Raw genomic sequence first — 57,671 nt, 5'->3', positions numbered from 1 at the left:
TGTACGACGAGGTGCTGCGGCAGTATCCGCATATGGACGATATCGGCTGCCTCGGATTCGGGCCGGAGACGTTCCAGCGCGAGCAGATCGGGAAACTGCTGCTGCTCGAAAACGCCGATTTTCCCGACGGCCGGCGTGCGCTGTATCTATGTCCGGCGTGCGGGGATCTCGGCTGCGGAACGGTGTCGCTGCGGATCGAACGCCGGGATTCGCAGTTCGTCTGGCACGACTTCGGACTGCAAAGCGCCGGGGATGCACCGGAGACAGTGACGCCCCTGCCCGACCTCGGTCCGTTTTATTTCGACGCGGATGCGTATGAGTGTACGGTCCGTTCCGCTTACGGGCTGGGCGGTTTTCACTGGCCGACGCCAGGACCTTAACAAGAAGACTAACGATTCGGGAGTGAATTTATGCAGAAGCTCAATATACGCCGCATGCCCCGCCGCCATCTGCCGGCCGCGGTCGAACCGGCGAATGACGAAGCGTTGATCGAGACGGAGCGCCTGATTCGTTTTCGCGCCGAGCCGGGCATAGAAATACGCATCGGAGAAACGGAGGTTTATTGGGAGTCATGAAACCAAGAAACATACTGCTCGCCTTACTGATCGTCGGGGCCGTCACCGGGGCGTTGCTATGGGTCTATGGGCCGAGATCGGTCGATCTGGATGTGCAGGGTGTCAAATACCGCTTGGGCGAAGAACTGACCGAGGAAACCCAGCTTGTGCGGGTCAACATCGAAGGCGACATTTGGCGCAGTTGGCGCGGCGTTCCGCGCTTCGTTGGTACGATCGACATCGAAGGCGAAGTGCCGGAAGTGCCTGCGGAGCGCAAAAAAGTCGAAGTCGGACTCGGCGGCAGCGCTGTCGACCGTCTGATCGTATACGATTATTTTGACGACGAGGGCCTGCACACGGTCACGTACGGCAGTTTGTATACGGATTCGGATATGCGGCAGGTATCGATCAACGTGTTCGACGAGAGCGGCGGCGGACAGGGATGGAGCAGCGAATCGGGCACGATGGTCACCGCTCCGGCGCAGAATTGGCAGCAGGCGCTGGAGCTTGCGAACAAGTTGATGCAGGGAGAGAGGGAAGGCGAAGTTTTGAAATAAAAGAATCACGGCAGTCCGCGTACAAAAAAGATCGTTTTCCCGTTAACTGGGCGAACGATCTTTTTGCGTATACCGCTTTCCATCTTGGAGAGGTCTTTATTTCTCCGACAGTCCGCTTTCCGGCAGCAGCGCCTTGATCCGGAATGCCATGCGCAGTCGCAGCGTTTCTTCCGGATCTTTCAGGCTGCGGCCGATAATCTCCTCGCATTTTTCCAGTCGGTAGATGACCGTATTGCGATGGATGTACAGCCGTTTGGCCGTCTCGGCGAGCTGGCAGTGCGTCTCCAGATAAACGGACAGCGTCTGCAGCAGCATCTGATGGTCTTTGAGCGTCTCGTCGGTGAAGCCCTGCATCGTGTCGGCATAAAATTTGTACAGGTGTTCGTACGGGATCATGCGCAGAATTTCGGGAACTTCTTTGGGCTGGTACAGTTCGATGAACTTGGACTTGCCGGCCATGCCTCCGAAATACAGCGCTTCGTTCGCTTCTTTGTAGGAGACGGGAACATGTACAAGCGGCTGGGCGTAGCTGCTGAAGCCGAACGACAGCTCCGAAGCGTCATGCGCCGCGATCCGCTGCTGCAGCCGTTCGAGCAGGGCGACAAAAGACGGCTCGACCATTTTCCATTCTTCGGCAAGCGGCATCAGCAGCACATAGGCGCGGTCATGGATAAACAGATGAACCGAATGGGGAAAGTGAACCAGCTCGGCTTCGAGATGTTCGGCGATCCGGTCCTGCTCGGCTTTGTATTGGACGAACGAAGTGGTTTTGTCCGTGCCGCCGAGTTTGCCGACTGCGCAGATGTAACGCTGGTCGCCGGACAGTCCGAACTCCCGTCCGCGGCTGGCAATTTCTTCGCTGCCCGAGAACGATCCTCCGATAAAGTTGGCAAAAAATTCGTTCTGGATGCGGCGGCGGTTCTGTTTGAGCGCATTGTCTTTCATGAGTTCGAACGCGATGACGTTGGTCGCCTGCTCGATGGTGAGGATACCCGAACGGTCGGAAGGGGGGAGCGTACCGGCGATACACAAATAATGCAGCTGCTTATGCGTATAGACCGGGAACAGCGTCAGCGTCTCGCGGCCGCCGTCGAGCAGGGAAAACGCGGAGTAAATCGAAGGCGCCGTGTGGAACCGGCTTCCTCCGGCGAGCAGTGCTTCCAGTCTGCCGGCGGTGGACACGTGCGGGAAACGGCCGAACAGGGGCTGAAGATAGGGGCCGAGCAGCAGAACGGGCAGGTGAAGCAGAGCGGACAGCTGGTCCAGCAGTTTGGGGATCCCTTGTCCGCTCATGATCTGCTGGGTGAACTGCCGGTGCGTCTGCATGGCGTTATGCAGTTCCGTTGTCCGCACATCGAGGATATGGCTCAGCGACTTGTTGACGATATCGCCAAGCGAAGGCTCGGGCGGAAGCTCCAGCAGCGGCAGATGCAGTTCGTCCGCAAGCTTCGCCGCCGTTTCCGGAATACTGCCGAGGTACCGCTTGCTTTTGATGCCGAGTGCGGCGCATTCCTGACGGCCCATTTCCCGGATTAGTTCGAGCAGGGAAGGCAGATCGTCTTTGAAATGAAAAGCGGTGGTAATGAGCAGTTCGTTTCTTTTCAAATAGGGAATGATATCGGGAGCGTCCATCATATTTACGGTCAACACTTCCCGATTCACGCCTTTTGCTCCCGCAGCGATGGCAGTTCCGTCAAATACGGGCAGCTTCAACAGGTCATCCAATTTCATGATTTCGTGCCCCTTTGGTTAACATGTCCAATAAAATCGCTAATTCTTCTACACTTCCGTGAATGCTTTCGGCGTTGTTTTATTCTACAATGGATGAAATGGCTTTGCCAAGTTAATTAAACTAACACCGGTTGAAAAGCTTGAACTGCCGGAATGGGGGGAATTGCATTGATGATTGAACAACCGAAGCCGTCCGCCTTATCCGAGCAGATCGAAGAATTGATCGATTGGTTGGCTGAGCATGGCGGAGGCCGGGAAGAAGGAGTCACCCGTCTGCTGTACGACCCGGCCTGGCGCTCCGCACAGCGTGCGATCGAAGCGAAAATGGAAGAGATCGGGCTGCTGCCGCGTTACGATGACGCAGGGAATCTGTTCGGCCGGATGGCCGGCCGGGATCCCGAAGCGCGCGTGGTGCTGACCGGTTCGCATGTCGATACGGTAACGGGCGGCGGCAAATACGACGGCGCTTACGGGATCGTCGCCGCACTGATCGCGGCGGAACATCTGCTTGCGCATCACGGAGCGCCGCTCAAGCCGATCGAAGTCGTCTCGCTGTGCGAAGAAGAAGGAAGCCGCTTCCCGATGACCTACTGGGGTTCGGGCCACATCACCGGCGTGAAAAAAAGGGAAGACGCGGCCGGAATCGTGGACGCAAACGGCGTGCCGTTCGAAGAAGCGATGCGCGAAGCCGGTTTCGGATACGGCCTGCACCCCGAACCGAAACGCGGCGATCTGGAATGCTTTATCGAACTGCATATCGAGCAGGGCCAGATTCTGGAACGCGAAGGACAATCGATCGGCATCGTCAGCCATATCGTGGGCCAGCGCCGCTATGATATCACGGTAACCGGCGAGAGCAACCATGCGGGCACAACGCCGATGCGCTGGCGCCGGGATGCCATGTCTACCGCTGCCGAACTGATCGGCGTGCTGATGAAGCGGGCAAACGCGGACCAAACGGGGTTGGTGGCCACCGTTGGCCGGATGGACGTCAAGCCCAATGTCGGCAACGTGATCGCCAGGGAAGTGACGTTCAGCCTGGACGTACGCCACGAAGACAGCGAGACGATCCGCGCTTTTTGCGAAGAGTGCTTCAAAGAATTCGAGACAATCGCCGCAGCGCAGGGAACGAGTGTTGCGATTCGCAAGTGGATGGATGAAGAGCCGGTTGCGATGGACGCGGAGCTGGGAGCGGCGGCGGAATCTATTTTGCGGCAGCAGAATATGGCGTACCGCCGGATGACCAGCGGAGCGGGCCACGATTCGCAGGTGTTCGGCACCTTTTGTCCGACCGCGCTGTTGTTCGTACCGAGCCGCGGAGGCCTCAGCCATTCGCCTGCCGAGTTTACGGAGACCGAAGATCTGGAACGCGGCGTGAAGCTGCTGATCGATCTGCTGTACAAGCTGGCTTATTGAACGATAATCGAGGAGGACGACGATACATGACCACATACCGCGAAATTCAAGCCCCTTTGAGAACGATCATGACGCCCGGACCGGTGGAAGCCGATCCGAGAGTACTGCGGGCGATGACGACACCGATTCTTGGACAGTTCGATCCGGCTTTTACGCAAATGATGAACGAGACGATGGAGATGCTGCGGCAGACGTTCCAGACGAAGAATCAATGGGCGTTCCCGGTCGACGGAACTTCCCGTTCCGGGATCGAAGCGGTCCTGTGCAGTCTCATCGAACCGGGCGATAAAGTGCTGGTTCCGATCTTCGGCCGCTTCGGCCATCTGCTAACCGAGATTGCCGAGCGCAGCGGCGCGGAAGTCCATCTGATGGAATGCGCGTGGGGCGAAGTCTTCGATCAGCAGGCCATCATCGACGAAGTGAAGCGCGTTCAGCCGAAGATCCTCGCTGTCGTGCACGGGGAAACGTCGACGGGCTGTATGCAGCCGCTGGACGCGATCGGTCCGGCCTGCCGCGAACTCGGCGTGCTGACCGTGGTCGACGCCGTGGCTTCGATCGGCGGAGTAGCGGTCAAAGTGGACGAATGGCAGCTGGACGCCGTTATCGGCGGCACGCAGAAGTGCATCTCCGTCCCGTCCGGTATGGCGCCGGTGACGTACAACGAGCGCGTGGAACGGATTCTGAACAGCCGCAAAAGAGTCGAACGGGGCGTTGCCCAAGCCGGCGACCGCCGGGAAGTGGCGCATCCGATCCGCAGCAATTATTTCGATCTCAGCCAGCTGCAGGATTATTGGGGCCCGCGCCGCCTGAACCATCATACGGAAGCGACATCGATGCTGTACGCGCTGCGCGAAGGGCTGCGCCTTATTTTGGAAGAAGGACTGGAAGAGCGGTTCGAACGCCACCGTCTGCATGAACAGGCGCTGATGGCCGGTCTGCGCGGTATGGGCCTGACGCTGTTCAACGACGTGGCGTGGAAGCTTCCGGTCGTCACGTGCATCCGTATTCCCGAAGGCGTCGACGGCGAATCGGTACGCGGCATGCTGCTGAACCAATTCGGTATCGAGATCGCCAGCTCGTTCGGTCCGCTGCACGGCCAGATCTGGCGGATCGGCACGATGGGCTACAGCTGCCGGCAGGAGAATGTACTGTTCGTACTGGCAGCGCTGGAAGCCGTATTGATCCGGCACCGAGCGCCGATTACGATCGGACGCGGTGTGCAGGAGGCGTTGGACGTCTATGAGGGAGTGGCGGCGTCGGTGGTCGTCTAGTAGGAAATAGGGAAGGCGAGGAGCGGGGCTGCGGGGGAATTCGCGCTTGGAGTTGGGTAAGGGAAAAGGGCAAGAGCAAAATCCAAAAAAAGTTAAGAGCAAAAACAGATATAAAGAAATATAAAAAAGCAAAAGGATTGCGGATTTTTGGGATCGTGGTTGTTAAAAGAAGTTCGATTCAGTGTCGAAGCGAAAACGCGGAGAGAGAAATTCAGTGTAGGTGCTCAAGCCTTTCGAAGAAAGGCACTTCGGAAGCATAAGCTTAGCGTTCGCCTTTGTAATCGGGGAAATTCCGCTAAAATCCAATCCTTTTCCCGATTGCAACACGCGACCGAAACGAATTTCTCTCGCAGCCAACAAGCTTTTCACACGAATAGGACTTTCTCGACAACCAAGGATTCCGGAATTCTCCGGAATCCTTTTGCGTAAAACAAGCAAAAGAAGGACGGAAGGTGAAACATGCGGCATCAAATCGCGCTGCGGTCGGGGCTGGCGGGACTGCAGTGGTTGTTTTTCCTGTTTACGAATACGGTGGTTATTCCGATCACGGTGGGTGCGGCGTTCGGGCTGCCGCAGGGGAACATTCAATTTCTGATCCAATGTTCGTTCGTGCTGACGGGGCTGGCCTGCGCGGTGCAGGCCTGGCTCGGGCATCGGAGATCGATTATGGAAGGGCAGTCGGGGCTGTGGTGGGGCGTGATCTTGAGCCTGTGCGCCGCGGCGCCGTCGCTCGGTATCACGCTGCCGCAGTTGGGCGGAAGCCTGGCGGTCGGGATTCTCGTCTCCGGCGTGCTGACCATTCTGATCGGCGTGTGCGGACTGGCGGCGCCGCTGTCGCGCCTGTTCACGCCGGGCGTGATGGCGGTGTTTATGTTCTTGCTCGGCTGCCGGTTGAACACGATTTTTCTCGAAGGCATGCTGGGGATTTCGGCGGGAGCTGCCCCGGATTCGGCACTGATCCGGCCCGGCATTTTCGGTCTGGCGGCGGCTGTCGCGCTGCTTGTGGCGGTGCTGTCGGTTAGAGCAAGGCCGGCGATTGCGCAGTATGCGCTGTTGATCGGCATTCTTGGCGGTTGGGCGCTGCATAGACTTCTGTTCGGTCCGCAGGCGCAGGCTGCGGAGAATCTGGAGTGGGGATGGTTTCCGCTTGGGCAGCCGAGCGCCGGGCTGGACGTGGGCGTGATCGCGATTGCGGTTATTGCGGGACTGATCAATGCGTCGAATACGTTCGGCGCGTTAAAAGGCACGGATGAGATTTACGAACAAGAAGCAGGCAGCGGGCAGTATCGGCGCTCGTTTACGATCAGCGGGATTTTGGCGGTGTTTTCGGGCCTTCTGGGTTTGGTGCCGTATGCGCCGTATGTCTCGTCCGTGGGATTTTTGCTGCAGACCCGAATTCGGAACAGACTTCCGTTTGTGCTCGGCGGGCTGCTGTTTGCCGTCATCGGGCTGATTCCGGCGGTGAGCGGGGTCTTGACGACCCTTCCGCTGAGTATCGGCAGCGCCGTGCTGCTCGTTACTTATTTGCGGCTGCTCGGTTCGTCGCTGCAGTATTTCGGCCAGATCCGGATGGATCCGGCCAATCTGTACCGGACGGCGGCTCCGCTGTTTGTCGGCATTATTTTGATGGGGATGCCTTCGTCGTATTTCGCTTCGCTGCCGCCGCTATTGCGTCCGCTGCTCGGCAACGGGCTGCTGGTCGGCATCATCCTGGCGCTGCTGCTGGATCGGATGCGGTTGGGGACGCGGGAAGAAGAACAGTCGGAAGAACGTGAAGGACGGGAAGCCAACACCAAGGAGGGATAAGAGATGAGCGAAACGGAAAAAAGGCTCGAGAACGGATCGGAAAAACCGGCATCGGCGTTCAATCGGACGGAAAAAGAATACGGCGGTGCGTTCGTCGATCGGCATGTCGAAAAGGCGCCGACCGGAAGCGGACCGCTGGACGGTCTGACTTTTGCGGTCAAAGACGTATTCGATATCGAAGGTGTGACCCGCGGAGCCGGGAATCCGGATTGGCTGCGTACGCATGAACCGTCCGATCGGACGGCTCCGGCCCTGCTCAAGCTGCTCGAAGGAGGCGCCCGGCTTCAAGGGACGACGCAGACCGACGAGCTGATGTACAGTCTGAACGGTCAGAACTCGCATTACGGTACGCCGGTCAACCCGGCTGCGCCGGAGCGGATTCCGGGCGGTTCTTCCAGCGGTTCGGCTGTCGCGGCGGCGGCCGGTCTGGTCGATTTTGCCGTCGGCACGGACACGGGCGGATCGGTACGCATTCCTTCGTCCTACTGCGGCTTGTACGGATTTCGGCCGACGCACGGCGCCGTATCCGCAGAAGGCGTTATTCCGCTGGCGGCAAGCTTCGACACGGTCGGCTGGATGAGCCGCGATGTCTCCGTTTTGCGACGGGTCGGTCAGGTCCTGCTCGGCGGCAACGAGGCGCGCAGCGAACGAGCGCAGCCGTTCACCCGTTTTTTTGCCGCGGAAGAAGCATGGGCGCTGCTGGAATCTTCCGATCGCAGGAGGCTGCAGCAGCAGCTTGGCATTAGTGAAGGATGGGAAAACGGGAGGATCGAAATCGAGCTTACGGCCGAAGGGGAATCGCTGGGCGATTGGTCGGCGGCTTTTCGCGTGCTGCAGGGCCTGGAGATTTGGGAGCAGCATGGGGCGTGGATCGAGCGCGAACGCCCGGCATTCGGTCCCGGAATCGCGGAACGTTTCCAATGGACGAGCACTCTGCGCCCAGGAGACAGCGGGGCGGAAGCCGAACGGCGTCGGCGCGTACGCAGCCAATTGGTCGACCTGCTGGGCAGCGACGGGCTGCTTGCCGTTCCGACCGCCCCGGGCCCCGCGCCGCTTCTCGGACTTGGAGGTCCGGAAGCGGAAGCCTACCGGGCCAAAACGATGCAGCTGTCCTGCATCGCGGGTCTGTCCGGGCTGCCTCAGGTGACCGTTCCGGTGCTGCGCGAAGACGGACTGCCGATCGGATTGTCATGGATCGGAGGCCCGGGCACCGACCTGAGGCTGCTGGACTGGATCGCGGAGCGCTTCGGCGGGGAGGTACGGCTGTGAGAATGGCGACGATTCGGTATGAAGGAAAGGAACAAGCGGCGCTGATAACCGAGGCCGGATTGATTCCGCTTGCGGCGGTGAATGAACGGGAAGGCACGGACTGGGAAACGAATCTGTGGGATCTGCTGCAGGCGGGCCGGCTGGACTCGCTGCGGGATTGGTACGATCAAGGCGGAGCGCGGCGGCTGGCAGCCCTGCCGAAGCTGGCCGAGCATGAAGTGACCTACGGTCCGCTGTATCGCCGGCCGGGCAAGATCATCGGGATCGGCATGAACTATCTGGCCAAAGCCATCGAACTGTCCGGGCGTCCGCCTGAAGACGAACCTGTCGTTTTTCTCAAACCGGACACCTCGCTGATCGGACCCGGCGAATATATCGAATGGCCTGCGGGAATCGGAGAAGTGACGGCGGAAGCGGAACTTGCGATCGTGATCGGCCGTCGCTGCCGCTCGGTCGGGGAAGAGGAGGCACTGGAGTATGCGGCCGGCTATGCTTCTTCGCTCGACATGACGGCCAAAGACATTCATGCGCGCAATCCGCGCTTCATGCAGCGGGCCAAAAGCTATGACACTTTCGCAAGTCTGGGTGCTTCGCTCGTGACGCCCGACGAGTATGAAGATCTGAATACGCTTGAAGTCGTTACACGACTCAACGGAGAGCCGATGCACCGGAATACGGTGGAGCGGATGATTTTTTCGCCGAGCTATCTGGTTTCGTTCTTGTCGAAGATCATGACCTTGAATCCCGGCGATGTGATCCTGACCGGGACGCCCGGTTCGGTCGTCATCGCTGCAGGAGACATGGCGGAGTGCGATATTTTCAAACAGGTAGGCCTGCGCAATCCGGTCAAAGCTGACATGGAATACAAGCCGCTGTAGTTAATTTTGATCCTTGAAGGTACAAATAAACCGCTTACACTATGACATCACACTATGTGTGATGTTTTTTTGTTTAATTTCAACAGCAAACCCCGCGATAATCTACGTTTTTGTCAATGAATTGTGCGGAGGAGATGATAAAATAAGAAATAAGAAATGAGAGTAAGAAAACATTACATAAACGAGTAACGTTATCTTACCGGATTTTAAATCGTCTATAGAGGGAGCGTGCTGAGTATGTCCACGAATTTGGCAGGTCGAGTGTTGGAGGAAACGCAGCTGCATGAAGAGATCGGGTTGGACGACTCCCTAAAACCCAAACGGGAAAACGAAAGAACGGTCGGTCCGGTAGCATACATGTTCATGTGGATCGGAGACGGCGTCAATCTCGGCAACATGACGCTCGGAGCAAGCTTGATCGCGGCGGGGATGGCTACGCTCAATGTGTTCCAGACTTTCGTGGCCGCGATCATTGCGATCGGCATCATCTCCGTCATCTTCGCGCTCAACGATCGCTTCGGTTATCGCACAGGCATCCCTTACGTGGTTCAGCTTCGCATGTCTTTTGGCATCAAAGGATCCGTGATTTCTTCGTTCCTGCGCGGCGTGCCCGCTATCGTCTGGTACGGCTTCCAGAGTTGGGTCGGAGCGACGGCGCTGAACGAGATTGTCAAAGTGCTCAGCGGCGGCGGGTTCGACAGCATCCCGATCTGCTTCGTCATTTTGCAGGGGGTTCAGATTGGACTGTCGCTTTACGGCTTTCATGCGATCAAGTGGGTGGAAACGCTCGCTTCGGTCGTCATCATGCTGGCTCTCGTCTACGTGTTCGGGGTTCTGCTGAATTCGCACAGCGCGGCGATTGCCGATGTGTGGGTCAACACCGAAGGCACCTGGGGACTCCCGTTCTTCGCTTTTATTATGGTCTTCCTGGGCAACTATGCGGCGATCTTCCTGAGTGCGGCCGACTATTCCCGTGAGCTCAAGACCGGCATCAGCGATAAAAAGCGCAGCATGCTCTACTTCCTCCCGATTGTGATCGCCTACGGTTTCGTTCTGACGATCGGAGCGATGATGGCGGCGGCGACAGGCATCTCGAATCCGGTCAAAGCGTTCGCGATTATCGTCGATAATCCGTATATCACCGTAGCGGTATCGGCCTTTATCGTCATCGGCGCGGTGGCTGTCAACATGGTCGCCAATATCGTGCCTCCGGCTTACGTCATCTCGCTCGTGACCAAGATGAAATACAAAGCTTCGGTTGTCGTAACCGGTCTGCTGGCGCTCTGTTCGTTCCCTTGGGTGCTCGTACAGGATTCTTCGGCGCAGGGCTTGAACACGTTCATTCTGATCTACTCGGCTTTCCTCGGTCCGATCGTCGCGATCCTGCTCGCGGACTACTACATTCTGCGCCGGCAGAAGGTCGATGCGATGGAATTGTACAGGGAGACCGGAAACTTTGCGGGTTACAATCCGAGTGCGCTGCTTGCCATGGCGATCGGAGCCGGCGCAGCCTTCCTGCTGGTGGACATCGGTTGGGTCATCGGCTTTACGGCAGCGGGCGTGTCGTATCTGCTGCTGAGCAAATTCGCTTTCAAAGGCTCTTCGTTCAAAAAAGGCACGATCTACGAAGAAGCGGCCTGATCCGCACCTGCATCTCAATCGAAAGATTCGAAAAGGAGAGAAGTCTATGGAACGTTTGGATCTGATCGTCCGCGGCGGCAGTGTCGTACTGCCGGGCGGCGTTACGAAAGCCGACATCGGCATCAAAAATGGAAAAATCGCCGCAATCGCCGAAAATCTGAATGCGGAAGCGGAGCAGGAGTGGGATGCGGCCGGACGGCATGTGCTGCCGGGCATGATCGACGTACACGTCCACTTCAGCGAGCCGGGGCGGGAACACTGGGAAGGGTTCACGACCGGGTCGGCCATGATGGCCGCCGGAGGCTGTACCACCTTTTTCGATATGCCGCTGAACGGTATTCCTTCGACGGTCACCGAGGAAGCGCTGCTGGACAAAGCTCGTCTGGGCGGAGAAAAGTCGATCGTCGATTTCGGGCTTTGGGGCGGACTTGTGCCGGGCAATGAAGACGATCTGCAGCCGCTGGCGGAATCGGGCGTGATCGGGTTCAAAGCGTTTCTGTCCACGACCGGCAACAAGGAATTCGAAGCGGTGGACGATATGACGCTCTTGACCGGCATGAAAAAGATCGCGGCGCTCGGTAAGATTCTGGCCCTGCATTCGGAAAGTGCGGCGATCACCAACTGGCTTAAGGAAGAAAAAGAAAAAGCCGGTCTGTTCAGCGCCGACGACTATCTGGAGACGCGTCCGATCATCGCCGAGGTCGAAGCGGTAGAGCGTGCGCTGTACTACTCGGAAATTACCGGCTGCGCGCTGCATTTCGTGCATATCAGCTCGGCCGCGGCCGTCGCGAAGATCGAAGCGGCCAAAGCGCGGGGCATGGACGTAAGCGTCGAGACGTGCGCGCATTACCTGCTGTTCAACCATGACGATCTGCGGGAAAAAGGAACGATCGCCAAGTGTGCGCCTCCGCTGCGCGAAGCGGACGAGCAGCAGCGGTTGATCGCCCTGCTCGCGGACAACAAATTCGATATGCTGTCGTCGGACCATTCGCCTTGTCCGTACGACATGAAGGATCCGAAAGATTTCAATCTGTTCCAGGCGTGGGGCGGGATCAGCGGCGGGCAGTTCACCCTGCTGTCGGCGCTGGAAACGGCGCTTGCGCAGAACATTCCGCTGGAAAAAGTCGCCGCCTGGACCGCTTCCAATCCGGCTGCGCGCTTCGGCCTGTCGGATCGCAAAGGCACGATCGCCGTTGGCCTCGACGCGGACCTTGCGATCGTCGATTTGAACGAAGCGTTCACTGTGACGGAAGACAACTATTACGCCAAGCATAAACAGACCCTGTACATGGGACATACCTTTCCCTGCAGCGTGACCGGAACAATTGTGCGCGGCGAGATCGTCGTACGCGGCGGCGACGTCACAGCTTCCCAGCCGACGGGAAGCTGGCAGAAGCCGGCGGGGCTCGGAGCTGCGGCGGAAGAACTGTCGGCGACGTAGCCAATATGGATACGAAAAAAGATACACCGCTCCGGAAGCGGAACAGCCTGCTCGGCCAACGTTTGAAGTCCGCTTGATCCGCACGTCAAAACCGCTCTGTCGCCACGTTGGCGAAAGAGCGGTTTTGACGTGCGCTTTTTTCAGGGCAGCTGTCCGTCACCCCATGCCAACGAATCCTGCGATCGTCGCTCTAGCCGTCTTCGCCACCCCCAAGATTCCTGCTGCAGTGACACTCAGCGCGCTCCTGCTTCAACCCATCCCTCAGAACTCCGCAACCACCATCTGATGGCATGACCACTCGGGTACGGTGCAGGCGATTTTTCCGTTCTCCTGTACAAAATCGAGCGGCGTGCGCTGCGGAGCCAGGTACAGCCGCTTGACCGTACGCGTCTCAGCAAGCGTCACCTCGGTCCGCTGAACAATCGGCAGGTCCTCGATCACTTCGGTATCTTTGCCGCGGCGGATCGGAGGAGCGTACAGCAGATGCAGCACCCGGCGGTCGGCCTCCGGCTGTTCCTGCAGCGTGACGATTCCCTGTGCAGGTAGCTTGACGGATACAGTGCGCCCGCCGGCTGTGGATTCCAGCAGGGAATCGAGCAGATGAATCAGAATCTGTTTGACCGGCAGGCTGCCATAACGCGCATAATCGGTGAACAGATTCCAAGCCGCATAAAATCCGTCCGCCCCTTCGGTAAAGCCCGGTCCAACGTCTACGCCCCGGGAAGGCGCATGGCGATGCGAAGTGAAGGTGAAAAGGTCGCGGTTGAAATACGGATTCTGCCGGCTGCCAAGCGAACGGCCGCCTGCCGCCAAGCCGACCTCGTACCCTGTCGCATAGACCAGAAACGAAGTGCTTCTCAGCGACGCGAGTTCAAAATCCGGACGGGCATAAGTGGGATTGAACGGCGACTCTCCGATCCATTCCGCCCCCAGGTCCAACGCGAACCGGTCGCCTGCCGGCGTCAGGCCCGAACGCCCCGTTGCCAGAATCCGGCTCCCGGCCGCCGTAAAAGCGGCAAGCTTCGATTGCAGTTCGGGTGTGACGGCGATCCGGTCCGGCAGGATCAGAATCCGGTAAGGCTTCAGGTCGCTCTGCGTATCGACGACATCGAACAGATAATGTCCTTCCAGCAGAATACGCACCGCTCCGGTGTCGGCCGCGGCCGCGTCTTTCTCGGCCGCGGCTCCGCTCTCGAAGAACGAACCGGCCGCTTCCGCGGACAGAAGCGCAATATCGGCGACCGCAGAGACGTCCCGGCACCATTCTTCTTTGGCTTCGACTTCCGCATAGGCTTCGCCGATCAAAGCATAGGTCGCTTCGTCCATTTCGCCGAGCGGATGCAGTTGATCCCCGACCGAACATCCCGCACCGTTCGCGAGATTCAGTGCCGCTTCGTAACGCAGCGCATTGGGATGCTTGAAGCCGCCGAATTCGCCCCAGAATTGATGGAACTTGCCGGTCATGCCGAGCACGTCCATGCCAAGTCCCTGGGCATAACGCGCCGACAGAGGGAAGTGGTCGTAACCCCAGCCGCCGGTCGGCAGCGATTCCAGTTCGAGATGGGTATTGAACGCAGCCAGATCCCGGCGCCCGCGCGCAATATGGCCGTTATTATGGAACAGCGGCAGTTCCGGTTTGAGCGTATGCACCGCCTCGTCCATGGCAGCTCCGTACTTCGAGTAGGTTTCTTCCCACAGAGCGCGCATATCTTCCGTACTGCGGGGGTCGGAACCCCGGCGGCGAATTTCGGCGACGCAGGACTGGCAGTAGCATTCGCGTACCCCGACGATATCGAGAAAAATGCCGTCCGCGTCATAACGTTCGACTACTTCCCGAACTTGGGCCGCCAGCATGTCCAGATAAGGCGTGTTCATACAGAACTGATGGTAGCCCGGTTCCATAAAATCGGCGGCCCAGTTGGTACGTTCCTGACGGTCGCGAATCAGCCATTCCGGATGACGTCGCGCCAGCTTTTCGTCGAGGCCCGCGGAGAGGTAGACCGGCGTACGGACCCCGATCTCGTGCGCCGCTTCGATCTGTGCGCCGAGCAGGTCAAACGACAGATTCGGGTGGGTGTCGTTGGCTTCGGACGGATGGTAAGCCCAGCCGTGATGGCATTTGGAGAAGACGGTGATCGAGTCCACATGGCCGAGCTTCAGCATGTTCTGAAACTGCGTTTTTGAAAAGTCCCTACCGATCTCGGGCAGCGCTTCGGATGTGTGGAAATCGAGATGAACCTGACGGAATCTCATGGAAAGTCCTCCTGTATGAACAAAATGGATGCAGATTGGCAAAACGGCGAACCGTACGATCTCTACTACTGTAACCGATCTTTTTGCCGAAAAAAGCTGACAATCCCGACTCTGTATCGTACAATCTCTACATCATTTACCGAGAGCTTCAACAGAACGGAGGGAAGTTGTGCGCGTGTTGGAACTGGATATTCCGCCTCTGCCGGAGATTGCCGCCGTCGGACACGGTATTTGGCGCAAAGGGATGAGGCATGCCGAGCGGGTCTTCGAAGCTTACGATCTGATCGTATGCGTATCGGGGACGCTCTATATCGAAGAAGAAGGGGAACGCTACGCAATCGCTCCCGGAGAGATGCTGATTCTGGAAGCGGGGCGCCGGCATGGCGGTTATCGGGCAGTCGAATACGACACCGAAGTGTATTGGATCCATTTTCGGCAAACAGCCGCAGCCCGGATCCGGGAGAGCGAAGAGCTTGCGCCCGGACAGCCGCTGCCGCCCCGTACAAGCCAGGAAACGCAGCCGGGCCCCGGCAGTATCGCCCTTCCGAAATATGCGGCCGTCGATCTGGCGGCGCTTCGGCCGCTGCTGAACGGCATGCTGCGTGTGTACGAAACGCTGACGCTGGCCCGCTCTTTCGAGCTTCAGGTCGAGTTCGGTCAACTGCTGCTTCATCTGCAAAAAGGATTATCGATCTCGCCGGGCCGCTCCCGCGCCGATCGCCTCGGCGAAGAAACAGCGGCCTATCTGGCGCGCTGCCTTCAGCAGCCGTTCGATTCGGCTGTGATGGAGCGCGATCTGCATTATCATTTCGATTACCTTTCCCGCTGCCTCAAACAGTACACCGGGATGAGTCCGCTCTCTTACCGGCATCATCTGCAGATTGAACGCGCCAAACGCCTGCTTGCGCATTCCGACGATACACTTGGCAGGCTGGCCGAACAATGCGGATTCCGCGACGCCAACTATTTCGCCCGTTTGTTCAAGCGCGAAACGTCGCTGACGCCCGGCGAATACCGGAAGAGATATTCGGTATTTCGAACCTGAACGATCGGGAAGACCAAGCGAACACCGGGGAATGAAAAAGAAGGTCCGAGCCTGCTCGGACCTTCTTCGCTGCGGGGAAACGGGGCGAATACCCGCTACTTCATGCGAGTGACGATAAATCCGTCATTAAGGGCCTGAAGCTCATGGGCGAGGCCCGCGGTATCCGCCGATTCTCCTGCGGCCACCGAGTAACGGAATTCATAGAATCCGCCAAGCGTCGCCTTGAAATTGGTTTCCCAGTAGTTCGTCAACGGCCAGGAATACGGAAGGGGCTGCGCTTCGGCCGGCTGTTGGGTGTGCACCAGACGTCGGCCGTATTCGAGCGGGCCCAGCTGTACCAGCGGCGTATCCGGCATACTGATCAGAAGCGAATCCGAAGCTTCGCCGACCCAGGCCAAACCGTTCTGCACGCATGTATAATCCAGGCAGGTTCCCGGAAGCTGATCTTTCCAGGGACGAATCCATTCCCCTGCTTTGTCCGCGTACAGCCTGTCCGGGGCTGCGCTTCCGCCGGTAAACGGCAGGGCGATATAGACGTTTTCGGACATCCACACGCTGTCTTTGTGCAGTCGGACCGCGACATCGACCCGATTTATCGTGGCGTATACCTTGAGGAAAAGGTGATACGAACTCATGCCTTCCACCTCGTACTGCAGCTCCAAGGTCGCTTGGAGCGGTCCGTTTTCCAGCGTCTTGACCCGTATCAGACGGCCGGCGGAGCGATGGACATCCGGGCCTTTGCGATTGCGGCCCATTTGGCTTCGGGAGGTCCATACCTCTCTTGCATTCCGCGGATTTTCTACAGAGGTCACTTCGTACACAGGCGTGAAAGCGCCGTGGGGGCTGCCGGCTTTCAGCCGCTCCTCTCCGGTCGGAAGATTGCGCCACGAGACGATACCCTGCCCTTGTTTCCATTCGATTCGGCAAAACGGAGACTCGATCCCCTGTTCATGAATCGAAATCGGAAAAGGGGGAGCAGAATCCGGATATAGGTCTTCCATATCGGAAATCCGGTCGCTTCCGATCAGCCGGGTGTTGGACGTCGTGATTCCGGCCGCTTCGTTTTTTGGGGGGCGGGGAACAATATGGAGCAGAGCGTCTTCTCCGGCTTCCAAAGCGATATCTACATTCATTAACTGCGGATGAGTCTGCTGCCAGTCCAGTTTCCGGCCTGTCTGTTCGTGTACGATATCGAAACCGCCGGCCAGCAGAGCGGGCTCCCATCCGTCCAACTGCAGAGCGGCCAACTGCCGGGAAGCGACCGGTGCGGTATTAATCACCCGGTAGCGAAGCATCCGTTCGGGAGAAAGAGAGGCGGCACCTTGGGCGGCAAGAACTTTGTCCAGCGCTCCATAGGCGAGGCGGCTTGCTTCTGCGGCATTAGCCAGCTTCCGGACTTCCAGCAGCTGTACGTTCGGATGCCACGGCTCGGAAATGGAAGAATGGTAGCCCCACGTATGTTCGGCATACAGAATAAGAGGCTGCAGAATCTTGTCGATCTCGGTCTTGGCAAGGACGACCCGATCGGGGTCTAGATGTTCCGCTTGTCTAAGCACACGCTGGGCATCGCGGAAGATTTGGGTATGCATAGCCGTGGACGCCGTACCGTCGGACCACCAGTCCGGCCAATCTCCTCTGTGGACAGGCAGGCCGCTGGTATCTTCGCGCTTGAGACGCTCGAAAAAATCGTGCAGGCCGGTCATTTCGATACGGATCGTTTCGCCGTATTGTTCGTTCCAGCTGCGGATAAAGCCAGGGATGCGTTCGTTGGGCGGAGCATTGTCCGTGCCCAGGCCCGAGAGCATGACCGGTACGAAATCGTATGGGTACCCTTCTTCCTCGAGCTTGCACAGATAACGCAGCATCCGGACACGGGCGATTTCGTCATGTCTCTCATCGATCGAGGCATGATCGAATTCGTCCCGGATCACGTATTTGCCCAGCGCACCCGGACACAGACCCAGCTCGTTTCCGAACATGTAGTGTTCGCCGTTCCAGACCAGCAGCCGTTCTCCCGAGGAGGCTTCCCACCATAATGGCGTCTGCTTGCGGCCCAGAGGAAACATGCCGTGATGGGTATGAACGCAGCTGAATAGATGTTTGATTCCGTTTTCCAGCAGGCTGCGCGCATAACCCCAACCATAACCGTTGATGTCCGCCGTCATGGCCGAGTCGACCGTATGTCCGATAGAAGCCGCGTAGGCAACCGCTCTGCTGTGGATATGGCGCAGCAGCGGATAATCCGGCAGTTCCGTCATGTTCAGATAAGTACCGGACAGTTCGATCTGCCCGCCGCGGACGGCCTGAGCGAACTGCTCGCGTTCTTCGGGCGAAGCCTGTTCCAGAAACCGTTCGACGGCCCAGAACGTTTCGCAGGTCCAGCGGAATTTTTCGTCGTCCGACTGCCCGCCTTCTTTAGTTTTTTCCAGAATTCCAAGCGCTTGACGGATAAAGTCGATCTGGAAACGTTCGATTTTCTCCTGGCGTTCCGTGTAGCCGATATCGGTGTGCGAATGATGAATCACACAGACGGTCCATGTTCGTTTCGGCAGAGGTTGCGGATGGTTTTGCAAGGTAGCATTCACAGTCATCGTCCTTTCTTTGTGGACCCGGTCGGGACTTGCACGTTTTTTATCAGCAGAAGGCAGAGAATCTTCGGAATCTTCGAACAAAGCTTCGATTCCCTGAAAGGTAGAGGTCAGGGCACGGTCGCTCGTCTCCAAGAGACCGCTTACACGTTGCATCGGTTCCTGCAGCGGAGCGTTGAACAGGTCGGCGCTTTTCGAGATTTGACCGCCCAGAATCAGGCGATGGGGACGAAAAGAAGCGATATGGGGAGCCAGGAATTCGCTTAACCGGTGTCCGTATTCGGAGAAAACGGCGGCAGCCCGAAGGTCTCCCGTGTAGGCGTTCTCGGCGAAATGCTTGAGATCTCCGCCCGGGTCGACACCGAATTCTCGAGCGAGGCGCAGAATACCCTGCCGGCCGAACTGTTCGTCCGCCGTTCGACCGCGGTAAGGCTGCGGATAGAGATAACCGTCCGGAGGAACGCACGGACCTGCGGCCGGACGGCCGTTCTCGACAAAGGCCGAGCCCAGACCCGTACCAAGCGTCAAGCACAGCAGGCGTTCTCTCGGGTATCGACGTCCGATACCGAGTCCGAACAGAAGAGCATCATTGGCAAAACGAATCTCGGCCTGCGCAAGTTGAGCGGCATAGCGTTGTCCGTGTCGAGCCAGACGAATAAACTCGCTTCGCAGCGCCTCGCGTATGTTGATCCCGTAAAGACTCTCGTACTTGCCCAGATTTCGCAGCAGCGCCACCCCGGCGGAATAATCGAAAGGCCCGGGAAAAGCAAAGCCGACACGCAGGTTCGTAGCGATAGGCAGAAGACCCGCTTGGGCGGTATACCGATCCAGCAGTTCGATACAGGCGGCCGCGAAACCGGATACGATTACAGCGGATTCTTCACCGGAACGGGAAGGCCGGGCATGGATCGTTTCGCTCACGGGGATTCCTCGTACGACAACCGCGCATTTCAGTTCCGTGCCTCCCGCATCAAGCGCCAGCGTAACGGAGTCCGGCGCGGATTCAGGGCTTGCAGACCGAGGGGAGGCAGCCGTCCGCTCCGGGCGATTCATTGCTGCTCCGTCCGGTTTGGCAGCCATCCGTGAGGCAGCAGCGGTGTCTGCCAATGGGCCGCAACGCCCGCTTTGACCAGCTTGCAAGGGGTGTTTCCCGTATTCTCGAGCCGGTATGCCCCGACGGAGGCCGGAACAATACAGCTTTCGGCGTAGCCAAACTCCAGGGTGCCGGCAGGCGAAGACAGCGGGACAAGGCGGACGCTTTCGCCTTCGACCAAGTTGTACATGACGAATTCGCCGTTGGTATCGTCTTCCCAATGATCGACGAGGGAAATACGCTTTACGCTGAACAGCAGTTCGTCGTGCTCGCCCAGCAGATGTTCCTTGTTGTTTCCCTGACGCCCGATGAGCCGGGGAAGAGGAATAAGCTGTGTACGGGCTTCTTTTTCGGAAAGGGAACCTTGTACATTGTGTTTGGCATGTTCAAGATTGAGCGGGCGCGGCTTCCCGTCCAGATCCCGGCGCATGTAATCGTAAATCTTGAAAGTAAACCACCAGGTCGTCGAAGAAATTTCCAGCACGAGGTTGTTTTTACCCGCACAATGGATGGTTTCCGGCGGGACGAGGTACAGAGCGCCTTTCTCCGAATCGTAGGCGTTGACATAGGATTCGAAGGCGAGAGGCTGATCCGTTTCGTGGGACTGCTTGGCCGCTTCCAGAAACTCCTCCGGTGAAGTGTCGTCTTTCAACCCCAGATATACTTTTGCGCCGCTGCGCCGCTGCATAATGTAATAGGATTCCTGCTGCGCCATCTTTTCGTTGAAGGTGTCTTCGATATACGAAGGCTTGGGATGGACCTGGCAGGAGAGATCGCCGCCGTCCATGGTGTCCAGATAGTCGAAGCGGATCGGGAAATAATCGCCGAACAACGCAGCGATCCGATCTCCCATCACGGCCCGGTGCTCACACCCCAGCAGCAGCGAAAAAGGAACTTCGATCGTCCGGTCCCGATACTCCAGCAGAATCGTATTCTCGGGCGCGATCGGCTCGAAGCTCCAGGCGCAGTTCTCCCATTCCGAAGGCAGTCCGCACAGCTGCTTCAGATACTGCCCGCCCCATACCCCGGGTGCGAAAAACGGCTTGACGCGAAAAGGTTGTTTCGCTGTCTCCGCCAGCAGACGTATCAGATCCGCGCTTGCGGTCAAGACCGGCTCGGAAGGACGGTTCAGGTCCACGTAGTAATCGAAGCGGCTCAAATTCTGTTTGCGGTAAGTTTCCCGGATCGGCCATTCCAGAAACAAACAGATTTTGTACTTTTCCGTCCGGTCCCGGTTCCAGGAGAAGCCGAAATTGCGCAGCGAGCGCCGATGTTCCTGCTGCTGATACTCCCGGGACACATCACAGTAGAACGAAAGATCGATCCGATCTCCTCCCAGCCACCGAGCGCCGGGGCCGCAGATCAGAAAAATTTGGGGAACGGAGAGATGCTGCTTCAGATCCGTATCTATTTCTTCCGCCCAGCATGCGGCTGCTCCCGGACGGAAATACTCGGTGAACGAGACGCCGTCTGCCCTATAGCCGAACACCCGGTTATCGGTGATATGGCGATCGAAGCGCCGGCGCAGTTCGCTCCCGGTGTACAGATAATCTTCGGTAAAATAGACCTGCAGCCGGATCGATTGGTGTTCCAGTCGTTCCGCCAATTCGGAGATAACCGCTGCAAGGTCCGCGCCGTGCGTCGCATCGATCGCCATAATGCTTTTCTTTTGTTGTCCGTTCCGGAATGCTGCCAGAACGGCTTCCGCTATCGCTTCGTGACCGGTCTGCAAATCGGGCGGGAACCCGCCCGGATCCGCACAAGCCCAGTCGGATCCATCGGCGTGAATCCGGTTTCGCGGCAGCTTGTCGAACATAACAAAACCCTCCGTTCTTTCTACAAATTGAGTTTGGGAGCGGAAGCAGAACACGTTCTGCCGGCTCAAGCTCATTGTAGATAAAGTAGGGAGGGTCGTATTTGGACGAAGCGGCTTCCTTTTTGTACAGAACGGACATCGGGCCATACTCAACGGACAGAATCGGAACGTCCTTCGGCGAATCCCGAACGTCTGAAACGTGCCGGAGGTACGCCCAGCTTGCGGGAAAAGACCCGGGTGAAATAATGGACCGATTCGAATCCGCATTGTTCGGCGATTTCCTTGATTGCGGCATTCGTGGAGAGCAGCAGCTGTTGGGCCCGGCGAATACGGCGCTCCTGCACGTAATGGATCAGGGTCTGCCCGCATTCCTCCATAACCAATCGCGACAGATGGCGAGGCGAAACATGCAGATGTTGGGCAATGTTTTCCAAGGTCAGTCCAGCTTCCAGATTGTCTTCGATATACAGGCGGGCCCTCTGGAACAGCTCGCTGCCCGGCCGCCGCCGTATGTCCGCGAAAGCCGATTCGACGGGAACCTCGGTCGCATCCGGCATAAACAAAGGGAGAAACGAAGACAATAACGAATGGGATACATTTTGCAGGACTTCCGCCGGGTAACGCAGAGGCTCCTGTTCGCACATCGCAAGCAGGACTTCCCACAGCTTGGCTGCAGGTGTGAGACAGACCGAGTCCAGGCAGGGAACCCCGTCCTGGGCCAGTCTCCGAAAAGCCTTCGCATAATCGGCCCGCGTCGTTTCTTCATCGATGTCAAAAGCGACGAACAGCAGCGCCATGCCGTCTTCGCTGCGAATTTGATGCCAGGCGCCGGGCCGCGAACAGATGGCGCTGCCCGCACGAAGCGGGTAATCGTTACCGCTGTCGCTGTAGGCACCGTTTCCTTCCAGCACATAGCAGATTTCGAAAAAAGAATGGCGGTGGACGGAGTTGCTGTAATGCTTCGGCATAAATCCCCAATAATGGACATGAAAGTTCGACGGTCCCTGGCGCAGATCCGTGGCATGAACGTTCATCCATGCATTTGCTTTTTTAAAAGCGGTCAGCGAAGCCATAACGACACTCCTTGTTGTTCTTTCACGATCGGTTAAAGTCTATCCTAACCTTCGAAGAATTCCTTTTAGGCCTGGCCGAATCCGAAATAAGCGGCCGCGTTGCCGTAAGCGATATCCTGCACGATTCCGCCGAGCAGCTCCGGATCGTCCGGCGCTTCGCCGCGCTGCGCCAGTTCGCCGAACCATTCGCACAAGACCCGCCGGAAGTATTCGTGGCGGGTGTAGGAGAGGAAGCTGCGCGAATCCGTCAGCATGCCCACGAACCGCGGCAGCAGCCCGTTGTCGGCCAGAAGCGTCATTTGCCGGCGCATGCCGTCCCTCGTATCGTTATACCACCAGCCGGAACCGAGCTGCATTTTACCGGGAATATCCCGCTGATAGCAGCCCATCAGTGCAAGCAGCGCCGGATAATCGCCGGGGTTGAGCGAGTAGAGAATGGTCTTCGGCAGACCCGATTCGGTCTCGGCCCGGTCGAGCAGGCTCGATAAGGATACGGTAAGCGGCAGATCGTTCAGCGCATCATACCCGGTATCCGGGCCAAGCTTACGGAACATCGGCGTATTGTTGTTGCGGTAAGCGTGCAGGTGCAGCTGCATCGTCCAGCCCTGCTTCGTATAGGCGGCGATCAGGCGCAGCAGCAGTTCGGTGCGGTAAGCGGTCACTTCGTGCTCGGATAGAGACTCGCCGGACAGCCGCTTGGCGAAGATCGTTTCCAGCGTCTGCGGATCGGCGGCCGCATATTTCAGCGTATCCAGCGCATGGTCGGACAGGCGGCATCCCCGTTCATGGAAAAAGGCGACCCGTTCATCCAGCAGATCGGCGAGCGCCGCAAACGAAGAAACGGAACGTCCGCCTGTCTGTTCCAGCCGCGCGATCCAATCGGGGAAACCTTCGGCGTCGATATTCAGCGCTTTGTCCGGACGGAAGGTCGGCAGTACGGCGAATCGGGCTTCTTCTTCCGCCAGCAGGCGATGGTATTCGAGATCGTCCGCGGGATCGTCGGTCGTGCAGACGATCCGGACGTTCGAACGGGCGATCAGCGCGCGTCTGGTGAAATCCGGCTCCTGCAGCCGGGCATTGGCCCGTTCCCAGATCTCGGGCGCGCTCTGCTCATTAAGCGGCGTATCGATACCGAAAAAGCGGCGCAGCTCCAGATGGGTCCAGCTGTAGAGCGGATTGCCGACCGTTCTCGGAACCGTCTCCGCCCAGGCGGCAAAGCGGTCGTAATCCGAAGCCGAGCCGGTAATCCGCTGCTCGTCGATTCCGTTAGCCCGCATCAGCCGCCATTTGTAATGGTCTCCGTACAGCCAGGCCTGCGTCAAGTTGGCAAACGGGCGGTCTTCGTAAATTTCCCTCGGATCGAGATGGCAGTGATAATCGATGATCGGCATAGGGCTCGCGTAATCGTGGAACAGTTTTTTGGCAATGTCCGTGGACAGCAGGAAATCGTCGTTCAGGAAACCGCCTGCTGCCGATTGCGGCGTGCCGCTGTTTGTCTCCGAACGGACTTCGCCCGGTTTGTTCGTGTTTGTATTCATAGTGTAACCCCCGTTTTGAAAATGGCCAGCTCGCGTACCTGATTCTGCTCATTGCGCGTCGGACGGCCGCTTGCGACTTCGATCAGATAAGAGATAAAGTCTTCAAGCACTTCTTCCATCGGCTGCTCCAGCAGGGGCCCGGCGTTGAAGTCCATCCAATGTCCTTTTTTGGCAAACAGTTCGTTGTTGGTGGCGATCTTCACGGTCGGGACAAAGCTGCCGAACGGCGTGCCGCGCCCGGTCGTGAACAGCACAAGCTGGCAGTCCGCTGCGGCCAGCGCCGAAGAAGCGACGAGGTCGTTGCCGGGTGCCTGCAGCAGGCTCAGGCCTTTGCGCCGCAGTTTCTCGCCGTATTTGAGTACGTCGACCACGGCCGAAGTGCCCGCTTTTTGCGTACAGCCAAGCGATTTGTCTTCCAGAGTGCTGATACCGCCCGCCTTGTTGCCCGGCGACGGATTTTCGTAGACCGACTCGCCGTGCGACAGGAAATACTGTTTGAAATCGTTGATGAGCCAGACGATATCGCGGAACACTTCTTCGTTTTGCGCGCGGGCCATCAGCACTTTTTCGGCACCGAACATTTCGGGGACTTCGGTCAGAATCGTGCTGCCGCCTTGGCCGATCAGGAAGTCGGAGAGAGCGCCGAGCAGCGGATTGGCCGTAATGCCCGAGAATCCGTCGGAACCGCCGCATTTGAGTCCGACGTTCAGTTCGCTCAGCGGCACGGGTTCGCGCTTGTCGCCAAGCGAAGCTTCGTACAATTCTTCGAGCAGCTGCATGCCCGCTTCAACCTCGTCGCCGACTTCCTGGGCCACAAGGAATTTGACGCGCGATTCGTCGAAATGGCCCAGTTTCTCCCGGAATTCCGCTACGATGTTGTTCTCGCAGCCAAGCCCGAATACGAGCACGCCGCCCGCATTCGGATGCTGCACGGCGTCAAGCAGAATATCGCGCGTCATCTTGTGGTCTTCGCCGAGCTGCGAGCAGCCGTAGGGATGCTTGAGCACCGTTACGTTGTCGAACGCGCCGAGATCGGGATGAAGAAGCTTGAACTCCGCGACGATCTGTTCGGCGATGCCGTTGACGCATCCGACCGTAGGCACAAGGAACAGATCGTTGCGGATGCCGACTTTGCCGCTGCTGCGGCGGTAACCGTCGAAGGTCAATCCGCGGGCGGGATAGAAGGCGGGATGCAGTTCCGGAACATAGTCGTATTCTTCTTCGCCGGCAAGCGTAGTGCGGATATTATGCAGATGGACCCATTCGCCGGCTGCGATATCTTCGACCGCGCAGCCGATCGGCGCGCCGTATTTCATGACGACTTCACCTCGGGCAATCGGAGCCGTCGCGATCTTGTGTCCCTGCGGTACTTCGCGCAGCGTTTCGAGCTTCTGGCCTTCGGCTTCAAGCGTCTCGCCGCCGTTCAGCGGGCGAAGAGCGACAGCCACATTGTCGCGGGCATTCATTTTCATCAAAGTTCGCATGTTGTTGTTCCTCCTTGTACGAGTCGGTGCAGCAGTTCGCGGGGACCTGAGATTTCCAATTCCCGCAGCTGGTTCTGCAACGCGGCAGCGAGACCGTCCAGTTCGTTCAAGTCGAGTCCCCACAGGGAAGTGTCGCCCAAGATCGCCGGAACGAAATCTGCCGGATCGGAGGGGGCACGGTCGAAAATAGCGAGTACGGAAGCTTCATCCTGGCGTACGACCCGGTCGCCCTTGTAGCTGTAGAGCAGGGCGGACAAAGCGAGCACGATGCCAGGCGGCAGTTCGCGGCGTTCCCGAACGAAGCGAAGCAGAATCGGCAGCAGGCGCGATCTGAATTTCGATACGCTGTTCAGCGAGATCGAGCGCAGCTCGTGCCGGATCGAAGGATTGCGGAAGCGTTCCTGCACGGCTTCCGCGTAGGAGCGAAGCTGCTCCAGCGGAAGATCGAGCATCGGAATCAGTTCGTGTTCGATCAAGGAGCGGACATAACCGGAGAAAGCTTCGTCGTTCATCACGTCTTCGACCGTTTCCAGTCCGGCCAGCAGACCCAGGGGGACCATGGCCGTATGCGGCCCGTTCAGCAGATGCACTTTGCGCTCGCGGTACGGCGTCATATCTTCCGTTACGATGACGTTCAAGCCGGCTTGTTCGAAAGGCAGCTGTTCGCGAATAGAATCGGGTCCTTCGATCACCCAGAGCAGATACGGTTCCGCGGTTACCGCCAGATCGTCCCGATAACCGAGCCGCTGCTGCAGTTCCTGTTCCCGGCCGCGGGGGAACCCCGGCACAATCCGGTCGACCAGACTGCAGCAGAACGTATTGTCCGTATCCAGCCACTGCTTGAAGTCTTCGCCGAGCCTCCAATCATCCGCATGTCTCTTCACAATTTCCAGCAGTTTCTCGCCGTTGCGGTCGATCAGCTCGCAGGGAATCACAGTGAAACCGGGTCCGCCCAGCGAAAATCGCCGGTACAGCAGGGCGGTCAGTTTGCCGGGAAAGCCTGCGGGCGGCTCGTCTTCGTACCGATCTTCGGGCCGATACACGATTCCCGCTTCGGTGGTGTTGGAGACGATCAGACTCAGCCGCGGGTCGTTCGCAAGCGCCAGATAATCGGCATAATCCGTATAAGGATTGACCAAACGGCTGATGCTGGAGACGACTTCGGCGGAATCGACCGCCTGCCCTTGTTCGATTCCGTTCAGCAGTACGGTGAACAGATAATCCTGCTGGGCGAATGTGGAGTTCGTTTCTTCCGAGATCGGCTGAACCAGAACCGCACTCCCGCCGAACAGTCCGCGATCGTTCATCTGCTGCATCTGCCAGTTGAAGAAGGCCCGCATAAAATTCCCGCCGCCGAATTGGATTACTTTTTCGGGGAAAACGGTCAGGTCTGTTCGAGTGCTGCGCGACAATCCGGGGAAACTTGTCATCTTTTTGGCTCCTTTGGAGTGAATTTTGCACACGTGAACATTTTAGGGTGAAAAGCGCCGTTTCCGGCTGCACCGGAGCATCCGGCGCTGAAACGGAATCAGCTCCCGTCGATCTCCGCCGGTTCGGCGACGGAACGCCGCAGGATCAACCGGCTGCCGAGCAGATGCTGCACCGGCTTCAGATCCGGATGCTCCATATGCCGCAGCAGCAGCTTCGTACCTTCCTCGGCAATCTCCGCCACGGATTTGCGGATAGTCGTCAGCGGAGGATTCGTATACCGCGCGAACACCATATCGTCGAAGCCGATCAGCGAGATGTCGCCGGGAATACTCACGCCGCGGTCGAAGCAGGCATTCATGGCACCGATCGCCATGTCATCGTTGCCGCAGAAGACGGCGGTCGGACGCTGCGGAAGATCGAGCAGGCGGTTCATCGCGCTGTATCCGCTCTCGATACTGTAGTCGCCCTGGACGAAATAATCCGGATTCGGAGTCAGTCCGTGTGCGATCAATCCGTCCATATAGCCCGATCGGCGTTCGGACGAAGACTTGAAACCCGGCTTGCCTTCGATGATGGCGATCCGCCGATGCCCCCGTTCGCAGGCGTGGTCGGCCGCGGCTCTTCCGCCGACCCGGTCATCGGAGGCGACATTCGGAATCGACGGATCGTCCAACTGACGGTTGAGCACGACCAGAGGAATCCCGGAAGCCCGCACATGGTAGATAAATCCGTTATCGAGTTCGCTCTGGCTCATGACCAGAATCCCGTCGTAACGGCGGGGATTGACGCTGCCCAGACTGCCGGGATCGTCGATGCCGCTGACCGTCAGCATGTAGTTTTTGTCCAGTTCCCGCCGGATGCCTTTGAGCGCATCCGCGAGGAAGCTGGACGAAGTCCCCTGTTCGATACTGGAGAAAAACAATCCGATCGTGTTGGATTTGCGCGTGACGAGATTCTTGGCGCTGTAGTTGGGCATATAATTCATATCCGCAGCGATCTTCTCGATCCGCTCCCGTGTTCCCGGCTTGATGAGCGAACTGCCGTTCAGCGCGCGGGAAACGGTCGTATGGGAGACTCCGGCCGCCCGTGCAATGTCTTTGATCGTAATCATGGTTTGATCTCCCACCTTATAAATGTTAACGTTTTCATCATAAAGCCGTCAGGGGAGGTTGTCAACGCGGAGAAGACTGCGAAAAGCCGGTTTTTGGAGACGCATTCCGGTCTGTACAGCCGATATAACACGTGTTATATTGGGTGCGAGGTGCTGTGATGACTCCCAAATCGACAGGTTCCAAAAGAACGACCAGCCAGGATGTGGCGCGTCTGGCCGGCGTCTCGCGCAGCGTGGTCTCGGCCGTACTGAACGGGACGCCGGGAATCGGCGTAAGCGAGCAGACGCGCGAGACGGTGCTGGAAGCGATTCGTCAGCTGGATTACCATGTGGACGCGCGGGCGCGCGGAATGAAGACGGGCCGCAGCATGACGCTTGCCGCATTCGGCGATACGGTCCATCCGCTGTTTATGCGGCTGCTGGAAGGCATGCAGCGGGCGGGCGAAGCGCAGGGCTACCATCTGCTGCTCAGCTCGCCGGGGCGGGGGAAGCCGGGCGAAGCGCGCGCCGAACTGCTGGAACTTTACCATCAGCGCAGAATTGACGGAATTGTGACGCTTGACGATACCAGTTATCGAGATCCGGAGTGGGCGGAGCGGATCTGCGCGATCGGCGTGCCTTACGTATCGGTGGAAGGATATGCCGAGGCGGAGAATATTCATTCCGTGCATGCCGATTACCGCGGCAGTATGGAGACGGCGCTCGACTATTTGCGGGCAAAGTCTCCCCGGTCCGTCTTCGCTCCGGAGTACGCGGAAGTATTCAGCGCTTCACACGGCGGCCGAGTCAACGAAGCGGAGCGGCAGCGCAGGCAGGGCTATGAAGACTGGTGCCGTAGGTACGGGTTGCAGCCGGACGTCTCGCGTCATCTGCAGCAGGCCGACCGGGTAGACTGGACCGACTGGTGCCAACGGCGCAGCGAGCGCAAGCAGGCTCCGCCGGTTCTGGTGAATTGGTCCAGTGCGGTTCCCGACCTGTACCGCGCCGCGCGAACCTGCGGATTGACCGTCGGCGGCGATCTGCGCGTCATGGCCGCCGACAATACGATTCAAGGCGACGTATTGAGCGTGCCGACACTCAGCTGCGTGGAGATTCCTTATGCGGCAATGGGGGAAGCGGCGGTCGCCGGCGTGCTGAGGCAGGCGCAGGGCGAGAGCGGATCGCCTTCCAAGCTGCGGCTGCCCGCTCTGCTGAAGCCGGGCGAGAGCGCGTGATTCCGTTCGCGCACGCGGGGGGAACGGATATCAGGCGGCGCAGTCCGCAGAAGATCGGCCGGAGCTTTGGCGGATAGAATGGAGAGCAGATGGCTTGATAGGCATCTTCGGAATTCAAGGCGGTATTCTTCGGAATCCGCCCATTTCTTGGTCATATAACACGTGTTATACAGGAGGCGATGATATGTTCTCAACCGAAGAAAAACTGGCTGCACGCATTCAGGAGCTGGAAGCTTACCGCTACAGAGAGCCGATCGAACTTGGCGAATGGGCAGGGATCGAAGATGAAGAAGGAGCCAATGGCGCTTATCCGCCGGTCACGTTCGACGAGGGGCGGACGTATGCGATCGGCGAACGCTGGAGCGGGCGGGATCGCTATATCTGGCTGCAGCGCCGCGTAGAGATTCCGGCCGAATGGAGCGGCCGCCGCATTGTCGGTTTGTTCGATTTCGGCCGCACGGGCGATTTCTACAACAGCGGCTTCGAATCGCTGTTGTTCGTGGACGGACATCCGTATCAGGGCGTGGATTCCAATCATTTGGAAGTTTTTATGGAAGCGGATACAGTGGGCCGGACCCTTGAGCTGTCGTTCCGGCTCTGGTCGGGGCTTGAAGGCGGCGGTCTGCCTACCCCGCAGGAGCATGTGATCCGTACGGCACGGCTGACATGGCTCGACGAAGCGGCGGACGATTTGTATTACAAGGCGCGCGCCGTGCTCGGCGTCTACCGGGAACTGCCGGAGAATGACGCGCTGAAGTCGGAACTGCTGTCCGCACTCAACCGTGCGTTTGGCGCAATCGACTGGTCCAAACCGGGGAGTGCCGGTTTTTATGACAGCGTAGAGGCGGCGGGCCGGGAACTGCAGAGCCGCTTATCCGGTATCCGCAGCCCGGAACATCCGGTCACGGTCACTGCGGTGGGACATACGCATATCGATGTGGCCTGGTTGTGGCGCCTGACCCACACCCGGGAAAAAGCGGCACGTTCTTTCTCGACCGTGCTGCGTCTGATGCACCAATTTCCGGAGTACGTCTTTTTGCAAACCCAACCCCAGCTGTACGCCTATATGAAGCAGGATTACCCGGAGCTGTACGAACAAATTGCCGACCGGGTCCGCGAAGGACGCTGGGAAGCGGGCGGCGCGATGTGGCTGGAAGCCGACTGCAATCTGACGAGCGGCGAGTCGCTGGTACGTCAGATTCTGTACGGCACACAGTTTTTCCGGGATGAATTCGGCGTGGAGTGCAAGCATCTGTGGCTGCCCGACGTGTTCGGTTACAGCTGGGCGCTGCCGCAGATTCTGCGCAAATCCGGAATCGAGACGTTCATGACGACCAAGCTCGGCTGGAACCGCTACAACAAGATGCCGCACGATACGTTCTACTGGCGGGGGATCGACGGCAGCGAAGTGCTGACCCATTTTATCACGACGCGCGCCAAACCTTTGTCCCAGGGCATTACGTACAACGGGGTGATCGAAGCTTTTTCCGTGCAGGGGATCTGGGATCTGTATCGGGACAAAAACCTCAATACCGAACTGCTGCTGGCTTACGGCTACGGCGACGGAGGAGGCGGCGTCAACCGCGACATGCTGGAAATGCGCCGGCGCCTCGATACGCTGCCGGGTATTCCGAGCGTCAAGCCGGGCCGCGCGGACGACTATTTCGAGCGCTTGAACGAGACGATCCGGACCACCGGCGAATACGTGCATACGTGGGACGGCGAACTGTATCTGGAGACGCATCGGGGGACATATACGAGTCAGGCGCACAACAAGCGGATGAACCGGAAGCTGGAAATGACCTACCGGGAAGCCGAATGGCTGCATGTGCTGCTGGCGGCGGAGAGTGGCGATCTCGGGAGCTATCCGGCGGCGGAGCTGCTGGAAGGCTGGCAAATCCTGCTGCGCAACCAGTTCCACGATATCATTCCGGGATCGGCGATCCGGGAAGTGTACGAAGATTCGCGCGTCGAATACGAACAGGCGGAGCAGATCGGCGGAACTCTGGTGGAGCTTGCGGCGCGGCAGCTGACGCAGGATTCCGCGACTGCGGCCTCCGGCGAACTCCAGGAGACCGCTTCCGATCCGTCTTCCGGAGAAACGGCTTATACTGTATTCAGCGGCGCTTTCTTCGAACGGACCGGCTTGGTGGATGTGCGCTGCGAAGACGCCGTCAACCGCTCCTGGACGGATGCACAGGGCCGCAGTCTGCGCGCCCAGCGTATGGAAGGCGGCGAATGGCTCGTCGAAGTGCCGTCGCTGCCGCCGATGGGCAGCACGGTGATTTACGCTTCGCCTGCTGCGGATCAAGCCGGGCAAGAAGATCCTTTCGCCCGGGAAGAAGGACGGTTGACGACGCCTTTCTATGTGCTGGAATGGAACGAAGCGGGGCAGCTCAGCCGGATCTTCGACCGGGAAGCGCAGCGCGAAGTGCTGTTCGAGGGCGAATGCGGCAATGTGCTGCAGGTGTTCGAAGACAAACCGCTGGAATACGACGCCTGGAACATCGATCTGGACTACGTGGAAAAAAAGCGCGAAATCACGGATGTAATCTCGATGGAGTGGATCCGCACCGGGCCGCTTGCAGCCGTGCTGCGCACGACCTGGCGTTATATGGATTCTTCCGTCACCCAGGACATGAAGGTCTACGCGAGCCGGCGGCAGATCGATTTCGAGACGACGGTGGACTGGAGGGAACAGCATCAACTGCTCAAGGTGTCCTTCCCGGCTGCGATCCGTGCGACCGAAGCGACTTACGATATCCAGTTCGGCAACGTCAAACGGCCGACGCACTGGAATACGAGTTGGGACTACGCGCGCTTTGAGAGTGTCGGCCATCAATGGGCGGATTTGTCGGAGCGGGATTACGGCGTGAGCCTGCTGAACGACTGCAAATACGGCTACGATATCAAAGACCACACGATCCGGCTGACCTTGATCAAGTCTGCGACCGATCCGGACTGGAGCGCCGATCAGGGTGAACATGTATTCACCTATGCGCTGCTGCCGCATGCCGGCGACTGGGCGGAAGGCCGAACGGCGGAAGAAGCATGGTCGCTGAACGACCCGCCGAGAGCGGTCCGCGGAGCGTATACCGCCGGAGCAGGCCGCTCGCTCATCCGGACGGATACGGCGGGAATCGCGATCGATGCGATCAAGCTTGCCGAAGACGGCGGCGGATTTATCGTGCGGCTGCACGAATACATGGGACGCCGGGTCCAGGTCAATATTTGCAGCGATTATCCCGTTTCTTCATGGCAGGTATGCGATCTGCTGGAACGCTCGATCGAAGGCGAGACGCAGAGCCTGGGCGCGCAGAGACGGCAGCTGTTCAAACCGTACGAGATCATCACGCTGCGGGTGAATAGGTAGAACGGAGGACCAAGCCGGCCTTATGTCCTCAAAATAGTGTTCGGGGATACGCAGAGAAAGCGGCAGGTCGTCAGTCGGTTCTGCCCGCTGTCCGCTCCATATTCCGATATTCGCGCGGCGAGACGCCCGACAGGCGTTTGAACATTTTGCCGAAATGCGAGAAGTTGTCGAAGCCCGCAAGTTCGGAGACCAACGTCACGCTGTGCCGGGTCTCCCGCAGCAGGCGCTGGGCTTCCCGGATCCGCGTCAGATTGACGTATTCCGCGAATCGGCTCAGCGGCGTCTATTCCGTTCGCGCGAACGGCGGCGATTATCCCGGATAGCGAGGTAGACGGTACGAATCACGGCAAACAGCATATAGAAGACAAGCACGTTGACAAGAAGACCGAGCAGTCCGCCGAATACGCCCATATGGACGAAAAGGCTGCCGAACAGCAGACCGGCGATCCCGCCGAAGAACAAGCCCCGGAAAAAGGTTCCGCCCAAAATCCCGCGGTTATTTGTATGGGTGCGCGCATAGCCGCTGCGGGAAGAAGGATTGGAGTTCGAACGCATGCCCGAACGGATGCTGTCGATATTTTGCGATTTGTTCGGCGTACCCGCGTACGTCCGCGGACCGGAGCCGCCGCGGCGTGCATCGGCTTGTTCCGGCACAACCGCGGAAGCGGCGAACAAGATCAGGAAAGACAAGATTACGGAGAATATTTTCTTGGATCGCTTCATCATAAACAAAATTCCCCCTAATAAGATCGTTAGCGAAAAGGCAGAGTAAAGACTCTTTGCCTTTGCTTGATCTTATACGGGGGAAAGGTAAGACTGTTTCGATTGTTAACGATTAATACGCGGCAATCGGCTGTGCCATCAAACCGGCGCAGTCCACTGCCCGTACTCCTGCTCGACCCAATCGATCCAGTCGACGCTGGCCTGGGTACGCATAATGGCTTTTTGCAGCAGAATGTAATCTTCGAATCCGATATGGCCGGGATGGCGGTGTTCGGCCGGAATGGCTACCTGGATATCTTTGTAGTATTTCATCCGATCGATATGGTATTTCCGGCGTTCCGCGAACATGCGGCGTACCTCTGAAGGTTCGGCCAAGTGGATGCAGAAACACTTCAGATTGAATTCGTCGCGCATAACCGGAGGTGCCGTCGGCTCCGACAGCCACTCGTGCAGCTTGAGGGTGCCCTCGGGCGTAATGGAATACAGCTTTTTGTCCGGTTTGTCCGCCTGCTGAATCCATTTTGCGCTGAGCAGGCCCTGTTCTTCCATACTGCCGAGCAGCGGATAAATCTGGCTGTGCTTCGCCTGCCAGAAAGGCTGGATCTTGAGCATCAAATCATAGCCCGACGCTTCCGTGCGCGAGACCAGCGCAAGCAGGCCGTAAGAAAGTATATTCATAAAATCACCCGTTTTCTGTATTCAAGGCGCCCCGCCAAGGGACGAACGTATTCCTCCACACAAGTGTACAACATTAAAAGAGGCCGAGGCAACCGACAAGAACGCTCCGTTTGGACGAAAGCGAGGATCCTGCTCATGACAAAAAGCGCGTTTTCCGAAGAAAACGCGCCGAGTTGTATAAGGGATTCCATCCGCAGCGCCGAAGGTCGGCTTTGCGGCATCAAGCCGTCGGCTGACCGCTTCCGTCCGCTTTTTTGATTTTTTCGTAACCGTCCGCGATCAGTTCGAGCAGTCCGGTTCGGGGATCGATCAGCATGCCGTGCACCGGAATGCCTGCCGGCATAAGCGGATGGTTGGAGATCATGTTGACGCTGTGCATCACGCCTTCCGTCTCGTTCTCCACGCCTTTGAACCATTGGCCGAGCCGGACGCCGGAGTGTTCGAGCGTATCGAGCACTTCCTGCGACACGCCGCGGTCAAGCATTTGACCCATGATATGATCGGCGTTAAGCGAAGCCATTCCGCATTCGTGATGACCGACTACGATCACTTCTTCCGCCTGCAGTTCGTACAGGGCGACGAGGATGCTGCGCATGATACTGCCGTACGGCGAAGAAATCACGGCGCCTGCCGTCTTGAGGATCTTGGCGTCTCCGTTGCGCATGTTCATGGCACGGGGGAGAAGCTCGGTCAGCCGGGTGTCCATACAGGTCAGCACGACGACTTTTTTCTCCGGGAATTTGCCGCTGATAAATGCCTCGTAATCTTTGTTTTCGACGAATGCTTTGTTGTGGTCCAAAATTTCCGTAATCTGATTCAAAGTCCGCGCCTCCTTTTTCGCCCTCGGGCGTTATCACGAATTTTACATAAAGAAACGTCCCGAATTCAAGCCCGAATTTTGGCAAAAATCGCGTAAGCGTTTCAAAAGCGTGTTTCGGTGCAAAAAGGAGCGGCCCGAAAAGTATTCGGCCATATTGATTCTGTGTTCTTCAAAAAGTATGATCAATAGGGAAGCCCTGATATTTACCCTATTTATGGGACGATTAAATAAACGAGGTGAACGATCCGAATGAATGAACAGCTGCAGGAACAATGGAACGGATTTCGCAAATTAGTGGCCAAAATCGGAAGTTACAACGAAGCCGTTGCCCTGATGTATTGGGATCTTCGTACGGGAGCTCCAAGCAAAGGCGCGGAAACGCGGGCGGAAACGATCGGCCTGCTGTCGACCGAAGCTTTCAAGCTGGAAACGTCGGACGAAATGGGTACATATCTCGATCTGTTTACGCAGGAAGAGCATTTGGCGCAGCTTGACGATGTGGATCGCCGGCTCGTAGAGACGGTCAAGAAAAGTTACGATCAGAATCGCAAGATTCCGGAAAGCGAATTTACGGCCTACACCATTCTTACCTCCAAGTCGGAAACGAAATGGGAAGGTGCCAAAGACAGCGGCGATTTTGATTCGTTCGAGCCTTTCCTGACGGAAATCGTAGCGACGCTGCGTAAATTTATCGGGTACTGGGGTGCGAAAGACACGCCGTACGACACCCTGCTCGACATGTACGAACCGGATATGACGGTCGAACGTCTGGATGCGGTGTTCGATCGGCTGAAGCAGCGCTTGGTGCCGTTGGCGGAAGCGATCGCGGCTTCGGATATCCGTCCGGAGCTGCCGTTCCTGGATGCCACGTATCCGAAAGAAGGCCAAAAAGCGTTCAGTCATTTCATTCTCAAGGAAATGGGTTATGACTTCGAGGCCGGACGCCTGGACGAAACCGTACATCCCTTCGCGACGGGGCTTAACCCGGGCGACGTTCGTATCACGACCCATTACCACGAACACGACGTATTGAGCGCGGCGTTCAGTTCGCTGCACGAAGGCGGCCATGCGCTGTATGAACAGAATATCAATCCGAAACTGACCGGTACGCCGCTTGCCCAGGGCACATCGATGGGGATCCACGAGTCGCAGTCGCGTTTTTGGGAGAATATGGTCGGGCGCAGCCTGCCGTTCTGGCAGCAGTATTTCGGCGAACTGCAAAAGCAGTTTCCGGATCAATTGATCGGCGTGACCCCGGAGCAGTTCCATTTTGCCGCCAACCGGGTAGAGAACTCGCTGATCCGGATCGAAGCGGACGAACTGACTTACAATCTGCATATCATTATCCGCTACGAGATCGAGAAGATGCTTTTCAATGAAGAGCTCGATGTCAAAAAACTGCCGGAAGTCTGGAATGCGAAATACGAAAGCTATCTGGGCATTACGCCGCCGAACCATTCGCAGGGCGTGCTGCAGGATGTCCACTGGTCGGGCGGCGCGTTCGGTTACTTCGCTTCCTATTCGCTCGGCAATATGTATGCGGCGCAGATCATGCATACGTTGCGTCAAGAGATGGACAATTTCGACGAATTGATCGAGCAGGGCAATCTGCTGCCGATCAAGGAATGGCTGACGGAGAAGATTTACCGTTTCGGCAAATCGAAAAAACCGTCCGAAATCATTTTCGAGGTGACCGGCGAAGAATTGAACCCCGATTATCTGGCGGATTATTTGGAACAAAAGTACTCGAGCCTGTATAATCTGAAATTGTAACCTTCGTTTCCGCATGGGAGCGGGCGGCAGCTTCGGCTGCTTGTCCCCGGTTCCGCGCGGAACCGATCGAAATCCTGCCGGTTCCTCCGAGGAACGGCGGGATTTTTGTCTCCGCACAGAAATGTAAGGAGTATGGGAGTTTCTAAAATTCAGTGAACGTTTCTGAAAACGGGAGAAGGGATTCAATGGCTGGCCTATTTGGCTTTCGCGTAATCAAAACGGCGTTTGCGGCTTTTGCCGCGGTGATGATTGCGCACTTCGTCGGGATTCCGTCGGCGACTTCGGCGGGACTGCTGGCGATCCTGGGACTCGACACGACGATCAAAAGAAGTATCAAAACGGTCGTGGACCGCTTTTTCGCTTCGATCGTCGGATTGGCGGTTGCCTGTGTCTTGTTTGGGGGACTCGGCTTTCACTACTGGGTCATTCCGCTTTATATCCTGATCGCTTTTCCGGTTATCGTCAGAGCTTCGTTCAAAGGCGGAATCGTCACCAATGCGGTTGTTGTGTTCCATGTGTTTAACGCGGGGGAAATCTCCTGGCCGGTGCTGTGGACGGAACTCCAGCTTCTCGTCATCGGTCTGGGTTCGGCCATGCTGGTCAATCTGATCTATATGCCGAATCCGGAAGAAAAGCTGTCGAAGATCCGCAGCGAAGCGGACGAATGTTTCTCGCGGATCTTCGCCCAATTTGCCCGTACCCTGCGCAACCCGGACTATGTATGGGACGGCCGGGAATTGATCGAAGCGGACAAAAAAGTGGAAGAAGGACTAACCCTGGCAAGGCGTTCCCTGGAAAATCAGGTCGTAAAAGCCGACGATTTCTGGAGCGTGTATTTCTACATGCGCAAGCAGCAGCTGGAATCGATCCAGACGATGGCGCAGTTGGTCTCGCAGGTCTACCGGCAGATCTCCCAGGCGGAGCTGACGGCGGAATTGTTCGACCGGTTGGAACGCGATGTCAAAAGCGAGTATTATACGGGCAGAGCCGCCGAGATGCTCCGGGAGCTGGAAGAGCGCTTCAAAGAAATGAATCTGCCGGATACCCGCGAAGAGTTCGAGGTACGCTCGGCGATTTTGCAGCTCTGCCGGGAACTCAACCGCTACTTGGGCATGTCCAAAAAAGACAAGGCGCCGCATGTAACGTGAAAAGCAGGGGAATGAAGCGGGTCGGTAACAGGGCTGCCGAAAATGTTCAAAAGGAAGAGGGCGGTGCGTCTACCGACCTCTTTTTGATGCATACAGCGAGATAGGGTTGGAATTCGAGCTGTTTTTTGTGGATCATTTGATGATAAAATGAACATACGTTCGCATTCGCGCGCTTTTTGCCGGAAGTCTGTTATAATCAGGGAGAGAAAAGAAGGCACGATGATGGAGGGGAATCATGGCCAAGTTAACGCCGATGATGGAACAGTATCTCAAGATCAAGGAAGAAGCCAAGGACGCGATCCTGTTTTTCCGGCTTGGGGACTTTTATGAAATATTTTTCGACGATGCCGTTACCGCTTCGCGGGAACTGGAGATTACGCTGACCGGACGAAACGCGGGGCTTGAAGAACGGGCTCCCATGTGCGGAGTCCCTTATCATGCGGCCGAAGGGTATGTGCAGCGTCTGATCGAAAAAGGCTACAAAGTCGCTATCTGCGAACAGGTGGAAGAAGCGGGGGCCGGCCGGGGAATGATGCGCCGCGAGATCGTACGCGTCGTGACGCCGGGCACGCTGATGGAAAGCCGGGCATTGGGCGAGAAATCGAACAACTACCTCGTCTGCGTAACCAGCAGCGGCGGCATGACGGCGATTGCGGCCTGCGATCTGTCGACGGGCGATCTGCATGTCACATCCGCGCCGGACAATGAAGAATGGATCAAAGGCGAAGTAGGCGTTTACCAACCGTCCGAAGCGATCGGCGACGCTGCGCTGCTGGACCTGCTCTCCGCGCAGATCGCTCCAATGGAGCGGCGCCTGGTCTGCACGCCTTGGGACAAGAGCCGGGAAGAAGGAGCGCGGGAGCAGTTCGGCGAAGCCGTCTGGGCCCGTCTCGACGCGGAGCGCCGTGTCTGTATCGCCCGTTTGTTCGCTTATCTGGCGGAAACCCAGAAGAGAGCGCTGGGGCAGCTGACGAAAATCTCGGTCTACGAGCCGAATCATTATATGATTCTGGATTCGTTCACCCGCCGCAATCTGGAATTGACGGAAACGGTGCGCGAACGCTCCAAGAAAGGTTCGCTGCTCTGGCTGCTCGACCGGACCAAAACGTCGATGGGCGCCCGGACGCTGCGCCGCTGGATCGACAAGCCGCTGCTTCAGCGCAGTTCGATCGAAGATCGTCTGGAAGCGGTCGAACGGCTGCACCGCGATCTGATCCTGCGGGGAGATATTCAGGAAGGCCTGAACGAAATCTACGATCTCGAGAGGCTTGTCGGACGGGTCGCTTTCGGCAGCGCCAACGGCCGCGATATGGTCGCGCTGCGGGATTCGCTGCTGCAGATCCCCCATCTCAAACGGATCTGCCTGGACTCGGGTTCGCAGACGCTTGGGACAACGGCGAACCGGATGGACGAATGCGCGGAGCTCGCGGAAGCGATCTCCGCGGCGGTGACCGACGAACCTCCGGTATCCGTGCGCGACGGCGGACTGATTCGCAAAGGCTATCACGAGCATCTGGATCAGCTGCGCGAAGCGAGCGTCAACGGCAAGCGCTGGATCGCCGAACTCGAAGCCGAAGAACGCCGCGTAACCGGTATCCGTTCGCTCAAAGTCGGGTACAACAAAGTATTCGGCTACTATATCGAAGTGACGCGCGCCAACTTGAACCAACTTCCGGAAGGCCGCTACGAACGCAAACAGACCCTGGCCAACGCCGAACGTTACATCACCCCCGAATTGAAAGAAAAAGAGTCGCTGATTCTCGAGGCGGAAGAGAAAATGGCCGATCTCGAATACGGACTGTTTCTGGAACTGCGTGAGAAAGTCGCGGAGAGGATTCCCCGGCTCAAAGCGCTGGCCGAGCGGGTAGCCGAAATCGATGTGTATCAGGCTTTTGCGGAAGCGAGCGCGGAAAAGTCGTTCGTTCGTCCGCAGCTGCACGACGGTTACGACCTGACGGTCGAGAACGGACGCCATCCGGTTGTCGAAGCGGTAATGGAAGGCGGTTCGTTTGTAGCCAATGCCACGGATCTGGCGCAGGAAGGCGCGAATATCATGCTGATTACCGGGCCGAATATGGCCGGCAAAAGCACGTATATGCGCCAGGTTGCCTTGATCTCGATCATGGCGCAGATCGGATGTTTCGTTCCGGCGTCCCGGGCAAGCGTCCCTCTGCTTGACCGTATCTTCACGCGGATCGGAGCGGCGGACGATCTGGTCGGCGGTCAAAGTACGTTTATGGTCGAGATGGCGGATATCCAGGTCATGACCGAGCAGGCGACAAAAGACAGTCTGATTATCATCGACGAACTCGGGCGGGGAACTTCCACCAGCGAAGGCATGGCGATCGCCCAAGCGGTGATCGAGCATGTGCACGAGTCGATCGGCTGCAAAGCGCTTGTCTCGACCCACTTCCACGAACTCGCGCATCTGGAAGAAAGTCTGCCACGTCTGCGGAATTATTGTATGGCGGTACGCGAGAGCGGAGACAATGTTGCCTTCCTGCGCAAACTGGTCGCGGGAGCGGCCAGTACGAGTTACGGCATTTACTGTGCCCGTCTGGCAGGGCTTCCGGGCAGTATCATCGACCGGGCTTACGGTCTGCTGCAGGGCTTCGAGCAGGCGGCTGCGGTTGTCACCGTGGGCGGCGTTGAACAGGAAGGCAAGCGCCCGTATACTCCGCTGGCAAGCCAAGCGGCCGAACCCATGTCCGAAGAAGTGCGCGAACCGGCTCCGGCGGAATTTTCGGCCGCTGCCGGTACGCGCCCGGCCCAGATTCCGGCTGTTACCGATACGCCGGAAGAACCGCCCGCTGCCAAGCGGCCGGATAACGGCGTAGTGCAGCTCTCGATCTTCGGCGAAGAAGAAGGAACGGCGCAGGCCGTGCCCGTCCCGGCCAAAGAAGATCCGAAAGTCAAAAAAATGCTTCAGCGCGTCCGGGAAATCGACGTAATGAATCTGACGCCGCTGCAGGCGATGCAGATGCTGAACGAACTGAAATTGGAAGCGCAGCGGCTGGGATAACCGTCGACAATCGCACGGGAAAGGAGAACTCATATGGCCAGAATCAAAGTATTGGACGAACATATCGCCAACCAGATCGCGGCCGGCGAAGTGGTGGAACGGCCGGCTTCGGTCGTCAAAGAGCTGGTCGAGAACGCGATCGACGCCGGAGCGACCAAAGTCGACGTATGGACGGAAGAAGGCGGACTGTCTTCGATCCGGGTAACCGACAACGGCTCGGGCATCGAACCGGACGACTGCGAGACGGCTTTTTACCGGCATGCCACCAGCAAAATTTCGGGCGGCCGGGATCTGTTCCAGATCACGAGCCTGGGATTTCGCGGCGAAGCGCTGCCGAGTATCGCTTCGGTCGCCAAGGTGGAAGTGCTGACCGCCTGCGGCGAAGACGGAGCGGGACGCCGGCTTGTTATCGAAGGCGGGACGCTCAAGAGCAACGAAGACGCGCCCGCTTCGCGAGGAACGGATTTTCGCGTACGGGAACTGTTCTACAATACGCCTGCCCGACTGAAATACATGAAGACGGTGCAGACGGAACTGGGGCATATTTCCGATTATATGTACCGGATGGCCCTGTCCAATCCGGATGTGGCGTTTACGCTGCGCCACAACGGCAACTCGCTGCTCCAGACGCTGGGCGGCGGCGACCTGCTCCAGGTGATTGCGGCGGTGTACGGGACGACAAGCGCCAAAGCGATGCTGCCGCTCGAAGGCGAGAATCTCGACTTTTCCGTCGGAGGATTCGTCAGCCTGCCGGACTTCACCCGTTCGAACCGCAGCGCGATCACGACGGTCGTGAACGGCCGTTATATCCGCAGCCATGTGTTGAACCAGGCGATCATGCGGGCGTACCATACGCTGCTTCCCGTCGGGCGGCATCCGCTTGTCGTGCTGCGTCTGGCGATGCATCCTTCGCTCGTCGATGTCAACGTGCATCCGGCCAAGCTTGAAGTGCGCTTCAGCAAGGAGGCGGAGCTGACCGAATTCGTCCAGGATACGATCCGCGCCGCGTTGGCCCGCGAAGTGCTGATTCCCAAAGCGATCAACCAGCGGATCGGCAAAAGCAGCAGCATGATCCAGGAGCAGTTCCATTTCCCGAAACGGGAAGAGCTGATCGGTGAATCTGCAGCACAGCAGCCGCAAGGTGCATCCGCGCCCGCTCTGTCGTCCGGCGCGTCTGCGCCGGGCCGGGCCGAACCGTCGGACGATGCCGACGATTTCGTGCCGGGCGAGCCTGCGGCCGCACCGGCCGGCGCTGCGCAGCCGGCTTCGCTTCCGCAAGCGCCTGCGGCCGCTTCCGAAGACCGTGCCGGCGCGCGCTTCGCGCCGCGCGCCTCGGAACCCGGAGCGCAGTCTGCGCCGCGCTCCGAAGCGTCCGCTGCCGCGTCCGCCGGGCAGCCCTCCGCTTATCCGGCCGAAGGCGGCAGGCGCGATCCGCTCCCGCAGGAGCTGCGGGAGCGCGGCCGCAGCAGCGGTTACGCCGGAGGACGCGAAGCCTCCGGCGGTTCCGGCCGGCCCGCCGCTTCGGGCGCCCAAGGCAGCCGCCCCGCCGCGCCGGCCGCTCAGAACGCCGCGCTGGCCCGCGCGGCCGAACTCTATACCCGGGGCGAGGCGCCGAAACGTCCCGCTTTCCCGGAAATGACTTTGATCGGGCAGCATCACGGCACGTATCTGATCGCGCAAAACGACGAAGGCTTGTTCCTGATCGACCAGCATGCGGCGCATGAGCGGATCAATTACGAGTACTATTACGAGAAGTTCGGGCAGCCGGAAGCGGCTTCGCAGGAACTGCTGCTCCCGATTACCATCGAGTTCACTTCGGCCGAGAGCGCCAAGATTCGCGACCGGATCGGTTGGTTTGAACAGGCCGGCGTCTATATGGAGCCGTTCGGCGGCCAGACGTTCCGCGTCACGGCTTATCCGCACTGGTTCCCGGCCGGAGACGAACAGTCCATTATCGAAGAAATGGCCGAGTGGGTTCTCAGCGAACGCGCCATCGATCTGGCCAAACTGCGCGAGAAAGCGTCCACGCTCTGCTCGTGCAAAGCTTCCATCAAAGCCAATCAGCGCTTGAGCGACGTCCAGGCCCAGACCTTGATCGAACGCCTGAGCCGGTGCAAACAGCCTTATACCTGCCCTCACGGCAGACCGATCGTAGTTTCTTTTTCGACTTACGATCTGGAGAAATTGTTTAAACGGGTGATGTAAGACCTTCCCCCAATCCCCAAGCGACTTTAATCCAATTTTCGAAACGGGACGCTTCAACCCGTTTCGAAAATAACCCGGGAGCGATCTAATCAACTGGGGGAAGGTCCGTTCTTCCGGCGGAATTTCATTTCCCTGGAAGCTCTACCCCAAAAAAGAACCGAACCGACCGGCGTCTTCCCAAAGCCCGCCGCTCGGTTTTTCCAAAGGAGAACATTGTTCATGATGATCGTAACGACCGGCGATTCGCCTGCCGAAGCCGAATTGAACCGGGCCCGGAAGATAGCCGAGCAGTCGGGCATTCGTTTGGTGCCCCGCAGCCGAACTTCGATTCCCAATCTATTTCCGAAATACGGCGCGTCCGCGGTGCTGATTGTGACCCAGGGCAAAGTCCGTTTGTTTCGCGCGGATCAACCCGTGCTGGAATATCATCCGAGCATGGGGTATGTGCGCGCCAAACGGCTGCTCAAAGGCGAACCCGATCCGATGATCGATGCCGCCCGCGCCGTCGAGGGAGACTCCGTACTCGACTGTACGGCCGGGCTCGGAACCGATTCGCTGGTATTTGCCGTACGCGTCGGACCCAAAGGCAGGGTCTGCGCGCTGGAAGCGTCGCCGGAGCTGTCCGTGCTGCTGCAAGAAGGATTGGCCAGCTACGAAGTCGAGAAGCCTTCCGTGACTGCAGCCATGCGGCGCGTGGAAGTGATTCATGCCGACCACCTGTCTTACCTTCGTTCGCTGCCGGACGACAGTTTTGATATCGTGTATTTCGATCCGATGTTCCGCAAGCCGGTGTACGACTTGTCGGCGATCTCGCCGCTGCGGGCGTTTGCCGATGCCCGGCCGCTGAGCGAAGACGCCATTCGCGAAGCGGTTCGGGTGGCCCGCAAAACGGTTGTCCTGAAAGAAAAGAAAGGCAGCGGAGAAATGGAGCGGCTCGGCTTCTCGTCTGACGGCCGCAACCATGCCAAAATTACGTACGGAGTGATTCCCATTGATTGAAACAAGTCTGACCGAACAACAACCGGCCGATGCCAAGCCCAAATTGCTCGTTCTGATCGGACCGACGGCGGTCGGCAAGACCAAACTCAGTATCGAACTGGCCAAAGCTTTTTCGTGCGAGATCCTGTCGGGCGATTCGATGCAGGTGTATCGGGGAATGGATATCGGTACGGCCAAAATTTCGCACTCCGAAATGGAAGGCGTTCCGCATCACTTGATCGATATTCATGAGCCCGACGAACCGTTTTCCGTATCCGAGTTTCAGGAACGCTGCGATGCGCTTATCCCGGAGATTGCTCAGCGCGGCCGTCTTCCGTTTATCGTCGGCGGTACGGGCCTCTATATCGAATCGTTCTGCTACCGGTACGAATTCGCGGAGAGCGGAGCCGACGAAGCCTTTCGTCAGGAGCAGGCGCTTTTCGCGGAAACCTGCGGCAACGAAGCGCTGCACTCTCGCCTTCGGGCGATCGACCCGGATTCGGCGGAGCGGCTGCATCCCAATGATACGCGCCGGGTGATCCGTGCGCTGGAGATTCACAAATTGACGGGAGAAACCCTGTCAGAACGCTTGGCCAAGCAGAAAAAGACCACGCCTTACGACCTATGTTTGATCGGTTTGACAATGGACCGTCAAATGCTATATAACCGTATTGAAGAGAGAATCGACCAAATGATGGATAGTGGGCTGATCGAAGAAGTACAAGCGCTGCGGGAGCGGGGATACACCCCGGACATGGTCTCGATGCAGGGTCTGGGCTACAAAGAGATCTGGCCTTACCTCGACGGCAGCTGCTCGCTGGAAGAAGCGGTGTACCGGCTGAAGAGAGACACCCGCCATTTTGCCAAGCGGCAGCTTTCCTGGTTCCGGCATATGCCGGACATCCACTGGGTCGACGTTTCCGAAACGGAAAACTTTTTTGCAAGTTACGAGAAGATTCATGGTATAATCACAGGAAGATTCGGCTCCGATTTTTAAACAAAAATGACAGTAAAATGACAATTGGGGGTACCGGTTATGAACAAATCCATTAATATTCAAGACACGTTCCTGAACCAACTGCGCAAAGAGAATATCCCTGCCACGGTTTACCTGACCAACGGATTTCAAATTCGGGGCACGATCAAAGCCTTCGATAATTTCACGATTGTCATCGACAGCGACGGACGCCAGCAGATGGTGTACAAACACGCCATTTCGACGTTTATGCCGCAACGCAACGTTTCCTTGGCTCAGCAGGAAGGCGCAACCGGAGAGTAATCGGATAAACCGGCTGTGCCGGTTTTTTGGCCGCCGCACGGATCTGTCGAAGCCCCAAGCGGTAACGAAGGGATGACAAACCTGTAATGGCCATTCTTGAAACTTTTCGTGTATCCTTACGTCTAAACCAATAGCTTGCGAATAGGAGCAACCTTCACGGGTTGTTCTTTTCATTAGCGAACAAAGCAGCGGAGAACGTTCACGGCTGCAAAGAAAGCAAAAGGGGTGTCACAAACCATCATGCCTAACCCACAACTGAGCCGCTCCAACCGGACGACCGGAGGAAGCGGAAGCGGCGGGAACGGCGGAGGCAAAAAACCTCCGACGACTGCGAAAAAGAAAACGTCCCCGAAAAAGAAAAAAATTACGGGAAAACGCGTGTTTTGGACTCTGTTTTTCACGGCTGCTCTAGCGGTGCTCTGCGCACTTGGCGGCTATCTGTTTATTACCATCAACGGCGAGAAGATCCTTGCGGAAAACAAAGACAAGATCGATATCAAGGCACCGACGGTCATCTACGACCGGACGGGCGTGCAGATCGGCGAGATCAAAATCCAGCGCGGCGAAGAAGTGGAGAGCGCGGATATTCCGAAACTTCTCCAGGATGCTTTTGTCGCAACGGAAGACAAGCGGTTCTTCGAGCATTCCGGGGTCGATCTGCGATCGATCGGACGCGCAGCCGTGCGGGATATTATCGCGCGTTCCGCCGTCGAAGGCGGCAGCACGATTACCCAGCAGCTGGCCAAAAATATCTTCCTGTCGGCGGACAAAACCTTTTTCCGCAAAGCGACGGAAGTATCGATTGCCCTGGCGCTTGAACGCGAGTTCAAAAAAGAAGAAATCCTGGCGATGTATCTCAACCGGATTTCGTTCGGGGGCCAATATTACGGGATCAAGGCCGCTTCCCAACGCTACTTCGGCAAAAGCGATCTGAATGATCTGAAGCTGTGGGAAATGGCGACGCTCGCGGCTATGCCAAAAGCTCCGACCCGCTACAATCCGATTGCCAATCCCGACAAGTCCAAAGAACGCCGCGCCGTGGTGCTCCAGCTTATGTATGAGCAGGGATACATTACGGAAGCGGAAAAAGACAAAGCGGCGGCCGTCGATTACAAGTACACGCCGCCGGAAACCAAAGAAACGCATTATCAGGCTTTTATCGATTATGTGCTGCAGGAAGCCGAAGACGCCACGGCGTTGACCGAGGACGATCTGAACCGCGGCGGCTACAAAATCTATACGACCATGGACGCCAAAGCCCAGCAAAGTCTGGAAGACGCGTTCAAAGACGACTCGTTGTTCGAGCAAAGTCCGGACGATCAGCCCGTACAGGCGTCCATGACGATCACGAACAACCAGAACGGCAGTATCGTCGCCATCTTGGGCGCGCGCAATTACCATAAAGGCGACTTCAACCGTGCCGTAAACAGCCGCAGGCAGCCGGGTTCGGCGTTCAAGCCGATCGCCTCTTACGCGCCTGCGCTTGAGTCGGGGCAGTTTACGGTCGATTCGCAGCTGAGCAACGAACAGCAGAGTTTCGGCAAATACAGCCCCAAAAACCTGCACGGGTACAGCCAATCCGTTTCGATGAAAGAAGCGTTGGCGGAGTCGATCAATATTCCGGCCGTATGGCTGCTGAATCAGATCGGCGTCGAGACCGGCTTCCAGTTTGCGGAGTCGCTCGGTATTCCTCTGACCGAGAAAGACCATAACCTGAGCCTTGCGCTCGGCGGTCTCAGCAGCGGGACCAATACACTCGAAATGGCGCAGGCGTACAACTCGTTCGCCAACGGCGGCAATTATGTCGGAGCGTATGCAATCAAGTCGATTCGAGACTCGAACGAGATCGAGATCTACAGCCGAATCGACGACTCCAAGTCGGTCATGAGCGATCAGACCGCTTACGACATGACGCGAATGATGCAGAGCGTCATTACCGACGGTACAGGCAAAAAAGCCGATATCGGTCGTCCTCTGGCCGGGAAGACAGGGACAACGCAGAGCGGGATCGACGGCAACAGCGCCAACCGCGATGTCTGGTTTGTCGGGTATACGCCGGAATGGACCGGAGCCGTGTGGATGGGCTACGACAAACCGGATGCCGAGCATATGCTCAAGAACAGCAGCGGCCTTGCCGCCTCGATGTTCGCCCGCGTCATGAGCCAAGCTCTTGAAGGAACGCCGGTTACCGACTTCAAAGCCCCGGACGCTCCGGCCCAAGAGCCGGTCGTCCAAGAGCCGGAACCCGAACCGCCTGCACCTGCCGAGCCGGTCGGCGCACCGACAGGGCTTGTCGCTTCCTACGATGTGGGCAGCGAGAAAATCGTTCTGTCCTGGCAGCCGGTAGCCGGAGACAATGTCCGCTACCGTCTGTATCGCCAGGAATCGTCCGAAGCCCAGCCTTCGATGCTCTCCGACGGTCTGATGTCCGCTTCGGCGGAAGATCCGGGGGCATTGGCCGGATTGACTTACAGCTACGCGGTTACCGCCTATCGGGCGGGTGAAGAACCGGTCGTGGAGTCCGCGGCTTCCAATACGGTTAGTCTGACCGTACCTGCTCAGGACAATCCGGAAGAGATTGTACCGGAAGAGACAGTTCCGCCCGAGGAAATTGAAGAGACACCGCCGCCGGTCGATGAAGATCAAGAAACTGTGCCTCCTATCGTAGAGGGCAACGGTGAAAACGGGAACGGCAACAATGGCGGCGAATCGGATAATGGAAATAACGGGAATAATGGTAACAACGGAAATAACGGAAATAACGGTGAGGGAGGCCAAACGACCGATCCGGGAACAACGGCACCTCCCGAAGAGGGCACGGAGAACGAGCCGGTTCCGGGCACCGTCGTTCCGGATGCTCCCGCCGATCAAGGGCAGCCCGATCCGACAACCGAACCTCCGACCGACCCAAACGTCCAGACGACCGATCCGGGAACCGGTGAGGTTACGGACGGAACCCAGGGCGACGCGACCACGCAGCCTTAAAAAAGGTCCGATCGGATGCAAAGAACGGCGGTTTGGCATCGTTTCACCCCTTCCAGAACATTCCAATCAAGCGAGCTCCGGAGCCGAAAACGGCTTTCCGGAGCTTTTTTGCGCATTTTTTTGCTTAAATCGGGTAATGTACAGCAGGAGCAAGCCAGTTCTTTTGTGAAGTGGCCCAAGAATGTGATAAGCTTGATTCAAATGGAATAATGGAAAGGGTCGGTTCCCTATGAAACGTAAATTTGCTGACAGAGCCAACTGGCGGCGCGTAACCGACCGGAGATTCTTGTGCCGGTATATCGACAGCCGCCGTTTTACGGGCTACGTAACCTTGTACAACATGCTCAAGCTGAAGGAACCGCTGATGAAAACGTATGGGGGACTCACGTTTTGCGTGGCCGACAAAGGCTATTCTTGGCTGCAGTATTTTCCCAAGGATGCCCACTTTATCGTCACCACCATGTTTAACGAGAAAAGAGAAGTCGTAGAGTGGTACATCGATATCTGCAAATCGCAGGGCGTAACGGATCAGGGAGTGCCCTGGTTTGACGACTTGTATTTGGACATCGTGGTGTTGGGAGACGGAACCGTCTTTCTGCTGGATGAAGACGAATTGGACGACGCGCTTCGGCGCGGTGTCATTACGGAAGCGGACTATGCGCTGGCTACCAAGACGGCACACGGGCTGCTGCGGATGATCGACGCCCATGCTTTTCCTTATTTCCGGCTTTCGATCGAACATCGCAGACGGCTGTTCCCGGCTTCGGCGCTGAAGGTCTGAACGTTGACCGCGGTGTCGGGTGAAAGGGGAGTCAATGAACGTGCGAAACCAAGAGCCGACAGGAGATTTTCGTACAGAAGGACCCGTGCAAGGGATTAAGCGGCAATCAAGCCGCGGCAGCCGTTGGAAGAAGCGCCTGCTTCTTGCGATTGTAGCCGGTATCCTTCTGTTTGCCTGCTGGACGCTGTATATTCAGATCCGAATCGGTCAGGGGATGACCCTGGGTCATAACCGCCAAACGGACGTGGGCATTGTGCTGGGAGCAAGTCTCTGGGATAACAAACCGAGTCCGGCGCTCCAGGAAAGACTGGAAGCCGCTTACGAAGGCTATCGGCGCGAAGAGTATCCGATGCTGATCGTCAGCGGAGGCCTCGATCATCCGCAGATGAGATTGACCGAAGCGGAAGGCATGGCTGCCTATCTGGAAGAGCGCGGTGTACCGAAAGAACGGATTCTGCTGGAAAACAAAGCGACAAGCACGTACGAAAATCTGCTGTTCAGCAAAAGGATTATGCAAGAGCACGATATGCGGGACGCCACGATCGTGACCCATCGCTTCCATGGAGCAAGAGCTCTGGATATTGCGGAGTTTTTGGGTTACGAAGATCCCCAATTTGCGCTTGCTCCGACCCAAGCTTTGAATGTGTGGCAGACACGCGGACGCGAAATGCTTGCTTTTACCAAATGGCTGTTCGATAAGCCGTCATTGCCAGTCGACAGCTGATCGGCGATAATGAAAGGTCCGAAACCCTAAGGAATAGAAGGAGAACAAAAGCATGCAGAATACAACAACATACGATACGACTCCGGAAGAGAATCCGCGCGCCATTTTGGTGAGTCTCGTTACCGATGAAGTGAAGCGTTCGGGTATCGATCCGGTTTATTCGCTGGAAGAGTTGGTTGCACTCGCCGAAACCGCAGGAGTCCAAGTGCTGACGACTCTTACGCAGAACAAAGAGAAGAAAGACACGAAATGGTTTATCGGCAAAGGGAAGGTTCAGGAACTGAAAATGCTGGCGGACGAACTGGGTGCCAATACCGCTATTTTTGATCAGGAACTTTCCGGAGCGCAGGTTCGCAATCTGGAGCAAGAACTGGATTTGAAAATTATTGACCGGACCCAGCTGATTCTGGATATCTTCGCCCAGCGTGCCAAAACGCGCGAAGGTATTATCCAGGTCGAATTGGCGCAGCTCAGCTATCTGCTGCCGCGCCTGGCGGGACAAGGAGGCAATCTGTCGAGGCTCGGCGGCGGACTGGGTTCGCGGGGCCCCGGCGAAACGAAGCTCGAGACGGATCGCCGGCATATTCGCGGACGGATCGACGAACTGCGCCGCCAGATCGGCGAAGTGGAGAAACACCGTACCCTGCAGCGGCAGCGCCGCAAAAAAAGCGGAACGGTTCAAGTCGCGCTGGTCGGTTATACCAATGCAGGCAAGTCGACGCTGCTGCGTCAGCTGACCAACGCCGACGTGTATGTGCAGAATCAGCTGTTCGCCACTCTTGATCCGACGTCGAGAATGCTGGAGCTGCCGGGCGGCCGCGAGATCATTTTGACCGATACGGTCGGTTTTATCCAGAATCTGCCGCATAATCTGATCGCTGCTTTCCGGGCAACGCTTGAAGAAGTAAACGAAGCCGATCTGGTTCTGCATGTTGTAGACGCTTCCGCGGCCATGCTGGATGACCAGATGAGAGTCGTGGACCGAATTCTGGAAGAACTCGGAGCCGGAGGCAAGCCGCAGATCCGATTGTACAACAAGAAAGATCTCTGTACGCCTGAGCAGCTGGAGCTGCTTCCGGAAGACGAATCGAATCTGCGAATCAGCGCCTACAGCGAAACGGATATGGAAAGGCTGCTGAATCGTCTGCAGGATGAACTGACCGGAGGTACGGTAAGCTACCGCATTCCGGCTTCCCGCGGCGACTTGTCTGCCCAGCTCTACAAATTGGGCGAAGTGGTGTCCCAAGAGTTCGAGGAAGAAGATGTGGTGTACGAAGTGAGACTGCATAAAGGCGAGTCGGAAAAGTATGAATACCTGCTCGAAGAATATAAAATTTAAAAAAGTTCCGCGACTTTCCCGCCTCTTCCGAAGCGGGAAAGTCTGTCGTGGGACAACATTCTGTTGGGTAGTAAAGAGACAATCTTACACAGGAATAACGCGTTAATGATGGGAAGCGTCAGCTTCCTGTCTGACATGATCGGTAACGGCAGTGTCGGGCAGGTCCGATTAACGGATACTTTTGCGAAACAGAAGGACGGAATATAAAAATGAGAACATTTGATACACGAATCGAGCAGTGGAAAAACGAAGCGGAAGCACGGGTTCGACCCCGCTTTGACAGCATAGATGAGGTTGTGGAACACAATCAGTGGAAAGTGATCGAAGCTTTCCGGGCATGCAAAGTCAGCGATTATCATTTTAACCCTTCAACGGGCTACGCTTATAACGACCGGGGACGCGAAGTGCTCGACGAGCTGTATGCCAAAGTGTTTGGAGCCGAAGCTGCGCTGGTACGCCCTCACTTCGCTTCGGGTACCCATACCATTTCGACGGCGCTGTTCGGCGTGCTGCGTCCCGGCGACGAACTGCTGTATATCACCGGCGCTCCCTACGATACCCTGCACAAAGTAATCGGCAAAAAAGGCGACGGAACCGGTTCGCTTGCCGATTTTGGAATCGGCTACAAGGAAGCGGCTCTGCTTAGCGACGGAGGAGTCGACTGGGACGAAGTGGCCCGGCAGATTACGCCAAGCACCAAGGTCGTCGGAATCCAACGTTCGCGGGGATATGCTTGGCGTCTGCCTTTTACGGTAGCGGAAATTGGCGATATGACACGTAAAGTCAAAGAAATGTGTCCCGATGCCGTTGTATTCGTGGATAATTGTTACGGTGAATTTACGGAGAAGCTCGAACCTACCGAAGTTGGCGTCGATCTGATGGCCGGATCCCTGATCAAGAATCCCGGTGGCGGCTTGGCGGAGACGGGTGGGTATATTTGCGGCCGCGCAGATTTGGTCGAACTGGCGGCGTATCGCCTGACGGCACCGGGAATCGGAGCGGAAGTCGGCGCAATGCTCGGTACGACCCGCGGAATTTATCAGGGGCTGTACATGGCGCCTACCATTGTGGGACAAGCGGTAAAAGGAAGCATTTTTGCGGCGGCCATGTTTGAATTGGCGGGGTTTGCCAGCAGTCCCGCGTGGGATGCGCCGAGAACGGATCTGATCCAGGCAGTCGTATTCGATCGCCCGGAACAGCTGATTGCTTTTGTACAGGGCGTTCAATTGGCAGCGGCGGTGGACAGCCACGTCGTTCCCGAGCCTTGGGATATGCCGGGATACGAACATCCCGTCATTATGGCGGCAGGTACGTTTATCCAGGGAGGAAGCCTTGAATTGTCGGCCGATGCTCCGATCCGCGAACCTTACATTGGCTATCTCCAAGGCGGTTTGACCTATTCCCACGTAAAGTACGGGGTGCTAAATGCCCTCCAGACACTTTTTGATCGTAATTTACTGTGAGTTAATCTAACACATCATTGACGCTTCCTATCAGGATATGTACAATAAGAGAGAGAATAAGAAAAGTACATTGGAAGGTTGATGAAGATATGGGCGATGATATTCGCAGAAATATGGCCTTGTTCCCGATAGGGATCGTAATGAAACTTACCGATCTGTCCGCACGGCAGATCCGTTACTACGAACAGCATAGTCTGATCGTTCCCGCGCGGACATCCGGCAATCAGCGGTTGTTCTCCTTCAACGATGTCGAGCGGCTGCTCGAGATCAAAGCGCTGATCGAAAAAGGGGTCAATATTGCCGGTATCAAGCAGGTGATGAACCCGGTTACGAAAGAATCCGAAGAAGCGACGGTCCTGAACGCGGCGACCGAAGAAAAGCGCAAAGAGCTTTCCGATTCGCAGCTTCACCGTATGCTTAAGCAGCAGCTGGTTTCCGGCAAGAAACCGGGTCAAGTCTCGCTGATTCAGGGCGAACTGTCCCGATTCTTTAATAGAAAATAAGATCGACCTGCATCTTGTGCGCCGAAGCGGTATCCGCAAAGGTGCGTTCGGCGCACGAGGTGCGTATACTTAAGCTTGTAAGGAATAAAAGAGAAGAAGAGGAGAGGGTATCTTGAGTTACAAAAAAGAGGACATCCTGCGTATTGCCAAGGAAGAGAACGTTCGCTTTATCCGCCTTCAATTCACCGATCTGCTCGGCGCGATCAAGAACGTCGAGATTCCGGTAAGCCAATTGGAAAAAGCGCTCGACAACAAAATGATGTTTGACGGCTCTTCCATCGAAGGTTATGTACGGATCGAAGAATCGGACATGTATCTGTACCCGGACCTTGATACTTGGGTCGTATTCCCTTGGGTCACCGAAAACCGCGTTGCCCGCATGATCTGCGATATCTACCTGCCTTCCGGCAAGCCGTTCCCTGGCGACCCGCGTGCGGTACTGCGCCGTGCATTGGAAGAAGCCGAAGAAATGGGTTTCAGCGCGATGAATGTAGGACCCGAGCCTGAATTCTTCCTGTTCCGCACGGACGAGAACGGCAATCCGACCGACGAACTGAACGACCAAGGCGGTTACTTCGACTTGGCGCCTATGGATCTTGGCGAGAACTGCCGCCGCGAGATCGTCATCACGCTCGAAGAAATGGGCTTCGAGATCGAAGCTTCCCACCACGAAGTGGCTCCGGGACAGCACGAGATCGATTTCAAGTATGAGAACGCGCTCAAAGCGGCCGACCAGATCCAGACGTTCAAACTGGTCGTCAAGACGATCGCGCGTCAGCACGGTCTTCATGCGACCTTTATGCCTAAACCTTTGTTTGGCATGAACGGTTCGGGTATGCACTGTCACCAATCGCTGTTCCGCGGCGGTGAAAATGCGTTCTACGACGAAAGCGATACGCTTGGTCTTAGCGAGACGGCCCGTTACTATATGGCTGGTATCCTCAAGCATGCGCGCGCATTCGCGGCGATCACCAACCCGACCGTCAACTCGTACAAACGTCTTGTGCCGGGCTATGAAGCGCCTTGTTACGTGGCTTGGTCCGCCAGCAATCGCAGCCCGATGATCCGGATCCCGGCATCGCGGGGAATGAGTACGCGTATCGAAGTCCGCAATCCGGATCCGGCCGCGAACCCTTACCTGGCACTGGCTGTGATGTTGAAGTCGGGTCTGGACGGAATTCGCAGACAGCTTACGCTGCCGGCTCCGATTGACCGCAACATCTATGTCATGTCCGAAGAAGAGCGGATTGAAGAAGGAATTCCAAGCCTTCCGGCTGATCTGAAAGAAGCGCTCAACGAGCTGATCCGCGACGAAGTCGTCGTGCAGGCTATGGGCGAGCACGCTCTGACTCACTTCTACGAACTGAAAGAAATCGAATGGGATATGTACCGTACGCAGGTCCACCAGTGGGAACGCGATCAGTATATGACTCTGTACTAGAATAGGTAATCCCAGCCGCAGCAAGGGTTTGTGCATCTCGCATATCCTTGCTGCGGCTTTTCTTGCTTTGTTTTACTTAAGCTTTTGACCACGAAGGGGACAGGGCATTGATTTAAGGATTCAAAAAGCGGGTGTTAAACATTAAAAATGATTGAAGCAGGAGAACAGCCAAATGGAGAAAATTCTTAGAAAAGAAGAACTAACAGGACATGATGTTTTTGAGCTGCAGCGTGGGTATTTAGAAGATCTGCATGGGTTGGAGGATTCTATCTATCTGACGGAGGAAGGTTTGGATCATACAGGTTTGAATAAGATGTTTGAGGAGTGTCTCGATAATTTCAATTATTATGGATTTAACAGGGTTTCCAAAGCGGAGTGGGACACAATCAAAAAGAGGATAGATGAATCAAAAGTAGGCTCCAATAAAGTGATTTTCGAACAAATAGATCATTGGGTGAATGAATGTTTTGAAAATCATGATCATTTTAAAGTTTTAGGACTCTAAGATGATTGAATAAAAAGAATTCTTTTTCAGAAAAATCTTTTAAAAGATTTTTTTTATTGAATATTTATTTAAGGGAAGGGTAATGAACGGGGTGACACTTAAGTGTCACTCCAGCTTCGACTAGCGTCGGAGAAACAGCGGGAGTTCAGACGGGGCAACCCAGCGCTGGACTCTCTGCGTTTTTTTTGCCGGAATTCCGCCCCGATTCAAGCCTCTTCCTGAACGCGTACCTTTAAAGCCTGACTACCTATCCGATTCTGTCATGTTCAAACCTGCCGCAATTTGCTAGACTAGAAGTACTTTGTCATAGTGAGGGATCTGTCCAATATGAATGCGTACGGAAATTATATGGAATTCGACCGGGCCAGATGGGCCGCGCTGCGAAGCCGGACACCTCTGAGGCTGTCGGAAGAAGAATTGGAACAGATCAAAGGACTGAACGATAAAATTTCGCTGCGTGAAGTCGAAGACATCTATATTCCGCTTACCCGCCTGATCAATCTCAGAGTGCGAGCGGAGCAGTATCTGCGCGAAGTCACCGGTGCTTTTCTCGGCTGCGAGCCGGTACATAAGCCGTTTATTATCGGGGTTGCCGGCAGTGTCGCTGTAGGCAAGAGCACGGTTGCACGCCTTCTGCGCACCCTTCTGTCCCGCTGGGAACACCATCCGAAAGTGGATCTTGTAACCACGGACGGATTTCTGTACCCGACCCGCGTTCTGGAAGCCAAAGGGTTGATGAGCCGAAAAGGTTTTCCGGAAAGCTACGACACGAAAAAACTGATCGATTTTCTCACCCGGATCCGGGCCGGCGAACGCAGCGTGGAAGCACCTGTCTATTCGCATATTACGTACGATATTCTGCCCGACCGCCTGGAAATCGTCGACAGCCCGGATATTTTGATTGTGGAAGGGGTCAACGTACTGCAGGTCAGCAAAGGGCAGCCGTTGTTCGTAAGCGACTTTTTCGATTTTTCCATTTATATCGATGCCGAAGAACAAGAAATCCGGAACTGGTATATCGATCGTTTTCTGCTGCTGCAGCAAACCGCTTTCCGCGATCCGTCTTCCTATTTCCATCGGTATGCCGAGCTGACGAAAGCGGAAGCGGTTGCCCGTGCCACCCAAATATGGGAAGAAATCAACCTGCTTAACCTGAACGAGAATATCCTGCCTACCCGGGGCAGAGCGGACCTGGTCTTGAGCAAAGGTCCGGATCATCAAATCCATCGCGTGTATCTAAAAGATTTGTAACCCCGTGCGGCAAAAAAGAATAAGGAAGGTGTCATTTATTTTGAGGTTATCCGGAAAAGGCTTTACGCGCTTTGCAATTGGAAAAAGAAAACGTTCGACGCTGATTGCCGCTGCGCTGGCGCTGGTTGTAAGCGGCAGTGCCGCCGCAATCCAGCCTTCGCAGGCTGCAGCGCAGGTTTCATCTAAGGCTTCTTACGAAGCGGCCTCGCTGTCCACATTCTCTTCGAAATTTGCGGCGGGACTCTACAGCTCGAACGCCATCTTGATTGATCTCGGCAATGGCGAAGTCCAGCTGAAGAAAAATATCAATCAGAAAGTCTATCCGGCGTCCATGACCAAAATGATGACAGTGCTTGTCGCGTTGGAGAATCTGTCCGATCCGCAGAAAAAAGTCACGCTACCCGCATCGATTTTCCCGGATTTGAAAAAACAAGGCGCGTCGATGGCCGGATTTCTGCCGGGGGAAAAGGTGAAAGGGATCGATCTGCTGTACGGTTCGATGCTGCCTTCCGGAGCCGACGCTTCGATTGGGCTGGCTTATGCGATATCCGGATCCGAAGCGGCGTTTGTCAAAAAGATGAATGCCAAAGCCAAAAAGCTCGGCATGAAACATACGCATTTCACTAACGTGACGGGGCTGCACAATGCCAACCATTACACGACGGTGAAAGATATGTCTGTTTTGATGAAAGCCGCGCTCAAAAATTCGACTTTCCGCAAATTGATGACTACGCATAAATACTCGACGGCCCCGACCAACCTTCATCCCAACGGAATTACGGTCCGAAGCACCTTATCCGAGAGTGCCCCGACATTGAATTTCAAAGGAGGCAGGATCCTGGGAGGCAAGACCGGATATACGCGCGCCGCAGGTCTTTGTCTGGCTTCGCTCGCGGTGAAAAACGGCAGGGAATATATGCTGGTGACGGCAGGAGCGGACGGCAGTCCCTGGTCGAAACCTTATCATATCCAGGATGCGCTGAACGTGTATCCGAAAATTAAAAATTAGAGTGGAAAAAGAACGCCTGTTCGCTTATACTACAAACATACGTTCCGAACGATACGCCGAAGTTTTGGAAAAGGCCGAAGCGGGTCGGTCGAGGGACCGGGAGGGTGTGTTTGTGGAGATGAGTCGTCTGGAGCGGAAGATTCTGGGGATGCTGCGCCGCCGCCGTATGCTGTCTTTCGGGCAGCTGTCGATGTCGAGATTGATCCGCCGAAGCGGCGGCGCTTTTCGCGAAGTTACGATTGCTCTGATTAACCTGGAGCAGGCGGCGTATATTCGCTGGTCCGACAAATCGTCTCTCCAGCACATTTCTTTGCTGCGCAAAGCTTACGGTTGGAAGCAGCTGCTGCCGTCCGTTCGTCGAAGGGATCCTTTTCGTCGAAGCCGGGGGACTGCACTGCACCGGGACAGCCGGACGCCTCCTTACGGCCCAGGCGTCGTGCCTCGCCCGGAACGACGTTCGG

At 57.0% G+C, this 57,671-nt stretch carries 44 protein-coding genes (2 of these 44 running past the window's edge); 31 read left to right on the top strand and 13 right to left on the bottom strand.

The annotated features are described in order from the left end of the window. The 3 genes in view from HRQ60_RS01790 to HRQ60_RS01780 are tightly spaced (at most 30 nt apart) and all read left to right on the top strand, a layout consistent with a single transcriptional unit that may run on beyond the window. Nucleotides 1-380: the 3' portion of a hypothetical protein gene (locus HRQ60_RS01790; RefSeq protein WP_172193915.1), read on the top strand. It extends 97 nt beyond the left edge of the window; 380 of the gene's 477 nt are visible here — the last part of the coding sequence; the start codon falls outside the window, past its left edge; it ends in the stop codon at nucleotides 378-380. Between the two features lie 30 nt (nucleotides 381-410). Further along, on the top strand, nucleotides 411-575 hold the full coding sequence (locus HRQ60_RS01785) for a hypothetical protein (RefSeq protein WP_172193914.1): 165 nt from the start codon (nucleotides 411-413) through the stop codon (nucleotides 573-575). Beyond that, nucleotides 572-1,111, top strand: coding sequence for a hypothetical protein (locus tag HRQ60_RS01780; protein WP_172193913.1), 540 nt, complete (start codon nucleotides 572-574; stop codon nucleotides 1,109-1,111). Before HRQ60_RS01785 ends, HRQ60_RS01780 begins: the two co-directional genes overlap by 4 nt. Nucleotides 1,112-1,207: 96 nt before the next feature. Here the strand turns inward: HRQ60_RS01780 and HRQ60_RS01775 are convergent, their stop codons facing one another. Further along, nucleotides 1,208-2,842, bottom strand: a complete 1,635-nt coding sequence (locus tag HRQ60_RS01775; protein ID WP_172193912.1) for a PucR family transcriptional regulator — start codon at nucleotides 2,840-2,842, stop codon at nucleotides 1,208-1,210. Between the two features lie 171 nt (nucleotides 2,843-3,013). On the opposite strand from HRQ60_RS01775, the gene allC reads away from it, so the two are divergent. The 7 genes from allC to HRQ60_RS01740 all read left to right on the top strand — a co-directional run bounded on the left by allC (nucleotide 3,014) and on the right by HRQ60_RS01740 (nucleotide 12,564). Further along, nucleotides 3,014-4,258: an allantoate deiminase gene (gene allC, locus HRQ60_RS01770; protein WP_172193911.1), complete on the top strand. Its 1,245-nt coding sequence runs from the start codon at nucleotides 3,014-3,016 to the stop codon at nucleotides 4,256-4,258. A gap of 26 nt (nucleotides 4,259-4,284) precedes the next feature. After that, the gene (locus tag HRQ60_RS01765) at nucleotides 4,285-5,529 is read left to right on the top strand and encodes a pyridoxal-phosphate-dependent aminotransferase family protein (protein ID WP_172193910.1); all 1,245 of its coding nucleotides are present in this window, start codon (nucleotides 4,285-4,287) and stop codon (nucleotides 5,527-5,529) included. Nucleotides 5,530-5,988: 459 nt separating this feature from the next. Continuing rightward, the gene (locus HRQ60_RS01760) at nucleotides 5,989-7,335 is read left to right on the top strand and encodes a uracil/xanthine transporter (protein WP_172193909.1); all 1,347 of its coding nucleotides are present in this window, start codon (nucleotides 5,989-5,991) and stop codon (nucleotides 7,333-7,335) included. A gap of 3 nt (nucleotides 7,336-7,338) precedes the next feature. Further along, nucleotides 7,339-8,604 carry an amidase gene (locus tag HRQ60_RS01755; protein WP_172193908.1) on the top strand — a complete coding sequence of 422 codons (1,266 nt, stop codon included), beginning with the start codon at nucleotides 7,339-7,341 and terminating at the stop codon, nucleotides 8,602-8,604. A gap of 2 nt (nucleotides 8,605-8,606) precedes the next feature. Further along, nucleotides 8,607-9,482 (top strand): fumarylacetoacetate hydrolase family protein, encoded by an 876-nt coding sequence (locus HRQ60_RS01750; protein WP_246281049.1) that lies wholly within the window; start codon nucleotides 8,607-8,609, stop codon nucleotides 9,480-9,482. 237 nt (nucleotides 9,483-9,719) lie between these two features. Beyond that, nucleotides 9,720-11,123, top strand: coding sequence for an NCS1 family transporter (locus tag HRQ60_RS01745; protein ID WP_172193906.1), 1,404 nt, complete (start codon nucleotides 9,720-9,722; stop codon nucleotides 11,121-11,123). A 46-nt stretch (nucleotides 11,124-11,169) separates the two neighbouring features. Next, nucleotides 11,170-12,564, top strand: coding sequence for an allantoinase (locus tag HRQ60_RS01740; protein ID WP_172193905.1), 1,395 nt, complete (start codon nucleotides 11,170-11,172; stop codon nucleotides 12,562-12,564). 261 nt (nucleotides 12,565-12,825) lie between these two features. Here HRQ60_RS01740 and HRQ60_RS01735 read toward each other — a convergent pair whose 3' ends face one another. Then, nucleotides 12,826-14,817, bottom strand: coding sequence for a beta-galactosidase trimerization domain-containing protein (locus HRQ60_RS01735; RefSeq protein ID WP_172193904.1), 1,992 nt, complete (start codon nucleotides 14,815-14,817; stop codon nucleotides 12,826-12,828). 169 nt (nucleotides 14,818-14,986) lie between these two features. Here HRQ60_RS01735 and HRQ60_RS01730 point away from each other — a divergent pair, with 169 nt between their 5' ends. Further along, nucleotides 14,987-15,862 (top strand): helix-turn-helix domain-containing protein, encoded by an 876-nt coding sequence (locus tag HRQ60_RS01730; protein ID WP_172193903.1) that lies wholly within the window; start codon nucleotides 14,987-14,989, stop codon nucleotides 15,860-15,862. A 95-nt stretch (nucleotides 15,863-15,957) separates the two neighbouring features. Here HRQ60_RS01730 and HRQ60_RS01725 read toward each other — a convergent pair whose 3' ends face one another. From HRQ60_RS01725 to HRQ60_RS01690, 7 genes are all read right to left on the bottom strand, one after another. Next, entirely contained in the window at nucleotides 15,958-19,371 is a 3,414-nt protein-coding gene (locus HRQ60_RS01725) for an ROK family protein (protein WP_343044582.1), read from the bottom strand. A gap of 128 nt (nucleotides 19,372-19,499) precedes the next feature. Next, nucleotides 19,500-21,359: a class I mannose-6-phosphate isomerase gene (locus tag HRQ60_RS01715; RefSeq protein ID WP_172193902.1), complete on the bottom strand. Its 1,860-nt coding sequence runs from the start codon at nucleotides 21,357-21,359 to the stop codon at nucleotides 19,500-19,502. A gap of 149 nt (nucleotides 21,360-21,508) precedes the next feature. Beyond that, nucleotides 21,509-22,432 (bottom strand): AraC family transcriptional regulator, encoded by a 924-nt coding sequence (locus tag HRQ60_RS01710; RefSeq protein ID WP_172193901.1) that lies wholly within the window; start codon nucleotides 22,430-22,432, stop codon nucleotides 21,509-21,511. 65 nt (nucleotides 22,433-22,497) lie between these two features. After that, nucleotides 22,498-23,970 carry a glucuronate isomerase gene (gene uxaC, locus HRQ60_RS01705; protein WP_172193900.1) on the bottom strand — a complete coding sequence of 491 codons (1,473 nt, stop codon included), beginning with the start codon at nucleotides 23,968-23,970 and terminating at the stop codon, nucleotides 22,498-22,500. Continuing rightward, a complete protein-coding gene (locus HRQ60_RS01700) occupies nucleotides 23,967-25,454 on the bottom strand; it encodes a UxaA family hydrolase (protein ID WP_172193899.1) in 1,488 nt (495 codons plus the stop codon). Before HRQ60_RS01700 ends, uxaC begins: the two co-directional genes overlap by 4 nt. Then, on the bottom strand, nucleotides 25,442-26,884 hold the full coding sequence (locus HRQ60_RS01695; protein WP_172193898.1) for a tagaturonate reductase: 1,443 nt from the start codon (nucleotides 26,882-26,884) through the stop codon (nucleotides 25,442-25,444). Before HRQ60_RS01695 ends, HRQ60_RS01700 begins: the two co-directional genes overlap by 13 nt. A gap of 98 nt (nucleotides 26,885-26,982) precedes the next feature. Beyond that, entirely contained in the window at nucleotides 26,983-27,996 is a 1,014-nt protein-coding gene (locus HRQ60_RS01690) for a LacI family DNA-binding transcriptional regulator (protein WP_172193897.1), read from the bottom strand. Nucleotides 27,997-28,154: 158 nt separating this feature from the next. Between HRQ60_RS01690 and HRQ60_RS01685 the strand changes: the two genes are divergently transcribed. Continuing rightward, complete coding sequence (locus HRQ60_RS01685; protein ID WP_172193896.1) at nucleotides 28,155-29,210, top strand: LacI family DNA-binding transcriptional regulator; 1,056 nt, start codon at nucleotides 28,155-28,157, stop codon at nucleotides 29,208-29,210. Nucleotides 29,211-29,394: 184 nt separating this feature from the next. Further along, nucleotides 29,395-32,583 carry an alpha-mannosidase gene (locus tag HRQ60_RS01680; protein WP_172193895.1) on the top strand — a complete coding sequence of 1,063 codons (3,189 nt, stop codon included), beginning with the start codon at nucleotides 29,395-29,397 and terminating at the stop codon, nucleotides 32,581-32,583. 70 nt (nucleotides 32,584-32,653) lie between these two features. Here the strand turns inward: HRQ60_RS01680 and HRQ60_RS01675 are convergent, their stop codons facing one another. The 4 genes from HRQ60_RS01675 to HRQ60_RS01660 form a co-directional block, all read right to left on the bottom strand. Next, entirely contained in the window at nucleotides 32,654-32,860 is a 207-nt protein-coding gene (locus HRQ60_RS01675) for a helix-turn-helix domain-containing protein (protein ID WP_343044588.1), read from the bottom strand. Beyond that, nucleotides 32,857-33,309 carry a hypothetical protein gene (locus tag HRQ60_RS01670; RefSeq protein WP_172193894.1) on the bottom strand — a complete coding sequence of 151 codons (453 nt, stop codon included), beginning with the start codon at nucleotides 33,307-33,309 and terminating at the stop codon, nucleotides 32,857-32,859. The genes HRQ60_RS01675 and HRQ60_RS01670 overlap by 4 nt, the downstream gene beginning before the upstream one ends. 135 nt (nucleotides 33,310-33,444) lie before the next feature. Continuing rightward, on the bottom strand, nucleotides 33,445-33,984 hold the full coding sequence (locus tag HRQ60_RS01665) for a PadR family transcriptional regulator (protein ID WP_172193893.1): 540 nt from the start codon (nucleotides 33,982-33,984) through the stop codon (nucleotides 33,445-33,447). Between the two features lie 220 nt (nucleotides 33,985-34,204). Beyond that, nucleotides 34,205-34,804, bottom strand: a complete 600-nt coding sequence (locus HRQ60_RS01660; RefSeq protein WP_172193892.1) for a beta-class carbonic anhydrase — start codon at nucleotides 34,802-34,804, stop codon at nucleotides 34,205-34,207. A gap of 249 nt (nucleotides 34,805-35,053) precedes the next feature. On the opposite strand from HRQ60_RS01660, the gene HRQ60_RS01655 reads away from it, so the two are divergent. The 18 genes from HRQ60_RS01655 to HRQ60_RS01570 all read left to right on the top strand — a co-directional run. Next, the gene (locus HRQ60_RS01655) at nucleotides 35,054-36,577 is read left to right on the top strand and encodes a carboxypeptidase M32 (protein ID WP_172193891.1); all 1,524 of its coding nucleotides are present in this window, start codon (nucleotides 35,054-35,056) and stop codon (nucleotides 36,575-36,577) included. Between the two features lie 185 nt (nucleotides 36,578-36,762). Further along, entirely contained in the window at nucleotides 36,763-37,725 is a 963-nt protein-coding gene (locus HRQ60_RS01650; RefSeq protein WP_172193890.1) for an aromatic acid exporter family protein, read from the top strand. A gap of 235 nt (nucleotides 37,726-37,960) precedes the next feature. Beyond that, nucleotides 37,961-40,747, top strand: coding sequence for a DNA mismatch repair protein MutS (gene mutS, locus HRQ60_RS01645; protein WP_172193889.1), 2,787 nt, complete (start codon nucleotides 37,961-37,963; stop codon nucleotides 40,745-40,747). A 33-nt stretch (nucleotides 40,748-40,780) separates the two neighbouring features. Further along, complete coding sequence (gene mutL, locus HRQ60_RS01640) at nucleotides 40,781-42,952, top strand: DNA mismatch repair endonuclease MutL (protein WP_172193888.1); 2,172 nt, start codon at nucleotides 40,781-40,783, stop codon at nucleotides 42,950-42,952. Between the two features lie 219 nt (nucleotides 42,953-43,171). Further along, nucleotides 43,172-43,951 carry a class I SAM-dependent methyltransferase gene (locus tag HRQ60_RS01635; protein ID WP_343044581.1) on the top strand — a complete coding sequence of 260 codons (780 nt, stop codon included), beginning with the start codon at nucleotides 43,172-43,174 and terminating at the stop codon, nucleotides 43,949-43,951. Then, nucleotides 43,944-44,927 carry a tRNA (adenosine(37)-N6)-dimethylallyltransferase MiaA gene (miaA, locus tag HRQ60_RS01630; RefSeq protein ID WP_246281000.1) on the top strand — a complete coding sequence of 328 codons (984 nt, stop codon included), beginning with the start codon at nucleotides 43,944-43,946 and terminating at the stop codon, nucleotides 44,925-44,927. Before HRQ60_RS01635 ends, miaA begins: the two co-directional genes overlap by 8 nt. A gap of 39 nt (nucleotides 44,928-44,966) precedes the next feature. Further along, the gene (gene hfq / locus HRQ60_RS01625) at nucleotides 44,967-45,209 is read left to right on the top strand and encodes an RNA chaperone Hfq (RefSeq protein WP_172193887.1); all 243 of its coding nucleotides are present in this window, start codon (nucleotides 44,967-44,969) and stop codon (nucleotides 45,207-45,209) included. Nucleotides 45,210-45,449: 240 nt separating this feature from the next. After that, entirely contained in the window at nucleotides 45,450-48,194 is a 2,745-nt protein-coding gene (locus tag HRQ60_RS01620; protein WP_172193886.1) for a PBP1A family penicillin-binding protein, read from the top strand. Between the two features lie 229 nt (nucleotides 48,195-48,423). Then, nucleotides 48,424-48,975 (top strand): ribonuclease FAU-1 family protein, encoded by a 552-nt coding sequence (locus HRQ60_RS01615; protein WP_037288804.1) that lies wholly within the window; start codon nucleotides 48,424-48,426, stop codon nucleotides 48,973-48,975. 40 nt (nucleotides 48,976-49,015) lie between these two features. After that, entirely contained in the window at nucleotides 49,016-49,699 is a 684-nt protein-coding gene (locus HRQ60_RS01610) for a YdcF family protein (RefSeq protein ID WP_343044580.1), read from the top strand. A gap of 52 nt (nucleotides 49,700-49,751) precedes the next feature. Next, entirely contained in the window at nucleotides 49,752-51,038 is a 1,287-nt protein-coding gene (gene hflX / locus HRQ60_RS01605) for a GTPase HflX (RefSeq protein WP_172193884.1), read from the top strand. Between the two features lie 209 nt (nucleotides 51,039-51,247). After that, nucleotides 51,248-52,501: a methionine gamma-lyase family protein gene (locus HRQ60_RS01600; RefSeq protein ID WP_172193883.1), complete on the top strand. Its 1,254-nt coding sequence runs from the start codon at nucleotides 51,248-51,250 to the stop codon at nucleotides 52,499-52,501. Nucleotides 52,502-52,590: 89 nt separating this feature from the next. Beyond that, nucleotides 52,591-53,004: a MerR family transcriptional regulator gene (locus HRQ60_RS01595; RefSeq protein ID WP_018977629.1), complete on the top strand. Its 414-nt coding sequence runs from the start codon at nucleotides 52,591-52,593 to the stop codon at nucleotides 53,002-53,004. Nucleotides 53,005-53,116: 112 nt separating this feature from the next. Then, nucleotides 53,117-54,445 (top strand): type I glutamate--ammonia ligase, encoded by a 1,329-nt coding sequence (gene glnA, locus HRQ60_RS01590; protein ID WP_172193882.1) that lies wholly within the window; start codon nucleotides 53,117-53,119, stop codon nucleotides 54,443-54,445. A gap of 172 nt (nucleotides 54,446-54,617) precedes the next feature. Next, complete coding sequence (locus tag HRQ60_RS01585) at nucleotides 54,618-54,950, top strand: hypothetical protein (protein WP_172193881.1); 333 nt, start codon at nucleotides 54,618-54,620, stop codon at nucleotides 54,948-54,950. 327 nt (nucleotides 54,951-55,277) lie between these two features. Next, on the top strand, nucleotides 55,278-56,201 hold the full coding sequence (gene coaA, locus HRQ60_RS01580) for a type I pantothenate kinase (protein WP_172193880.1): 924 nt from the start codon (nucleotides 55,278-55,280) through the stop codon (nucleotides 56,199-56,201). A gap of 40 nt (nucleotides 56,202-56,241) precedes the next feature. Beyond that, a complete protein-coding gene (locus HRQ60_RS01575) occupies nucleotides 56,242-57,210 on the top strand; it encodes a D-alanyl-D-alanine carboxypeptidase family protein (protein WP_246280997.1) in 969 nt (322 codons plus the stop codon). Nucleotides 57,211-57,322: 112 nt separating this feature from the next. Next, nucleotides 57,323-57,671: the 5' portion of a hypothetical protein gene (locus tag HRQ60_RS01570; RefSeq protein ID WP_172193879.1), read on the top strand. 41 nt of this gene lie beyond the right edge of the window; the window shows 349 of its 390 coding nt (coding positions 1-349); it begins with the start codon at nucleotides 57,323-57,325; its stop codon lies off the right edge, out of view.

The sequence above is a fragment of the Saccharibacillus qingshengii genome (assembly GCF_013185195.1).
Classification (GTDB): domain Bacteria; phylum Bacillota; class Bacilli; order Paenibacillales; family Paenibacillaceae; genus Saccharibacillus; species Saccharibacillus qingshengii.
This window is presented reverse-complemented; position numbering and strand designations above follow the sequence as displayed.

Coding starts and splice junctions, on each gene's coding strand:
- HRQ60_RS01715 (WP_172193902.1), bottom strand. CDS start 21,359: ATGTTCGACAAGCTGCCGCGAAACCGGATTCACGCCGATGGATCCGAC.
- HRQ60_RS01710 (WP_172193901.1), bottom strand. CDS start 22,432: ATGGCTTCGCTGACCGCTTTTAAAAAAGCAAATGCATGGATGAACGTT.
- HRQ60_RS01655 (WP_172193891.1), top strand. CDS start 35,054: ATGAATGAACAGCTGCAGGAACAATGGAACGGATTTCGCAAATTAGTG.
- HRQ60_RS01585 (WP_172193881.1), top strand. CDS start 54,618: ATGGAGAAAATTCTTAGAAAAGAAGAACTAACAGGACATGATGTTTTT.
- hflX (WP_172193884.1), top strand. CDS start 49,752: ATGCAGAATACAACAACATACGATACGACTCCGGAAGAGAATCCGCGC.
- HRQ60_RS01620 (WP_172193886.1), top strand. CDS start 45,450: ATGCCTAACCCACAACTGAGCCGCTCCAACCGGACGACCGGAGGAAGC.
- HRQ60_RS01750 (WP_246281049.1), top strand. CDS start 8,607: ATGGCGACGATTCGGTATGAAGGAAAGGAACAAGCGGCGCTGATAACC.
- HRQ60_RS01685 (WP_172193896.1), top strand. CDS start 28,155: ATGACTCCCAAATCGACAGGTTCCAAAAGAACGACCAGCCAGGATGTG.
- HRQ60_RS01695 (WP_172193898.1), bottom strand. CDS start 26,884: ATGACAAGTTTCCCCGGATTGTCGCGCAGCACTCGAACAGACCTGACC.
- HRQ60_RS01740 (WP_172193905.1), top strand. CDS start 11,170: ATGGAACGTTTGGATCTGATCGTCCGCGGCGGCAGTGTCGTACTGCCG.
- coaA (WP_172193880.1), top strand. CDS start 55,278: ATGAATGCGTACGGAAATTATATGGAATTCGACCGGGCCAGATGGGCC.
- HRQ60_RS01670 (WP_172193894.1), bottom strand. CDS start 33,309: ATGATGAAGCGATCCAAGAAAATATTCTCCGTAATCTTGTCTTTCCTG.
- HRQ60_RS01745 (WP_172193906.1), top strand. CDS start 9,720: ATGTCCACGAATTTGGCAGGTCGAGTGTTGGAGGAAACGCAGCTGCAT.
- HRQ60_RS01595 (WP_018977629.1), top strand. CDS start 52,591: ATGGGCGATGATATTCGCAGAAATATGGCCTTGTTCCCGATAGGGATC.
- HRQ60_RS01650 (WP_172193890.1), top strand. CDS start 36,763: ATGGCTGGCCTATTTGGCTTTCGCGTAATCAAAACGGCGTTTGCGGCT.
- mutL (WP_172193888.1), top strand. CDS start 40,781: ATGGCCAGAATCAAAGTATTGGACGAACATATCGCCAACCAGATCGCG.
- HRQ60_RS01665 (WP_172193893.1), bottom strand. CDS start 33,984: ATGAATATACTTTCTTACGGCCTGCTTGCGCTGGTCTCGCGCACGGAA.
- HRQ60_RS01735 (WP_172193904.1), bottom strand. CDS start 14,817: ATGAGATTCCGTCAGGTTCATCTCGATTTCCACACATCCGAAGCGCTG.
- allC (WP_172193911.1), top strand. CDS start 3,014: ATGATTGAACAACCGAAGCCGTCCGCCTTATCCGAGCAGATCGAAGAA.
- hfq (WP_172193887.1), top strand. CDS start 44,967: ATGAACAAATCCATTAATATTCAAGACACGTTCCTGAACCAACTGCGC.
- uxaC (WP_172193900.1), bottom strand. CDS start 23,970: ATGAATACAAACACGAACAAACCGGGCGAAGTCCGTTCGGAGACAAAC.
- HRQ60_RS01600 (WP_172193883.1), top strand. CDS start 51,248: ATGAGAACATTTGATACACGAATCGAGCAGTGGAAAAACGAAGCGGAA.
- HRQ60_RS01765 (WP_172193910.1), top strand. CDS start 4,285: ATGACCACATACCGCGAAATTCAAGCCCCTTTGAGAACGATCATGACG.
- HRQ60_RS01780 (WP_172193913.1), top strand. CDS start 572: ATGAAACCAAGAAACATACTGCTCGCCTTACTGATCGTCGGGGCCGTC.
- HRQ60_RS01690 (WP_172193897.1), bottom strand. CDS start 27,996: ATGATTACGATCAAAGACATTGCACGGGCGGCCGGAGTCTCCCATACG.
- mutS (WP_172193889.1), top strand. CDS start 37,961: ATGGCCAAGTTAACGCCGATGATGGAACAGTATCTCAAGATCAAGGAA.
- HRQ60_RS01775 (WP_172193912.1), bottom strand. CDS start 2,842: ATGAAATTGGATGACCTGTTGAAGCTGCCCGTATTTGACGGAACTGCC.
- HRQ60_RS01680 (WP_172193895.1), top strand. CDS start 29,395: ATGTTCTCAACCGAAGAAAAACTGGCTGCACGCATTCAGGAGCTGGAA.
- HRQ60_RS01785 (WP_172193914.1), top strand. CDS start 411: ATGCAGAAGCTCAATATACGCCGCATGCCCCGCCGCCATCTGCCGGCC.
- HRQ60_RS01700 (WP_172193899.1), bottom strand. CDS start 25,454: ATGCGAACTTTGATGAAAATGAATGCCCGCGACAATGTGGCTGTCGCT.
- HRQ60_RS01615 (WP_037288804.1), top strand. CDS start 48,424: ATGAAACGTAAATTTGCTGACAGAGCCAACTGGCGGCGCGTAACCGAC.
- HRQ60_RS01760 (WP_172193909.1), top strand. CDS start 5,989: ATGCGGCATCAAATCGCGCTGCGGTCGGGGCTGGCGGGACTGCAGTGG.
- HRQ60_RS01635 (WP_343044581.1), top strand. CDS start 43,172: ATGATGATCGTAACGACCGGCGATTCGCCTGCCGAAGCCGAATTGAAC.
- HRQ60_RS01755 (WP_172193908.1), top strand. CDS start 7,339: ATGAGCGAAACGGAAAAAAGGCTCGAGAACGGATCGGAAAAACCGGCA.